This is a genomic window from Caproiciproducens galactitolivorans (assembly GCF_029266045.1).
GTDB classification, from domain to species: domain Bacteria; phylum Bacillota; class Clostridia; order Oscillospirales; family Acutalibacteraceae; genus Caproiciproducens; species Caproiciproducens galactitolivorans.
On record NZ_JAJUFJ010000008.1, the window covers coordinates 57,672 to 115,342 of the forward strand.

Here is a 57,671-nt window from a genome sequence, read left to right on the forward strand (position 1 = left end):
GCCGCGGTGTCGAGCACGGCGGTGGAGATACCCAGCGTCGCCCGGACCACAATGGAGGAAAGAACGTTGGGAAGGATATGTTTAAAAATGATACGGCTGCTTTTATTGCCGATTACGCGCGCCGCCTGTACATAATCATTTTCCTTAACGGACAGGATGCATCCGCGCACAATGCGCGCGTATTCCGGAATGGAAACAAAACCGATGGCAATGACCGCCTTGTCGAGGCCCTTACCAAGCGCCGCCATGAAGGCGATTGCCAAAAGAATGGAGGGAATCGCAAGCATCATGTCCATAAAGCGCATGATTACGGTGTCCACCTTGCCTCCGCGGTATCCAGCGATGGAACCGAGCACTACGCCGATGGTCAGGGAAATGGCAACCGCGCTCAGCCCAACGGTAAGGGAAATGCGCGTGCCGGCAATTACTCGGCTGAAAATATCGCGGCCAAGCTGGTCTGTACCGAACCAGTGCTCCGAATTCGGCCAAATAAAGCTTTTTGTCATATTGGAAAGATTGGGATCATAGGGCATAATCAGCGGTCCGAACAGGGCGACAAGAACGAGGAACAGGATGACAAAAAGGCCAGTAAGCGCGGCTTTATCCTCGCAAAGCGACTCCCACATCTCTTTCAGCCTGGACTCCGGCTTTTCAAGGAGGTCGGCGGTCTGCTCCGGAAATTCAGACTTTGGAAGTTCCACGTGTTGCATACTCATAACCGGCTAGCCCTCCTTCTTTGAAAATTTAATGCGGGGATCGATCAGCGCGTAAACGATATCGACCACAAGGTTGATCAGTACGAAAATAAAGGCAATCAGCAGAACAACACCCTGAACAACCGGAAAGTCAGATTTCAGGATGCATTCCACCGTATAATTGCCGATTCCCGGCCAAGAAAACACGGTTTCCGTCAATACTGCGCCGCCCAAAAGGGAACCGAGCTGCAAACCGATGACCGTTGTAACCGGAATCATCGCGTTGCGCAGGGCATGGTGGGTCACCACCCGGTTTTCAGAAATACCCTTTGCGCGCGCCGTGCGTATGTAATCCTGACTCATGGTTTCCAGCATGCTGGAACGCGTCATGCGGGTGATAATCGCCATCGAGTACATGCCAAGTGCCGCCGCAGGAAGAATCAGGTGCCGCAGCGCGTCGGCCAGCGCTTCGGTATCCCCGGAAACAATCGTGTCGTAAATATAAAAACCGCTCGACACAACGGGCTGCAGCAGCGGATCGATCCTTCCGCCGGAGGGCAGGATGTGCCAGACGCCGGCAAACAGAATGATCAGCAAAATGCCCAGCCAGAAGATCGGCATGGAAACGCCCACCAGCGCGAGCAACATCCCGGCGTGGTCAATGATGGAATTCTTTTTCACGGCGGAAATAATTCCGATGAAGATTCCAAAAACCGAGGCCAAAATAATTGCGGCAAGCGCAAGCTCGATGGTGGCCGGGAATCTTGAGAATATCTCCTGCGTTACCGGTGTTTTCGTGTAGTAGGAAGTCCCCAGGTCGCCGGTAAGGGCACCCTTCAGAAAATCAACAAACTGGATATAAAGCGGTTTATCCAGTCCGTTTGCCGCCCGCCATGCGTTGGCGTCCTCTATTGTTGCGTGCTGTCCCAGAACAATCGGGGCCGGGTCCGGTGAAAAGACCCGCATAATTAAGAACACAATAATAGAAACACCCAGCAAGACAGGGATCAGCATCAAAATGCGCTTGACAATATATTTGAACATGATTAACAACCTTTCGCTCATCCGAACAAGAAATGCCGGAAGTCGTGTTGTACAACCTCCGGCATTTACAGAACCGATTCAGAAAATTTCTGCGTTGTCTAATACCGGTTAACCTTTGGAAACCCCGGAAAGGAACACAACGCCGGTCATGTGGTAGTAGAAGTCTTTCACATTGCTTCTGTAACCGCAAAGGGTCTTTCCATGGGAAATCGGGAGCCATACGGCATCTTTCGCCGCTATTTTTTCAAGCTCGGTATAAATCTTGTTGCGCTCGTCCCCGGCAGGCGTAGCGACACCCTTGTCGATCAGCGCCTTGAAATCCGGGTTGTTGTAACGCGCGACGTTCATGGTCGGATCCTTGTCAGCCAACAGATTCATAAAGTTATCCGGGTCGCCGTTGTCACCCGTCCAGCCGTAGAAGCAGATATCATAATCGCCTGCTTTTACTTTCTCTTTGTATGTAGTCCAGTCGTACGCATCGATCGTGGCTTTCACGCCGACCTTGCTCAGGTACCCCTGAACCGCTTCGGCAAGCGCCTGCCCGTTCGCTGTATTGTACGGTCTCGGATTGGAATAGGTAATCATATGCACCGACTTCACGCCAGCCTTGGCCAAAGTGCTTTTCGCCGCTTCCACGTCATAAGCAGCCTGCTTGATTCCAGCGTCGTAGCCGGGCATGAAGGTTGGCAGAATCGAAGTCGCCGCGTCAGCGTACCCCTGATAAAGACTCTTTACAAGCTCCGGAACATTTACCGCCTGCGAAATCGCGGTACGTACTTTTGCGTCATCAAAGGGCGCTTTGGTGGTGTTGTAAGCCATATAATTGATATTCATGCCGGGCGCTTCGTAAATTTTGTTGCCAGCACTCTCAATCTGGCTTACAACGGTGGCGTCGATTCCGTCAATAATGTCTGCTTCGCCGTTATTCAGCGCGACCACGCGTGCGGAATTGTCCTTAATAAATTTGAAAATAACGTTTTTGGTAACCGCTTTGGTCCCCCAGTAATTATCATTACGGGTCAAAACAACGTTCTGCCCCTTGGTCCAGCTCACAAATTTATACGGACCGGTTCCGCAGGGATGCTCGTTCACGTTGTTGTTATTGTCCTGCAGCGCCTTTGGGCTGACTATTGGCGCGCCGAGGCACATGGCAAGGTTATTGAGGAACGGCGTACAGGCGGCTTTCATGTTGATCTTTACTGTATACTGGTCAACCACTTCCACGCTCTTTACCGAACCATAGACAAAGCTGGCGTAGCCCATGTCCTCGGTTACCTTCGGCGGGAGCTGGCGTTCAATGTTGAACTTGACCGCGTCCGCGTTGAAATCCGTACCATCCTGGAATTTCACGCCTTTCCTCAGGTGGAAGGTATAGGTGAGCCCGTCGTCGCTGACGTCCCAGCTTTCCGCCAGACACGGCTCCACTTTCGTGGAATCCTTGTCATACTTTAAAAGGCCTTCGTAAATATTTACCATGATTTTTGCCGATTCGCCGTCGTCAACCAACGCCGGATCCAATCCTCTCGGGTCCGCGCCCTGCGCGTAAATCAGCGTGTCCTGCGCGCGGCTTTTGGTCCCGGAGGCTAATGCGGAACCGGATGCCGTGCTGCCTTTGCTGCCGGAGCAGGCCGTCAGGCCGGCACAGGCGATTACTGCCGCGAGTACAAACGACAGAAGTCTTGTTCTCTTTTTCATTGATAACCCTCTCTTCTTTATTCTATATTTTTACTCAATTCTTTATCCATGTTTCGTGTTAACACCAAAATGCTTTAACGCAACAAAGCGTCCGGGATAAAAAGACAGACGCCCAACATATTCAAGTTAAGCGCCTTTGCTTAAAAACGTCTTTATTTTATCATTATATCTGCAAGTTTGCAATAGGAAAGTTGCAGATATCCTGTAAATGTTAATTAATTTTTGTATTTTGCAGAAAGTCTGCAGCTAAATTTGCATAATTTTCAAATAATAAAATCATTTTGCAAAAAGCTGTTCTAATATCGAGTTTTTTACAAAACGGATTATTTTATAATATCCTTTATTACTTCACCCGCCAAAATCATTCCGGCAACCGGCGGCACAAACGAACTGCTTCCCGGAACCTGGCGCCGGATGGAACATTTGCGCTTTGTTCCCGGCGGGCAGACGCAGTAATTTTTACAGCTGCTTGACTCACTCTCGATCGGGGGCAGCGGCGGCTCTTTCGAATACACGACCTTCAGCGACTCCACCTTACGCTTGCGAAGCTCGGTTCGCATTACGCGGGCAAGGGGGCAGACCGATGTCTGGTAGATATCCGCCACCTCAAATTTCGTCGGGTCAAGCTTATTGCCCGCCCCCATGCAGCTGATAATCGGCACGCCGGCCGCCTTTGCCCTTTCAATCAGCACCAGCTTGGAGGAAATCGTATCAATGGCGTCCACAATATAGGAAAAACCGGTCAGATCCAACTCGTCTGCGGTTTCCGCCGTATAAAATATCGGGTAAATTTCGACCTGCGCATTCGGATTAATATCCAGAATACGGTCGCGCATTACCTCGACCTTTGGTTTTCCAATCGTTTTTCTTGTTGCAATCAGCTGGCGGTTAATATTCGTAAGGCAAACCTTATCGTCGTCAATCAGCGCGATATGCCCAACTCCGCCGCGCGCCAGCGCCTCCACCGTATAAGAGCCGACCCCGCCGATCCCAAAGACCGCGACGGCCGCTTCGTGAAGCTTTTGCATGGCGGCCGCTCCAAACAGGAGCTCCGCCCTTGAAAATTCGTTCAGCATAAAATTCCCACCCGTATGCGCCGCATGGGCGGCCTCCCGCCCAACAGCCCCGTTTATTTCGTTCTAAATTATAGCGTAACGGGAAGGAGTTTACAATAGTTCTCCTAAAAATAGATTACTTTTCCTATCATGATAGTAATAAATTGACTTTTCCCCTCCGCCACAGTATGATAATAAAAAAAACAGTAAAAAAGGAAAGGGAAGGATTTACATGGAGCTGAACATAACCCGTGAGCAGGCGTGGAACCTGCTCACAAAATATAATCAGGATCCGTTCCATTTGAAGCATGCCCTGACCGTAGAAGGCACCATGCGGTACTTTGCGGACAAACTCGGCTTTCAGGAGGACCTGGATTTCTGGGGGATTGTCGGCCTGCTTCACGATCTGGACTTCGAACGTTACCCGGAAGAGCATTGCATCCGCGGACAGGAAATCATGCGGGAAAAAGGAATCAGCGAGGATATCATCCACGCGACGGCAAGCCACGGGTATAACCTGACGGTGGACATCGAGCCGGAGCACACCATGGAAAAGGTGCTTTACGCCGTGGACGAGCTGACCGGGCTGATCGGCGCCGTTGCCCTGATGCGGCCATCGAAAAGCGTACAGGATCTGGAATTAAAATCCGTTAAGAAAAAATTCAAAACCCTGAGCTTTGCCGCCGGATGTTCCCGGGACGTCATCCAAAACGGTGCGGAAATGCTCGGCTGGGAGCTGGACGAGCTGATCGAGCATACCATCCTGGCCATGCGGACATGCGAAGACGCCGTGAAAGCCGCTGTGTCAGAGTAATTTTTCCAATTCCTCAAGCGTATAGACGGGAGGAGCGCATACATTGTTTTCACAAACAAAGTATGCGCTTTTTTCTCTATCCAGCGCGTATGCTTTCGTAAACGGTGCAACCTGCTCAAGCTGCTCCGCGTTTTCGGCATTCTTCACGATTACTGTGGTGTTAAACAGGATTTTTTTGCGGAGCAGGGCTTTTAGTGGTTCCATCTCCGCTTTGTCCCGGATAATGCAGACAATCTCCTTCGAAGGATACAGCGCAGACATCATCGCAAGCAGGGCAAAACAGTATCCGGCGGGATAATCCTGTGCGGTGGCGGCTAAAAACTGGAGCTGTTCTTCCGCCGCTTCCCGCAGTTTTGTGTCGCCCGTCAGCGCAAACAGCTTCAGCAACCCGACCGCGGCAACGGAATTTCCGGAAGGAATCGCGCCGTCGTAGGTTTCCTTCGGTCGGTAAATCAGCGGCTCAGCTTCGTTCGAGGAAAGGAAAAAGCCGCCGTTTTCCCGGTCGTAAAAGCGCTCGGTCATTTTCTGATACAGGTCCACGGCGAGTTTGAGATAACGGACGTCAAATGTAGCTTCGTACAGGTTCAGCAGCGCCCAGATGGAAAAAGCGTAATCATCCAGCCCACCGGTTCCAGCGGCTTCGCCCTCCCGCCAGCGGATCAGCAGATTACCGTTCTTATCCATCAGATGGTCCGTTAAAAAACGCATGGCCTTTTCCGCCGCGTCCAGATACTGCGAATCGCCAAGAATACGGTAGGCTTTTGCAAAGGCGGCAATCATCAGCGCGTTCCATGAGGTAAGGATCTTGTCGTCTACGCGCAGCTCAGTACGTTCCTTTCGGTACTGATAAACGCGCGGAATCAGGCTTGCGATTCTTTCCTCCGTTGCCTGAGCCTCTTCCTGACCAAGCAAATTCGGAATGCTTTTCCCTTCGAAATTCCCTTCTTCGGTGATATGGAACGTGCGGTTAAACGCTTGCCCGTCTTCCTCCCCCAAAAGCGTTAGAATCTCCCCAGGGGAAAAGACATAGTATTTTCCTTCTTTCCCTTCGCTGTCCGCATCCTGCGCAGAATAGAACCCTCCGCCGATGTCGGTCATTTCGCGTAAGACATAATCCATGACTTTCATGGCGACCATTTTATAAAAGCCGATTCCGGTAATCTGGTACGTTTCAAGATAGGCCATCGTCAGCAAGGCATTGTCATACAACATTTTTTCAAAATGCGGAACCAGCCACTTTTCATCTGTGGAATAACGCGAAAAGCCGTAGCCGATATGATCGAAAATGCCGCCGCGGTACATTTGCCGCAAGGTCTTTTCCACCATGGAAAGCGCCTGCTCATCGCTTTCCATCACGGCAAAACGAAGCAAAAACAAAAGGTTCTGCGGCGAGGGGAATTTGGGACTTCTGCCGAAACCGCCGTTGCGGGTGTCGAAGCTTTGGGAAAGCTGCTGCTTTGCGAGGTGTATCATTTGTTTGGACGGCCGACCCGCCTTCTTTTCCTCTCTCTCCCGGATTGCGTCCGTAATTTCCTTTCCAGAGCGGATAATCTTTTCACGGTTTTCACGCCACTGCTGCGCGGCCGAATCAAGCAGATCCAGCAGCCCCACGGTGCCAAACCATCCCTTTTTCGGGAAATAGGTGCCTGCAAAAAAGGGCTGCTGCTCCGGCGTCATCAGGATTGTCAAAGGCCAGCCGCCGCTGCCGGTTAAAACCTGGCATACCTCCATATATACCGCGTCCACGTCGGGGCGTTCTTCCCTGTCCACTTTAATGCAAACGAAATCGCGGTTCAGCCTTTCAGCGACCTCCGCATCCTCAAAGCTCTCGTGTTCCATAACATGGCACCAATGGCAAGTCGGTTATTAACAGCATTTACGAGTACCCAATAGAAAGAAAAACAGGTTTGCCTTCCTGTTTCGCCTTATCAAAGGCTTCCTGTCCCCAAGGATACCAGTCAACAGGATTGTAAGCATGTTGCAGCAGGTAGGGAGATTTTTCAGAAATCAATCTATTGGGTATTCGCTTTTTATTCGCTGTCATAGCACCACCTCCTTTATAATTGTATTTTAATATAATATATCCATATTTCGCAAAATTAAAAGGCTACCGTTAAGTTTCGGTAGCCTTTTGTGTTGGTAAATTCCTTAGGCTGATTTTTCCATCTCTTTTTTATCAGCACTGTCAAATTTCGTAGCAATATTCTCATTTTTATCATTGCAAGTGTCCATAATAGTCTTAAAGACTACTTGGCTCAAATTTTCCAGTGCAAGGGAAGACGGTTTATTTAATTCTTTTACAACGAATGTAATTTTCGCCATCCACAAGCACCTCCAATTTTCTCTGTGTTATTTTTAGCATAACACATAATTTTTTGGAGGCTTTTAAACAGGGGGTAGACAAGTAGATATAATAAAAATTTAATATTATTGGTGGGTAAGAGGACTTTATACTTTTGCAAACTTTTTTCTACTTTTTTATAAAAATTTTTAAAAGTGTAGAGTTGTCTTACCCATTCTAAAAGAAGCATAAAAAAGAAGGATTGTATATAAAACAACCCTTATTTTTTTGCTAATTCTTTACACATATAGTTTTTTAACCTGTCATTCAACTTCTACCTTTTCAATTAAAATTAACATCCTTTTTACTACAATACCATGCCTTAATAAATCTTACTGCTGATTGTATAACATCAGAAATTATAGTTATCATAAGCAATTTATTTGATTATATCGGACTTTATTATTTCTCTTTTTATTTCCAATCTTAATACAATAGAAACTGTAAAAGAGAACTAAATTAGAAAAAATGGTTTCTGCCACACATAAAACATTTTAGAACCGTTTCTCTATATTATAGATATTAATTATGTCCATTTCTAATTATTCAATCTTTTTACATTTCTAATTAGGAAATCGTTTCTAAAATCGGTTTTACCTGCTATTTAACCTTTACTAACCCATACAATAATGCAGATTAAGACTTCGGGGTATGAAGTTGATTAAAAAATTTTCCAATTAAATTTTTTGCCCCAAAATTTGAATTCTTGCAGATGCTACGTAAAATGACCTCCAACATCCCTTTAAAGTTTTTTAGGGAAAGGAGGTGAGTTACATGGTATCCGCCGACACAATTCGAGCATATACTTACGCAAATATTCGTATTAATTACCTTATACAAAATGGTTGGAGAAAATGGATAAACAAAAAAGATAATTCCGTATCATATTTTAAGAAAGACGGACATTTATTGTTTTGGTACTTCCCAACAGGGATACTCCTGATTAAATTTTCAATTACTAAATTTTTTTATGGGACAAATGCTAAATTATTTGACCTTAATAATGCTAATTTAATTATAAAGTTAGTTAACCGCAGAGTTAAAACACTCTTTCCAAATATAGACATTGATTCCTTCCAAAACTGGATATGTACCGAAATACATCCATTTGTCCATTATTACGCAGATAATGAAGAGGATAAAACCACCTATCTGAAATGCTTCAAAAAGACACGATATCCCAGGTTAAAAAGACATAATTATCTTACAGGCATACAAGCAAGAAACGGAAGTTACGCTTTAAATATCTATAGTAAAGTTGATGAAATAAAATCCAGGGCTAGCAATAGGTCTTTGGCTATATCAGATGAAGACTTTACTATAATGAATAATGTCAAAAATGTCTTGAGATTTGAATATCAAATAAAGAAGACTTACTTGAGGTATCATTTTAAACATAGTAGAACTGTAAGAAGTGTTTTAACAAGACAATTTTGTGAGAATATGCTTCTAAGTATTATTAAAAACACTAATCTTAATAGCCCTTTCCTGTACAAAGCCGAACTCATAGATAGAATTAAAAATGAGTTCGGAAAAATAAAAGCACGTAACCTGATAGAATTTATTATTGATTTTAATGAGAAACCTAAAGACTTTATAGATGAGAAATATCCTCAAAAAACCCAAAACAATTATCTAAGAATATTAGGGGAAAAGAATATAAATCCTGTATGCCTTCCAAATAAAGTGAGCAGGAAAATAGATTTTACCGATTTTAGTGAACCAGATAAATTAGATTTTAAATTTCTTCTTTTTAAAATATTGATACTGATTACTTTGGTAAAAGAATATCTCAACCAACAAAGAAGTAATTATATAAAGTCTATAACAGCATCTTCGGTATTTACTCCTCAAGCGTTTTTCCTGGAGGATGGGGGAGGCTAGGGCATAGTACTTATATATCATATGTAAAATTAATCTCTATTCAAAATAACCAATAACCGATATAATTTTCAATTTTTGACCAATAACCTTTAACACGTGTTAAATACATTTAATATTAATAACATAAGGTCATTTGTATTTTCTTTTTAAAGGCAAATACACAATGGCCTATTTGTGCTTGTAGTACTCTGTACAGAAATGCTATTGTATTCTCAAGCATAATCAAATATCTCATTAAGTTTTCTTTGCCATTCTTTATCGTAGATAATTTGGAACTCAACCGTTTTATCTTTAAATTCTTCTCCTAATTCTTTCCAGCCAATTTCTTTTCCAAGTTCATTACACAAATCAAAAACTGACTTTTTATAAGCAGTATCTTCGTTTTTTAAATGCAGTCCTTTTGTTTCAACCACAAGTACCTTTGAATAGTCATCATTTTCTTCATTTGATTTAGACAATATAAAGTCTGGATATATTTTTGCTTTTTTCCAACCCTGGATATAATAATCCTGTTTTGATAAATTTCTATACCACCATAGCAATTTTTGCTGTTTGTCAATATATACAGCAACAGATTGCTCTAATGTATTTAATTCTTCCTCTGGGACATACTCGAATAAACTTTTTACAATTGGGTCACCAGTATCCCTTGTAAGTTTTTTAACATTGCTCTTTAATATCATTTTTGTAGGTAGTGCAAAACTTGAATGGCACTGTAAGAAAAACAATATCTCTTTGTTATTTATCATTTCAACAAATATATTATGAGCAAGAATATCGCGCTGGTCTTCCAGAGTTTTTTTCAACTCTTGAATTATAAAAACAATATTGGCATTTATTAAGTCATCAGAATATTTTTTCCTTAATATGTTCAATGTCTTTTCTGAAATCTCATATGCAATCCAAGGATTAGGAACTATATCAAGAATATGTCTCGTTATAAAGAGATAATCAGCAACAAAGCCAGTCGTTCTCATAACACTAATCTTTTTCTCTAATAAATCTTCAGTATTATCACTCAAAGCGATACTAATTACAACATCACTTTTAACTTCAGGTGATAATACAAGAGACTCCATATCCTTTAAAGAAATATCATCCCAATTAATTCGACTTAGAATATCCATCTCATAATTTAATTCTCTATAGGAATAATTTTCTCTTAAAATAAATCTTGGTAAATATATTTTACCCTCAAATTTCTTGAATCTCTCTCTGTATCTTATAACCGTTGTATTGGCTTTAGTTGCGGAATCTGTGTTATCAGATTCTGGGACTACTCTTCCTGCTATATCTCCTAAGCCTTCTCCTTCTAACCCCTTTTTAATATTATTTAATATTTCATTGGTATTAGGCCTATAGCAATAAACATAACTCTCATCTAAATCAGTAATTTTTGTTTTCTTTGCATAAGGTTGTCGTAAAATTCTTCCAACAAGTTGTGTAATATTCATCTCTGAACTTGTATCAGTTAACACAGTTAAAACATATGCAAAGGAACAGTCCCAGCCCTCTTGTAATGCTTGTTTAGTAATAATATAGCGTATTGAACACTCCTTACCTAACAAGTCTATACCTTCAATATCATCTTTTTCACTAGATTTAATTGCTATTTCATCAGACGAAATCCCACATTCATTCATCAAGTAATTTTTTACATGCTCTGCATGAATATATTCATTATTAACTTGGTCTTTGCCAGTTCTTTCCACTTGGATTAAACAAATTGGACGAATATACTTCCCAGTTTGTGATTCATATTCTTTGGCTAGTTTTTCAAGTGAGTTCCTTTTCTCAACGCTTGCCAAAACTACGTCTTTCCAGTTTGTTGTTGCTTTGTTTACCACATGAATGTCTAGTTTTATCATTTCTTCACGATTTAAATCCTGTCCTGTTATATGACTAATAGGATTACTACCGACAGGTGGGGTAGCAGAAAGTTCAACTACAATACTTGGGTTGAAATTTCTTATAGTTTTTTGCGCATTTTCACTGTAGGCCTTTTGACCTTCATCTATAATAATTATTGGTCTTAAAATTCTCAATACATTTCCTAATGATGTTTTTGCCTGCCTACCTAAAAAAGAATCTTTATCACCAAAATAATCAAGATTAGGGAATCTATCTATCAAATTTTCATGGGCTTTGAAATCATCATCAGGTGGAAAAAAGGAATCAAATCCTCCTGCATCTTGAAAGATTTTTAATGTTTCTTTATTTTGTCTATTGGCAGAAGGAAGCATTAACAACATTATTACCAAGTTTTCATTCACGTCTTGAACTGTAAATCTATCTCCTTTTTCCAGGATTAATGTACGCCCACCACTAGATAAATCTAACACTTGTCTGTATGGATGTTCTCTATCTCTTAAACTATTAATTGTTTGTCTATATATTTGATTAGTTGGAACAATCCATAAGACTATACCTGTTTTTTTCTTAAGATATATGGTATTTATTAAATCTACAGTTCTTGTAGCAAGTAAAGTCTTACCGCCACCTGTTGGAACTTTTATACAAAAATTTGGTAAAGGTTCATTTATTCCATTTTTCTTTGATTTGTATACTACAGGTTCACCGGCATTATTTTTTATTTCACACTGCTCCCACGCTTTTTTAGGAAAATCATAATCAAAAGCCATTTCTTTATCTATCTCTATGTATTTATCATATTTATCTTTATATTCTACAAGAGATTGAAGATATAGTTTAATATCTTTTAAGCACTTTTTTTGATAGTCTTTTAATTCCATTGCGATTACTCCTTAAATCTATAGATTTCAAATGGCAATTGACAGTATTCAATTCTATATTGCAAAAGATACTCATTATCTAAGTACTTCATGGGAGCAAAAATAAGCCTCTTTTTCCCCTTATATTCACCAAGGCTTTTTGCTAAACTTAAATCTAGGGCAGTAGTTCTTAAATATTGCATATCGGGTTTATAAAACAAGTAAACTTCATACTGGTCGTTTTCTCCAATAAAGTTCTTTTCTTCATCAACCTTAGAGATATCAAAATCGTTTCCTGTAGCAGTATAAAATAAATATCTTGCCAACTCCTTATACTCTGGCAGATTTTCACCTTTTAGAATATCCTCCAATTCAATAGCACTACCTAACTCAAAATAAGAGAATGTTCCTCCTATACCATTTTTTATTCTTTCATTTGATGCACTTGGCACACCTCTAATAACTCTTCTTATCCTTTCAGCAGTAACAGTATTAGCATAATCTTCTGATTCAATAAGAATAAACTTTCTATTACTCTTTTCATCTTCATAATTCATTTCTAAAACTGCATGTCCTGTTGTACCGCTTCCAGCAAAAGAATCTAACACGATAGCATTATCTTTGGTGGCTAACTTTAAAATATGTTTTACAAGTTCAACGGGCTTTGGTGTATCAAAAACTTTTTCTTGTTCAAAAATCTGCTGTAGCATTTTAGAGGCACTGGTTGCTGTTCCGTAATTAGTCCACTCTTCAGCAGTTTCTTGGTCCACATTTAGTATCTCTTCTTCTGTTTCCTCATCATATAGAAAAGTTTCAACAGAACCATTTCCCCACCATGTTCTTTCAACTTCTCCAAAGTCTTTCTTTTCCTCCCAGAACACTTTTAGTTGAGGTTTTGCTCTCCCAGTAGTACCAAAAATAATTCTTCCATCTTTCAACAATGCTTTATATTTATCTTCTTCTGTTCGCCAATGCCTTCCATTTGGCGGTAAATATTCAACTCCTGTATTTGGATTTACTATTGGATAAGTTAAATTTTCCCTTATTTGTGGAGCATCAAATGGGTCAGCCTTCCACGGTCCTCTAGGGTCATTGTCTGGATTGGAAAACTTAGACCTATCTAATTCTAACGGTTTAAATGCAAAACCATCCATTGTATACCATATATGAGCATTAGATTCCTTTAGTCTTCTTTCTTCCTGTCTTCTATTTTTAGCATAAACAAGAATATGGTTGTGCTGTTGGCTAATATCTGTGTCATTTTGCACGGATTTCCTAGCCTGCCATACTATATTAGTTACAAAATTATGTTCACCAAATATTTCATCCATTAGCATACGCAGATGATGAACTTCATTATCATCTATTGTGATAAATATGGCTCCATCCTTATGTAATAATTCTCTAAGTAACTTTAACCTCGGCATCATCATACAGCACCATTTATCATGCCGTGTTAAATCATCTTTATCAACAACTTTTCCAAGCCATTCCTGTATCATGGGAGAATTAACGTTATCGTTATAAACCCATTTTTCTTCTCCTGTATTGTACGGCGGGTCGATAAAAATACAATCAATTTTACCTGCATAGTTTGGTAACAGTGCCTTTAACGCAAGCAAATTATCACCGTGAATAATTAAATTATCATTTAAACTTATGTTATCTGTTAAACTAGCCTCTTTATTTGGAACAAGTTGATGATATTTAACTGTTAAATGATGATTCTGCACAAAGGCTTTACCTTTAAAATTTATTGTAGGCATATTTGAGCCTCCTTATATTGAGTAAATTTATGATTATAATCAAATCTTAGAAGTTTGTCAATCTGTAAAGCAATTTTATCATAAGTTTTCCCAAAAGTGAAGTTTATCTAGGAACAAAAAAAGTGCTCCTTATTGAAGCACTCTTCTATAATCAAATCTGTTAAATTCCTTTTTGTCTCAATAGTTTATATTCTTTTATGGTTGAATAAACTAAATAAGAAGTTACTATAAAAAATGGAATATACCATATTTCAGATACTTTCTAACCTACAACAGGAACTTGTTTTATTATGGCAAGTAGGATATAGAATACCCCATATGCTGAAGCAAATGGAAATATGTTTAGAAATATATTTAATAACAATTTTCTATTCATACCTAATCACTCCTATTTAACTTTATATATTATTAGTGTAACGTATATTGCAAGATTACGCAGCCCTTATTAAAACATTTAGAGTATATTTTCAAACAAACTTGCTCCTATTTTAACAACTGCTATTAATACAGAGTTACAAAAAAAGAATAAATGGCTCCGTCAAAACCATTTATCCTTAAAAAAATTCGTATTTACCAACTACACTTTTATACTATCATAACTATAATACTTTCTTCAAGAATGCTTGTAAATATTTTTATAGGGGATAATATTTGAATTAAATACAATTATTCTTAATTAACAATCGAATAGTCCCCTTGTGCATCTCTTCTGTATATATTTTTTGATATCTTGTTTATATCCTCATCTTCATCTATTAATTGACGCAGTATATATAAATTAGTATTTAACATATGTTCATCATATGCTGTACAAATAAAACGAGTACATGATGGCATACAAAATAATATATCTGTTCCTATCTTTTTTTTAATTTGTTGTTGTATATTTTCTGTAAGAAATAGAGATGCTCCAAAATCGGAATTAAAGCGCAGGGTATAAATATGAGGTTTATCATCGAGTCTACTAAGAAGGTTTGTCATTTTGTTTAGGTTTTTCATACTTTCATTCTTTAATCTTTTTAAATCTATGTTAGCATTTTTTAAATCATCATGCAGAACAAATCTGAAAACCTCTCCCATATCAACTACATAGAATAATGATAAATTGCAAAACAAATCTTCCTTTACAAAATTATGATGAATATCTTCTCCAAATTCCTTCGTCTTTACAAAAGGAAAAACATTGCTTAAACTCAATTTAAATTTATAGCAATTTAAAATATCAGAAATTATTTTTATATAGTTTTGTAAGTTTTTCTGATATCCAACAATCTGGTATTCTTGATACATTGTTCTTATTGGCAGAGAAGCATTAGTAAACTCGCTACCAATGTATATTCTGTCTTTTTCATCTAGTCTAACTTCGTTGAATTCTTTCTTTAAATCTTGAATTATTCGATTTGTAAACTCCATATATTTCATTATTATTTTCCCTCCTATTCCGTTTTATAAGTATAACGTTAACTTGTAAAAAAATCTGGTCCTAATAACGAATAAAGGTTAAAATATTGGAAAGAGCATAGGAGAGGGGATGAGAAGTTTGAAAGAACGGATTAAGGGGTATATTTATATATTATTGCTTACAAATATTGCTATCGCTAGTTTCCAAGTCACTATCCAAAATCCAACCATTAAAATTATACTTGCTATTTATACCATATTAACCTTACTACTCACTATAATCTATGTAAAAAGAGTGTAACAAGATAGCGTTACAATTAGAAAGAGTTATAGGTTTATGCCCAAAGACTTTTTGTTCTGCATCATTTCTAAAATTATCCATCTTCTCTTATTAATTATCTCTTATATTTATCTCTTATATTCTTCACTTTAAATTCCTTAACTCTATTATAGAAAGTATTCTTCTTTAATCCAGTTAGTTCCATTGCCTTTACAGCCGTAATTTTCCCGTTAACCCACCGATGATAAACTTCTTCAAAATTATTTGGTATTATTTTGGGACGTCCAAACTTTACTCCACGTTTTTTGGCAGATTCTATGCCCGTTTTCTGCCTTTCTTTTATATTTTTTAACTCTTCTTGCGATAACCATGTAAGTATTTGTAAAACAAGATTTGAAATCAATTCACCGATTCCATCAAGTTCTCGGTATTTACGGGTATTAAGGATTGGCATATCTAGAACTGTAATGTCTATTCCATTATTAATCATCCATTCCCATTCATGCAGAATTTCTGTTTTATTCCTTCCTAATCTATCAAGGCTTGTCACAACAAGTAAATCTCCTTTTCTAATACTTCTTTTAAGCAAAAGATACTCTGGACGATTAAAATCACGACCGGAGCACTTATCCACAAAAATGTCTCTTTCATTTATTTCAATGCCACATTCTTTAATAGCATCTAATTGCCTTGATAGATTTTGTTCCTTTGTAGATACCCTTATATATGCGTAATTTCTTTGCATTAACTTTATCCTCCTTATGTTTAAAAAAGTATACCTTTTTAAACTTATAAAAACAGCCTTTATTATTGTTGAAAAAAGTCAAAAATCGACTTTCTAAACGTACAAAAATAATGAGATACTTTTTTATACATTTTAGCGCGCTCAAGCGAAAATTGCAGTATCAAATCTAATAAAAAAGCCCTATATGATATAGGGCTCAATTAAAAATTTCCTTCGTTGGAAAGAGGCAATGTATGTAATACCTCTTTCCTCAATCAAACAGGTATGTTTATCTATAGGAGGCAATTATAAAGTACAAAATTATTCATTAAATTTTCAAGTATTTCAGTATTTTTTGCAGATACATTACTTTCGTCTGGTTAAAGGAAAAAATCAGAACTTCATGTTTCTTGACTATATGTTATACTCAATAATAGTTAGAACTTGTCCGAAGGAGTGAATGCAATGGCAGCAGATTTAAGTAAAGTAAATAAAGTTGCTATATATCTTCGTAAGAGTCGTGGAGATGAAGATGCTGACGTAGTTGCAAAGCATAGAGCAAGACTTATTGAATATGCACAAAAGAACAAATGGAGATATGAAATATACAATGAAAATGTAGTGTCAGGAGAAAGTTTGATTGAAAGGCCTGTTATAATGGAATTATTACAAAAAATTGAAAATAAAGAATACGATGCTGTACTTGTAGTTCATTGGGACAGATTGAGCCGCGGAGACACTTCAGATTTCGGCGTTATTAAAAGTGTTTTTCAATACGCAAATACATATATATTAACTCCTGAGCGTTCATTTGATTTGAATGATAATGCTGATTTAACGCTACTTGGAATACAATCTGTTATGTCGAACACAGAGTTAAACATCATTAGAGAGCGACTTCTAAATGGTAAAAAAGGCGGAGCAAAACAAGGACGCTTGACGAACGGGAACCCACCTTACCCGTATATAAAAGTAAGAAATATTGTACAGGACGAAAAAGGACGCATAAAGGTAGACTTTACCATCGAGGTTTATGAGGAAAAAAATACTGTTTATCAACGTATTAAGCAAATGTATTTACAAGGCATAAATACAGAAAAAATAGCGTTTCAACTGAATAAAGAAGGTATATCATCACCTTATGGCAAAATGTGGAGTTCTACTGCTATTAACCGTTTATTACGGCATGAGTTTCATATGGGGAAAGTAATTTATGGTAAATATAAATGGACAAAAACACCGCTTTCTGGAAAATTAGAAGTGAAAGCAAGAGATGAAAGCGAATGGAGCGTAGGTTTTGGAAATCACCCTATTTTAAAAACGCAAGAGGAACATCAAAAGATAATGGAAATCATGAGCAGAAACCAAAAAATCCCTCGCAAAAGCCGTGCTGGAGTATTCCCAACTTCTGGTTTATTAGTGTGTAAGAAATGCGGCAGAACAATGGCTTATAGTTTTGGAAGAGTAGAAAAAAAGACAGGTAAACTTTATCACTATACAAAGTGTTATTACAAAAATGAATTCGGAGAAAAATGTAGCCAGAAAGGTGTTAAAATGAATGAGGATTTTTATAATGCGCTATACAACACTATAATTAATAATTACATAGATGCAAAAAGAATTAAAAAGTTACAAGAGAATGAAGAGGAGAAAAAACAAAGAGAAAAATTTATCAAAGAAAAAAAGGCTAAATTGCAAAAAGAAGAAGAGGCTTTGAAAAAAGCAAGAAGGTTCTTAGAAGAAGGGGTTTATAATATAAGTGATTTTACTGATGCGAAAAAGGAAAGGGAACCGGTAATACAAAAATTAAAGAAAGAGATTGCAGAATTAGAAAATGAAAACGAATATATATATACCGATAAAGAGTTGGAAAAAATGATTGATAATTTCAAAAAGAACTGGCATAAAGCCACTACAGCACAAGAACAAAATCATCTATTACGAAGTATAGTAAAGAAAATCTACTATGATAGAACACGAGATACAGTAACATTCGAGATAGAATATCTATAGAAACGGCTTAAATTATTGAAAATAAGCCGCTTTAAAATATGTTAAATTTGCTGTTAATGACAAACATGGCACCAATGGCAGGTTGAATAGCCGCTGGAAAGGAAAATCGGCTTCTTTTCCCTTTTTGCCACTTCAAAAGCTTCCTTTCCCCAAGGGAACCAGTTCACGGGATTATAGGCATGCTGGAGCAGGTAAGGAGATTTTTCATTTATCAACCGGTTGGGTACTCTATTTGTGTTCATGGCATTATTCCCCTTATTGCTAATTTTCATTAGTATCGTCCATCCTAAACGGTATTATTAATTTCGGTAATAAATGCAGCGTCGGCGGGGCGTGCTTCGACGTTGCTCTCGTCAACCATACTCAGAATGGAAATGTAGTGATTTTCTTCCAGAAAAACGCACACCTTTCGAAGGCTAAAAAAAGGGAGCGAGAGCCATTATCATGGAAAGAAAGGAATTCGAAAACATATCTGATTTTCCTCCATATTTCATCGGATTTAATGTTACTTTTGAGCCGGGTTGCCGTAACAATTGGCATATTCATCATGGCTGCGGGCAAACATTGTTCTGTGTTAAAGGGCGTGGCTGGTATCAGGAGTTCGGAAAAGAAGCACCGCCTTTTAAAAACGGTGATATCGTGTATATAGCACCGGAAATTAAACATTGGCAGGGAGCGGCACGGGATAAGACATTTACACATCTGTCTTTGTCTGTTCCAACGGAAGACTCCTTTACACAATGGCGCGAACCTGTAGCGGATGAAGAATATAATAGGTATCTCCTTTTTATGTTCTATACCTACATTGACATTGAAATAACAATAAAAGCGCATCAAGAAACCGTAACATTTAAATACCCGCAATATTTGGTATTGGGGTCAATTGCGTAAACCGTCGCGGTACCGGCTGATACGCCCTGAATTTCCCCGGTCGTTTTGTTCACAGATGCAACCGCATCCGAGGAAGAAACCCACAGAAGGTTTGCCGCACCGGTAGAAATTCCATTTACCTTGATATCATTTGCGGTATAGGAAGCGCCGCGGCCCACATTGACATTCTGCTGCGCAAATACAACGCCCGCTTCATCGGCGTTTACCGTGGCGGCCGAAGAGGACTGCCCGGAAACCGTAACCGGTACGATCGTGTTGACCCATCCCTCCGACACCGAATGCCTGCACCAGTAACTGACCGTGGTGCTGCCAGAGCCCACCGCAGTAATCACTACGCGGTTTTGGCTGTCAATGGAGGCACAGACAATATCCGTATTCTTAACGTTAAGATTGATTACGCCTGCATACTCCTCCGAAACATAGCTTGAGTTTTCTTTTAAGGTAATGCTCCCAAGTATAAGGTTGGAAGCGGCAATCTCTTCGCCGGCGGAAACCGGAACAGCAAAATGAAAAGCCGCAAAAATCCCCACCACCAACGCCAGAAGGGTTCCTATCCTTTTTTGATTCCATAACCGTTTCATAATGCTTCTCCTCTCATTGCATTTAATCAAGAAGTTCGGATTTGCTGCCTTCGTACAATTGGCCGTCAATGATTTTTACAATACGTTTCGCGCTCTTAGCCACATGCAGATCGTGGGTAATCATAACGATGGTATTTCCCATTTCGTTCAACTGCCGGAACAGCGCCAGCACCTCTTCCCCCGTTTCCCGGTCCAACGCTCCGGTCGGCTCGTCGGCCAAAAGAAGCTTTGGGGAACCCACCAGCGCCCTTGCGATTGCAATACGCTGCTGCTGGCCGCCGGAAAGCTCGTTCGGCCGGTGGTTTATCCGCTGTTCCCCGATTCCAAGCATCTTCAGCTTTTCCATAGACTGCTCCGCCGCCTCCCGGCGGGATACCCCGCGGATGAGAAGCGGCATCATGGTATTCTGCAGAGCTGTATATTTTTGAATCAGATGGTATCTTTGGAAAATAAATCCGATTTTCCGGTTGCGGACGCGGGTCAACTCCGCGTCGTTCATTTTATAAACCGGTTCCCCCGTCAGCCAGTACTCGCCTTCGTCGAAGCAATCCATACACCCGATGACGTTCATCAGCGTGCTTTTTCCGGAACCGGACGGGCCGAGAATCGCAAGAAATTCGCCGTCCCCAACTTCAATGGATATCCCCTTCAGGACTTCCTGTCGGTTCTCTCCTTGGCCGTAGGATTTTCTCAAATTTTTAATTTTGATAATTTGTTCCATAGCAAACCCCTCAGGACACTTTATTTGGACAGCACGCTTACACGCGTAATCTGTTTTGTACCGTCGCTCTGCGTCTGCTCCGTAATCACAAGAACCATACCCACCTTAATACTGGAAAAATCGCTAGCCCGTCTGGTCGAAACCGTTCCCATGCCGGAGGACGAACACCCTGCATCCTTGGAAGCGGCCGCATTTCCGCCAGCGCCCATTGCTCCCACATTAGGCGCACTCCTGCTGCTTCCCGATGCGTTCGAGCCGTCCTGCCCCGCATTGGAAAGGGTCAGCCCGACCGGAATCAAAAAGGTTTGCGTTTCCCCCGTCAGGGTGATATCGGAAGAATCGGAACCGGAGGCCGACGATTTTGCCGAGGAAGCTTCCTGCGCGGAAGAAGACGAGCTTTCCTGCTGTCCCTGCGTGGAACCCGATCCGAAGCGTCCACTTTTGTTGCTCGTTCCAATGGAAAGCACTACCTGGTTGCCGGTTACCGACTTGACTTTTCCGTAGATTCGGATCTGGGACGTATCCTTTTCCTCACGCCCGCTTTGGGCACCGAATTTTTTGAAACCGTCGCCCTGCGAACCGCTGTTCCCATTCTGCTGCGAGCAGCCAACCGCAAAAACGGCAGCCAACAAAACGGCCAGCCCTGTAAACAGCAATAATTTTTTCCTCATGATATCAACCTCCCGTTATTTCTGAGATAACGCTTCAATCGGCATTAAGGAAGCTGCTTTCCACGCAGGATAAAAGCCGAACAGCGTTCCCGTGCAAACCGCGAAAAGCATGGCGTAAATGCCGCTGACGGCAAGCGGGGCAACAGTCATGCCGCTCAGCCGGACAACCGGAACAAGCGCAAACCCGGCTGCAACGCCCATAACCCCGCCAAAAATACTGATAAAATTTGCTTCGGATAAAAACTCCAGAAGAATTTCCCGTTTCGAACAGCCCAGCGCTTTCAGAATCCCTATTTCCTGCGTGCGCTCCTTAACGGACACGAACAGCACATTCATGATTCCGATTCCTCCTACAATAAAGACAATGCAGGCAACCGCTATCAACAGCCGGGAAAGGGTCTTTGCAGAAGATGTCGCGGCTTCCATACTGCTGCCCGCGTCCGTAACAGTAAAGTTCGCGTTGGAATGGTCTTCCATCAGGATTGATTTGATTTCCTCCATTTTCTCCGCGACCTGATTTACGTCGGACACAATCGCCGTAATCTGCGACACCGCGTTGTTGCCAAACACATATTTCAGGGCGGTAGAATAAGGAACAAAAATCGAATTGTCGGGGCTGATCCCGGAGGAAACCGACCCCATTTTGGAAAGCACCCCGACAATCTCGTACGTTTTCCCTTCGATGGAAAGGCTTTCCCCCACCGCAGAATAGGCGCTTCCGAAAATATCCTGCGCCAGCGTGTATCCGATAACCGCCACCTTATTCTTGCTGTCCTGATCGTCATCGCTGATAAAATCGCCCTGCAGCAGTTCCAGATTGCATATGCTCTGATAGTTGCTTTGCACGCCAACCGTGGTGTATTCCGTTTCCTCAGTTAAATCGCCGCCTTCCACCTTCGCGGTTGCGCTGGTATAGATGGACACGTCGGAAAGCCCGGTGACGAGGGAAGAAATCGTATCCACATCGGTGGTGGAAAGGACTGCGGATTGTTTTTTCGCAAGATTTCCTCCAAAGCCGCTTCGGCTGCCGGATCGGTTCCCTGCTGTTCCGCCGGGCATTCCACCAGGCATTCCTCCCTGCATGCCGCTGGGCATATCACCCGGCATATCGCCTCCTGGGCCGAAGCTCCCCTGCATCATCTGATCGCGCATTTCCGCCTCCGTACTGACGGAGATGTTAATGGATCCGGCATTTAGGGTTTTAAACTGCTTCTGAACATCCACCTCTCCCCCATGCCCGACGGCAATTACCATGACAATGGTTGCAGAGCCGACAATGATGCCAAGCGAAGTCAGAATCACTTTAAATTTATTTTCCATTATATTGATCCAGACAAGATGCAGAATTTCCGTAAAACGCATTTTGCCGTACAAACCCGTATCCTGCGTCATTTTGCGCTCACCGTACTTTCCGCCAGCACGGTATCTCCTTCTGCCAGGCCGCTGGTAACCTCTACATTCGTTCCGTTGGAAAATCCGGTCTTTACGCTTTTTTCCGTAGTGCTGCCGTCTTGGTTTTTCACAAGAACGGTAGAAACGCCGTTATCAAAACGGATTGCCTTATTGTTTACATACAGCACGTTCTTCACCCGCTTCTGAATTATGGTTGCTTCCCCGCTCATTCCGGTATAAACGGTGCCAACGTCGTTGTCGGTTCCGGTCATTTTTACAACCACCGTATAGGTTACGGAAGAGGAGCCGCTGCGGGCGGGTTCCGCCGTAATGCTTTCCACCATCGCGTCAAAGGACTGGTTGTCATAGGCGGAAAGGGTAATGGAAGCTTCCTGCCCGATGCTGATACCGGTAATGTCATCTTCGGAAATCGAGACGGAAAGCGACACGGAATCCGGCTTGGAAATCTCCATAATGGCCGTCGAGGCCGGCACGGTGTCGCCCGCCTTGTACGAAACGGTCGCCACAATCCCGTCGCATGGGCTGGTAATTACACCGTTCCCGTCCAGGGCATTGTTGATTTCATCCAATTCCCTTTGCAGCTTGTCACAGTTTTCCTGCTGTTCGCTTACTGCCAGAGCCAACTGATTCACCGTAAGGTTATACGTATCGTCAGCGTACGCAGCGGTATTCAAGTCCTTTTCCTCGGTTGTTTTCGCTTCGTTCGAGGTAATCTGCGCAGTCTTCTTCGCCTTTGAAAGGGCATATTCGTCCGATTTAACGCTTTGCTGAAGCGACGTTACCTTTGCGTCAAGATCCGTTCCCGCAACGGGATATTTGTCCGAATAAGTTTCTTTAAAATCATTGTAAGCCTTCGAATAGTTCGTATATTCCGCCTCAGCCTGGTCAAGCTTTGCCTGCAAATTCTCTTGCTGTTGGATGATATCGCCCGCTACGTTATTATAGTAAGCATCCAAGGCATCCTTTGCGGAATCATACTCGAGTTTGGCCGTATCCTCATCTTCCCCGTTCGAATCAGAGCCGTATTTTGCCGAAATATAATTTGCCCTTGCTGTTTCCACAGCGTCCTTTAGTTTCTCATATGCGCTGATAATCGCGTTATTATCCGTCTTAAAGACGGAAAGCTGATTGCTATAGCTCGTTTGGTTTGTCTTGGCGTCATCCATCCACTGCTTTAGCTTTTGAAGCTTCGCATAATCGGACGCCCACGTTTTCTGAAGCGCCTGATATTTTGCAAGCTCTTTCCGATCCTTTTCCAAATTTTCCTGTGCCACCGCAATATCGTTCTGAATGGACGCTTCTGTTAATGCCCTTGTAACCGGCGCGGTCTGCGCAAGTGCTTTGCTCGATTCATAGGTAATTTTCGCAGCGGCAAGCTTGCTTTTCTGGTCGGTTAGCGCCTGCTGAAGGGAAACCTTCGCTGTCTCAAGCTTCTGGCGTGTCTCGGAACTGTTATCGTTTACGCTGTCTAGGTTCAGTCGCAGCAGCGCGTCTCCTTTTTTTACTGTCTGTCCGGATTTTACCGATACCGAGCTGATGGTACACGCAATGGGAAAGGTAATGTTCTGCGTATCCAGCGACACGGTTCCGGATTCCGTTGTGCCAACCGTCACATCCCCTTTTGCGACGCTGTATTCACGGTAGGTCTTTGTGCTCTGGGGTGCATTGTGTTTCAATACAGCAAAAATTGCTGCAACCGAAATGGCGGACACTAATACCCCCGCCGTAACAAAAATCGTTATTTTCTTATGCAGTTGCGTAAAATTCCGGATACTTTCCAGTTTTTCTTTCATAGCAAACCTCCGATTCCATATATTCGCTAACTATTAAAGGATAATTATGGAATGTGATGGATTGCAAAAAACTGGATGAAAATTTGATGAAAAAAACGTCCGGCCTATGTCAGGCCGGACGTTCCGTCGTTTCTGTATTTCGTGTATCTGGGAAAATAAATGTGAATCTTGTTCCGCTGCCCAGCTTGCTTTCCAACCGGATTTCTCCGCTGTGGCGTTCGACAATCCATTTGACAATGGACAGACCCAAGCCGGACGAGCCTTTTGTTCCGCGTGAGCGCACCGCGTCGGCTTTGTAAAAACGATCGAAAATATACGGAAGGTCTTTGTCCGCAATTCCCATTCCCGTATCCACAATTTCAATCTCTACACAGCCCGGCCCCCGGCGGCAAGAAATACGGATTTCGCCCCCCGGAGGAGTATATTTCATACTGTTGTCCAATACCGCGCGGACAGCCTCTTTTATCAAAGCCGGGTCGGCTGTGAGGAAAACACCCGGTTCAATCTCCGATACGACAGCATGCTCCCTGCTGATCAGCTTGGTATCCTCGGCAATGCTGTCAATCAGGTTGCTCACGTTAAACCGTTCAAAGCTGATTAGCTGGGTTTGCTGGTCAGCCCGCGCCAGAAACAGCAGGCGCTCTACAAGCTGCTTCATATTTTCGGTTTCTTCTACGATTTTTTCAACAGACTCGTCCCTTACTTCCGGGTCCTCGCTGCCCCAGCGGCGCAAAAGGTTTGCATAGCCGGAAATAACCGAAAGCGGCGTGCGCAGCTCATGGGAAGCATCGGAAACAAACCGCTTCTGCTGCTCATAGGAGGCTTGAATCCGGTCCAGCATACCATTAAACGTTTCCGCCAATTCTTTCAGTTCATCGTTCGAGTGAACCGTATCAATGCGCCTACTGAGGTCTTTCGCGGAAATTGATCGCGCCGCTGCGGTCATATTGTAAATCGGCCGCATCATCTTCCGTATAAGGAGTGCCCCGCTGATGGAAATAACCAGAAGTAGAGCAGATAAGATCACTAAAAAACCCGTTGCGGAAATGTTCCCCGCAATCGAAATGCTTTCGCAGTCGACGACCGTAACAGTAGCTTTTCTGCAGGGGCGGTCTATACTCCTTACGGTATTGGCATAATTTCCCTTCCCGCCCGGCTTCTTCCCAAAGGTGAGGGTCGTACCTTCATGCTCATACCGGATTTCAATATAAACTTTGTTCGCCTTTGCAAAAGCATCAAAATCAAAATCTTGTCCTCTCCCATGCTTCAGACGTTCCTCTACCATCGAAGCGACGCTGTCCAGGTGCCGCATGTGAACCGCCCGAATCGTAATTGCCCATGAAAGGAATCCCACCGTGGCGGCAAGAAGCAGTCCGAACATTGAAGTGTAGATCGCGGTTGCCTTTAAAGCAATCGAGAATTTAATGTTTTTTCTGTCACCAGCGAATTTTTTTAACAGGTTCATTTTTTTCATTTAAGTTAATGATGTATCCTACCCCGCGGATGGTACGGATCAGCTCCACATGATAGCGGTAATCGATCTTATTGCGAAGATACCGTATGTAGACATCCACCAGATTGGTTTTCCCCTTAAAATTGTATCCCCACACCTGTTCCATCAGCCGATCGCGCGAACAGACCATGTCGTGATTTTTCAAAAGATAAAACAAAAGGTCGAACTCCCGCTTTGTTAAATAGATCGGTTCTCCGGCGTAAGAAACGGAGCGTTTCGCTACGTCAACGACCAGCTTTCCTGCCGTCAGGATTTGGGGCGGTTCCGGGGGCTCCGCTTTTTTCAGCGCCAAACGCATACGAGCGAGAAGTTCTTCAATGGCAAAGGGCTTCGTCAGATAATCGTTTGCGCCGCCGTCCAGACCCGAAACCTTGTCTGCAACCGCGTCTTTCGCCGTAAGCATGATGACCGGCGTTTTTGAAGCGTTCCGAAATCTTCTTAAAACTTCCATTCCGTCCATTGATGGAAGCATAATATCCAGCAGAATAATATCAAATTTTTCTGTTAAGGCACGTTCAAGACCGCTGAAACCATCGTACTCCTTTTCCACGATGTATCCTTCGTGATTTAATTCCAATTCCAAAAAACGGACACTGTTTTTATCATCGTCTATAATAAGAACTTTTTGACCGGTCATAGCTTCGCATCCTCTCTATACGGGATTTCGTGATTCGAAAACCGGCTATATTTCTATGGAAAATTTTGCATAAAACATGGATATTTTATCCATTCATAAATTTATTATAAATTGGTGTTTGAAAAAAGTCAACGAACAACTCCCGATAAGGGTAAAACCTTGTAAAAAGCGGCAAACACAATCGTTTCCTATCCGGAAAGAACCGCTGAAATATAAAAAAGGGCCCGCGGCGGCTTCCTGCCGCAGGCGCCTTTCCACTTATGTAAGAATGTTGAATCAGACTTTAGAGCTTAATTGGGTGTTTTCTGTTGGCAGCTGATAGAAAAAGGATCGAAAGTACTAGAACAATCATGCTGAAAACGGCTACGACAATCACCACATGATACTGCCCGTTAAATCCATCAGGCGAAATATGTTTCATGAAAATCCCGGCAAAGGCCCACAGTACAGCCAGTCCGTACCCTATATTCTTTCGGTTGACCACACCGCAGACGCCTGCGACAAGTGCCAGCACCATTGCAATCGCCGTCCATGTCTGGTTGGAAAACCCGGTGAACCCTATGCTGACCAGCCACACGATGACATTAGCAATGGCGGCAACAGTCACCCATCCGAAATAAAGGCTGAACGGCAGTTTTACAAAAATCCATTCTTTCCCTGAAAATTCCTTTTTGTCAAGCCGAGACCCGATCACCGCCAAGCCGGCGAGCAGCGCAAGCAGAAGCAGGACGGAAAGGAAAATCATCCGGTAATGCCATGCAAAAAGCCACGCAACATTGGCCAAAGAAGTCGCCGCGAAAAGATATCCGATTTCCATTATGTAATCGTCCCTCGTATTTTCACTTCCGTTAAAAACGCCGAATTGGTAAAGCACAAACAGCGCCAGCAGAAAATAGATGCCCCCCCAAATCGAAAATGTGCAGGAAGCCGGGGTAAAAAGATTGGGATAGGCTTCGGATACCTCCCCCGTAGTAACTCCGTTTATTGGGAGAAGGTTTGCGAGGATATTGATAATTACCAGAAAAACAAATGCGGCCGTATTCAGAATTTTTAAGGCGGCCGGCCCTTTCATGTCTGCCATGAATATCACCCCCCATAGTATATGAGAATTCATCGGATAAAATAATAAAAACAGAAAAAGATATATCGGATTTGTCATTTTGCTAAAATTCAATTGACTGATTTTGGTTGTTTATTTGGTTGAATTTGATTGACTCTGACTGTATTTGAGTGTATTATAAAGTAAAAGGAGGGGATACCGTTGTTACCAGAAGAAAGATACGCTGCCATACTGAAAATGGTGGAAGAGAAAAGGGCTGTTACCGTATCGGAACTGACAGAAGCGCTTAACAGCTCCGAATCCACCATCCGCAGGGATTTGGCTGCGCTCGACAATATCGGGAAGTTAAATAAGGTCCACGGCGGTGCAACCGCAATCGACGTTTTCTATAGCACAAAGGACGACGACGTTTCTATCCGCCAGTCCCGCAATACGGAGCAGAAAAACGCCATCGGGAAATACGCGGCGTCTCTCATTCAGGAAAACGACTTTGTTTATATTGACGCGGGCACAACAACGGAAGCGCTCATTAATTATATAACGGAAAAAAACGCAGTTTACGTAACAAACGGAGCGGCCCTTGCGAAAAAACTGGCGCAGAAGGGCTGCAAGGTTTTTATCCTCGGCGGAGAGCTGAAAGTGGCAACGGACGCGGTTGTGGGCAACGAAGCGATTGCCTGCCTTCAAAAGTACAACTTTACAAAGGGTTTTTTCGGCACAAACGGAATCAGTACAAAAAGCGGCTATACCACGCCGGATGTGAGTGAAGCGTTGGTAAAAGCCGAGGCGCTTTCGAAATGTAGTGAAAAATACATTCTGGCGGACCCGAGCAAATTCAACAGCATTTCCCCTATCACTTTCGCCACCCTTGGATCGGCTGCGATCATTACAACGGTGTTAGAAGACCAGCAGTACAAAAAATATACGAATGTATTGGAGACTGATAAACCATGATTTACACGGTAACCTTCAATCCGTCCCTTGATTACATCGTGAAAGTAGATTCCTTCCGGCTGGGGGAGGTTAACCGCACCTACTCGGAAAAAATGCTTCCCGGAGGAAAGGGAATCAACGTATCCATCGTATTGAAAAACCTTGGCATCCAAAGCGTTGCCATGGGCTTTATTGCGGGCTTTACCGGGGACGAAATCCAAAAGCGCCTGAACGACTTCGGCTGTGAATCAGATTTTATTCGCCTCCAAAGCGGCTTGTCGCGAATCAACGTGAAGCTGAAATCAAACGAAGAAAGTGAAATCAACGGGCGTGGACCCCGGATTCGCGAAATGGACATAAAAAAATTGTTCGACCGGATTGACCGGATTTCAGACGGTGACGTGCTGGTCCTTGCCGGAAGCATCCCCAACACGCTTCCGGAGGATATCTACGAAAAAATCCTGGACCGCCTGAAAGGAAAAAACATTCTGGCGGTTGTGGACGCAACCCGCAACCTGCTTGTAAATGTTTTGAAATACCATCCCTTCTTAATCAAGCCAAACAACCATGAACTGGGCGAACTGTTCGGACGGAAACTGCAAAACGACGAAGACATCATCCGGTGCGCGAAAGAGCTGCAAAGCAGGGGCGCGCGGAACGTACTGGTTTCCATGGCGGGCGAAGGTGCGATTCTGGTAGAAGAAACCGGCAAGACGTATAAAAGCCCGGCGCCAAAAGGCGTTGTTCGTAACTCCGTAGGCGCGGGCGATTCCATGGTGGCCGGGTTCCTCGCCGGATATCTCGCCAACAGGGACTATCAGGAAGCTTTCCGCACAGGCATTGCCGCGGGAAGCGCAAGCGCATTTAGTGAGGATCTCGCTTCAAAAGAAGATATTCAGGCACTATTAAGGCAAATCGAAACAATTCAGAGGAGGAGTTAAAATGCGTATTACCGATTTGTTGAGCGAAAAAGGCATTGATCTGAATGCAAATCCGAAATCCAAAGCGGACGCGATCGACAGGCTTGTCGATCTGATGGATCAAAACGGAAATTTGAAGGACAAAGAAGAATACAAACGGCGCGTACTGGACAGGGAAAAAGAAGGTACGACGGGAATCGGCGAAGGCGTAGCGATCCCGCATGCGAAAACAAGCGCGGTATCGCGGGCCGGATTAAGCGCGATGGTCGTTAAAGACGGGGTCGATTATGAATCGCTCGACGGCGAACCCGCCCGCCTCCTGTTTCTGATCGCCGCGCCGCAGACAGAGGAAAACATCCATCTGGACGTGCTGGGCCGTCTGTCCGCATTGCTGACGGACGACGCTTTCCGCAAAAATCTGATTCAGGCAAAAAGCAAGGCGGAATTTCTTGAACTTATTAATGACGCGGAAACAAAAAAGCTTGCACAGGAGCAGAAAGAAGAAAAGCCCGAAGGATACCGCCTTCTCGCGGTAACCGCCTGCCCGACAGGCATCGCCCACACCTATATGGCGGCGGAGAGCCTGGAAAAAGCGGCGAAAAAGCTGGGCGTCAGCCTGAAAGTGGAAACCGACGGCTCCGGCGGAGCGGAAAATGTCCTGACCAAAGAGGAAATCGCCCAGGCGGAATGCATCATTATTGCGGCGGACCGGCAGGTCGAAATGCCCCGCTTCAACGGCAAAAAGGTTCTGCAGGTAAAGGCGTCCGACGGCATCAACCGCGCCCCGGAACTGATTCAGCGCGCGCTGGACGGGAATGCACCCGTATTCCACAGCAGTCCCGACGGACAATCCGAGGAAGCGGCTCTGGAAAACGAAGGCGTTGGGCGGCAGATTTACAAGCACTTAATGAACGGCGTTTCCCACATGCTCCCGTTTGTCATCGGCGGCGGCATTTTAACCGCACTCTCCTTCCTGTTTGACAACTATGCAATCGATCCTTCCAAATTCGGAAGCAACACCCCGCTTGCCGCTTTTCTGAATACGGTCGGCGGCGCGGCGTTCGGCTTTATGCTTCCGATTCTTGCCGGGTACATTGCAATGAGCATCGGCGACCGCCCCGCGCTTGTGGCCGGTTTTGTCGGCGGCGCGCTGGCTGTTTCCGGGGGCTCTGGTTTTCTGGGCGCCCTGCTCGCGGGCTTTATCGGCGGATACCTGGCGCTCGGCCTGAAGAAGCTGTTCAGCGGCCTGCCGAAAAACCTTGAGGGGATCAAGCCCGTTCTGCTGTATCCGTTTTTCGGCGTGCTGGTGATGGGCCTGCTTATGACCTTTATCGTCAACCCACCCCTCTCCGCGTTCAATAAATGGCTGACAGACAGCCTGAACGGCATGGGCAGTGCCAGTAAGCTTCTGCTGGGCATCCTTCTTGGCGCGATGATGTCCATTGACTTCGGCGGTCCGATCAACAAGGCGGCTTACGTATTCGGCACCGCGTCCCTCGCATCGGGCAATTTCAATATTATGGCGGCGGTTATGGTCGGCGGAATGGTTCCTCCGCTTGCGATCGCCCTTTGCACAACCTTCTTTAAAAACCGTTTTACAGCTCAGGAACGCCAGTCCGGCGTGGCTAACTATGTGATGGGCCTGTCCTTTATTACGGAAGGCGCGATTCCCTTTGCCGCCGCCGACCCCCTGCGGGTGATTCCCGCCTGTGCGATCGGCTCCGGAATTGCCGGCGGGCTTTCCATGCTTTTCGACTGCACTCTGCGCGCGCCGCATGGCGGCATCTTCGTATTCCCCGTGGTCGGCAACCCGCTGTTGTATATCGTTGCCCTTCTCGCAGGCTCCGTCGCGGGAATGCTTTTACTGGCTATTTTGAAAAAACCTGTCGATGAACAGGAATAAACCATATAAATCATGAGAAAAGGAAGCTGTAATGAAAGAATTCTGTTATGTTATTACCGACCCGGAAGGGATTCACGCAAGGCCGGCAGGAATGCTTGTGAAAGAAGCCGGAAAATTCACCTCCTCCATCAGGCTTATAAAAAACGGAAAAGCCGCGGACGCGAAACGCATTTTTTCCGTCATGAGCCTGGCCGCTAAAAAGGGCGAAACCATTCAAGTAACCGTCGACGGCCCCGACGAAGAAAACGCCGCCGCGGCAATCCGTGATTTTTTAGAAAAGAACCTTTGAAAATCTCCCTCTATTTGAGATAGTTCTCTCCCCTGGCCTTCGTATGCTACCACCATACGGAGGCTTTTCCTAAATTTGTACGGCGAATTCTTTCCTGCGCATCTTGACTCCGGCTTAAAATATGATATAATTTTGACAATACTATAGGTGAGTCGGAAAGACGAATTCTTACGGCAAACCTTGTGTACTTGAAAAAGAAATCGTACTGACTGCATGAGGGTTCGTCCCAAATGGAAAGGCGAGTGAATAGTAATGAAACCGGGGAACTGTCGTGCCCCGGTCTTGCTTTGCTGTCCCTGTGCCTTACCGGCACAGGGATTTTTTCTTTTCAGGCTTCACAAAATTTCGATAGGAAGAAGGGATGGAAATGGATTCACGAATCGCGCTTATTGGCATTGTGGTCGAAAACACCGACTCCGTCGAAAAAATCAACGCGATTCTGCACGAGTACGGAGAATACATTATCGGCAGGATGGGTGTACCCTACCATAAACGCCATATCTCCGTCATCAGCGTTGTCATGGACGCGCCCAACAACGTCATCAGCGCACTCTCCGGCAAACTGGGCATGCTGCCCCATGTCAGCACGAAAACCGTTTATTCCAAGCTGCCCGCTTCGGAAGCGCAACAGTAAGGACAACTGCCAATGAAAGAATTAATTGACAAGCTATATAAACAAAATATACTGCGTAAAGACGAGCTTTGCGCTCTGCTGGACAATCTGACGGCAAAAAGCGCCCCCTACCTTTTTGAAAAGGCAAGGAGCGTTACAAACAGGAATTTCGGCAACCGGATTTATGTACGCGGGCTGATTGAATTCACGAATTACTGCAAGAACGACTGTTTCTACTGTGGAATCCGGAAAAGCAACCGAAACGCCAAACGGTACCGCCTGACCAAGGAAGAGATCTTATCCTGCTGCGAAAACGGGTATTCCCTCGGCTTCCGCACCTTTGTTTTACAGGGCGGCGAGGACCCGTTCTATACGGATGACAAGATTGCCGACCTAGTGTTCTCCATCAAAAAAGCATACCCCGACTGCGCCGTAACTCTTTCCATCGGGGAAAAAAGCGAAGAAGCCTACCGCAGATTCCGCGAAGCCGGTTCCGACCGCTACCTTTTGCGGCACGAAACGGCAAACCCGGAGCATTACGGAAAGCTGCACCCGCCGGAGCTTTCCCTTGCGAACCGCATGCGCTGCCTGGAACAGCTGAAAGGGCTCGGCTATCAGACCGGCACGGGCTTTATGGTCGACTCGCCTTACCAGACAACGGAAAACCTTGCCGAAGACCTGCTTTTTATCAAGCGATTTGACCCGCAGATGGTGGGGATCGGCCCTTTTGTCCCCCATCACGACACGCCCTTTGCCGATTTCCCGGCGGGAAAACTGGAAAGGACGCTGCATTTAATCAGCATTTTACGGCTGATGCTTCCGAACGCCCTGCTCCCCGCCACAACCGCCCTTGGCACCATTCATCCGGAAGGACGGGAAAAAGGGATTTTAGCCGGAGCAAACGTAGTCATGCCGAATCTTTCCCCGGTGGGCGTGCGGAAAAAGTACGAGCTTTACGACAACAAAATCTGTACTGGGGAGGAAGCCGCCGAGTGCCGTTTCTGCCTTCAGAACCGTATGCGGAAAATCGGATACGAAATTGTGGTGGACCGCGGCGATTACCGTCCCGCAAAAATGAACGATTAAAGGAGTTTTCACGATGTACGACTGCAAATCAAGAATCGCAACCGAATTCATCAACGACGAGGAAATACTGGACACCCTCGAATACGCGCGAAAAAACAAGAGCAACCGAGCGCTGATCGACAGCCTGCTCGAACGCGCGAAGGACTGCAAGGGCCTGACCCACCGGGAAGCCGCTGTGCTTCTTGAATGCGACCTGCCGGATGAAAACGAAAAAATGTTTCAGCTTGCAAAAGAAATCAAGTTGCGTTTTTACGGAAACCGGATCGTTCTGTTCGCGCCGTTGTACCTGTCAAACTACTGCGTCAACGGCTGCGTATACTGCCCCTACCATCATAAAAATAAGACCATTACCCGCAAAAAACTGACACAGGAGGAAATCGCCCGCGAGGTCATCGCGCTGCAGGATATGGGACACAAGCGGCTGGCGCTGGAAACCGGTGAAGACCCCGTCAACTGCCCGATCGAATACGTTCTGGAAAGCATCCACACGATTTACAACATCAAACATAAAAACGGAGCCATCCGCCGCGTAAACGTAAATATCGCCGCCACAACAGTAGAAAATTACCGCAAGCTGAAGGAAGCCGGAATCGGCACCTACATCCTGTTTCAGGAAACCTACAATAAAAAAAGCTACGAGGAGCTTCACCCAACCGGACCAAAGAGCAATTACGCCTACCATACCGAGGCAATGGACCGCGCAATGGAAGGCGGCATCGACGACGTAGGCATCGGTGTACTGTTCGGGCTAAATATGTACCGCTATGACTTCGTCGGGCTGCTGATGCACGCGGAGCACCTGGAAGCCGCCATGGGCGTTGGCCCTCACACGATCAGCGTACCGCGCATCCGGCCCGCCGACGACATTGACCCCGCCAACTTTACTAACGCCATTTCGGACGAAATCTTCGAAAAAATTGTAGCCGTCCTGCGGATTGCGGTTCCGTACACCGGCATGATCATTTCCACCCGCGAATCGCAGAAAACCCGTGAGCGCGTCCTTGATCTGGGCGTCTCCCAAATCAGCGGCGGTTCCCGCACCAGCGTCGGCGGTTACTGCGAGCCTGAGCCGGAAGAGGAAAACACCTCACAGTTCGACGTGAACGACACCCGTACGCTGGACCAAGTCGTCAACTGGCTGCTGGGACTCGGCTACATACCGAGCTTCTGCACGGCTTGCTACCGTTCCGGACGGACGGGTGACCGCTTTATGCAGCTTGTAAAATCCGGCCAGATTGCGAACTGCTGCCATCCGAACGCGCTGATGACGCTGAAAGAATATCTGGAGGATTATGCGTTGACGGACACAAGGCAAAAGGGCGAAGCGCTGATTGCGAAAGAAGTCCAGAATATTCCGAACGAAAAAGTCCGCGCAACCGCCATGGAATATTTAACGGAACTGCACCATGGGAAACGCGATTTCCGTTTCTAAGCAGCGAAAGAAAAAGGAAAAGAGGGAAGAAAGATGAGTTTAACGGATACCCCAAGGGCAAACCGCCTGCACATTGGCATCTTCGGAAAGCGCAACAGCGGGAAATCCTCGCTGGTGAACGCGCTTACCCGGCAGGAAACCGCGCTGGTTTCGGATGTGGCCGGAACCACGGCCGACCCGGTCTTTAAGTCCATGGAAATCCACGGAATCGGGCCCTGCGTCTTTATCGACACCGCCGGCTTCGACGACGTGGGCGAGCTGGGGCAAATGCGCGTGGATAAAACCAAAAAGGTGATTGACCGAACAGATATCGCCCTTGTTGTTTTCAGCGGCCGGGACTTTTCGCAGGAAACCGCATGGGTGCATACCCTGCGCAAGCGGAAGATTCCCGTCATCTCGGTACTGAACAAATCGGACCTCCTTCCCGATTCGGGACAGCTCATTCAGGAAATTGAAAAAGCCTGCGGGTTAAAACCGGTTCTTGTCAGCGCAAAAGAAAGAACCGGAATGGAGAAAATTCGCGAGGAGCTAATTCGCCTTCTTCCTGAGGATTACGACGTAAAAAGCATTACCGGCGGCCTTGCGGAAAACGGCGACATTGTCCTGCTCGTCATGCCGCAGGACATTCAGGCCCCGAAAGGGCGGCTGATTCTTCCGCAAGTACAAACCATCCGCGACCTTCTGGACAAAAAATGTATCGTGCTAAGCGCGACGACCGACAAGCTGGACGAGTCCCTCGCCTGCCTGAAAGAACCGCCGAATCTGATCATCACCGATTCACAGGTTTTCAAGACTGTTTATGAGAAAAAGCCGAAGGAAAGCAAGCTGACCTCTTTTTCCATTCTATTCGCAAATTACAAGGGCGACCTGAATTACTATGTGGAAAGCGCCCATGCCATCGATTTCCTTTCGCAGGACTCCAGGGTACTGATTGCCGAAGCCTGCACCCACGCCCCGCTTGCGGAGGATATCGGCCGCGAAAAAATCCCCCGCATGCTGCGGAAAAGGTTCGGAGAAAAACTGACGGTGAACGTTGTGAGCGGTACGGATTTTCCGGAGGATTTAACGTATTATGACCTAGTTATCCAATGCGGCGCCTGTATGTTTAACCGGAAATATGTGCTGTCCCGCATTGAACGCGCCCGCGCGCAGGGTGTACCCATGACAAACTACGGCGTTGCAATCGCCTATCTTTCCGGCATTCTTGACAAGATTGACTTACATTAAAAGAAAGGGAAGCCCCGTTTGGGCTTCCCCTTCTTTTTCCCTGCGTTATTCTACTGTGATAACCGATACAGGGCAGCCTTCCTGCGCCTGAATGGCTTTGTCTTCCGCTTCGGGGGGAACATTCTCGTTCCAGACTTCGGCTACGCCGTCGTCGCCCATACGAAAAACTTCGGGGCAGGTCTCCGGGCAAAGCCCGCAGGAAATGCATCCGCTTCTGTCAAGTGTTGCTATCATAAACATCCCTCTTTCCGGTCAGAACTGACCAATTATCTTTTTAAGGAAAAGATTTCCTAATCCTATAGTTTGCCCCACCGCAGGAAATTATTCCACAAGACCGATGAAAAATGTTCAAAATTCACCCAGAGCAGCCTGCTTTCACCGTTTGATGTTCGGGCCTAAAGCAACCTTTTTCACATTATGCCCCTGATTCTGATTTTCCGCTTTTCCGGCGCGATTGGGCATATTATCCTGATCATCGGACCGTACCGTTTTTTGGTTATCCTCTCTCTTATTGTCCATAGCCCCTCCTACATCTTATGCGTCTGATTTGCTTCGGAAAGAATCCGGAATCCCATTTCCTGTATTTTGCCTTCAAGCCGGTTATATTCCACACCGGAATTGTCATAATCCACAGCTACCGTATCATTCCGATCATTGACGCTGACGGAAAGGACCCCGGGAAGGGAATCCAGCTCCTGTTTTATTTTCTTTACGTCTTTTTTACCGGACAAATTATCCAGCCGAAAATACACGCTTGCCTTCGACATACTATCACCTCAGCAATAGTATTTGACGAAACGGCGCAATTATCAGGCTTCCTCACCCGTTTTCTCATTCCGGATGCATGCAAGGATTGGTTTTAGGGCTTCGCGGTTTGTAAAGTCCGCCGGATGGTCGTAGCAGGCGAGCATGCCCTTCGCGTCCTTATCCGTGTCGGGCGCTTTTTTGAGCTTTACCTTCAACATATTCATCAGCATTTTATCGACCAAATTGCACTTACTGTAATTGAAACCGCCGCGCAGCAGAAAGAAGCGGATTTTTCCCCGTATTTCAGCAGGAAAATTGTATTTTTCTACCTTGTCGCAAATCTCGGGGCGGCAGGGGGATACTCCGACGCCGAAAACGATTATCTTCCTGTTCCCCAGTTCTTTCATATGTCTGGTAATCCGTTTTACTCCGTTAATCCCACCGGCATAAAGTCCGCCGCCGTACACGATCGTGTCATAACGAAGCAAATCTTCTACCTTTACATAATTCGCCTGCAAAAGGTCCGCGCCCGTATCCTCGGCCAGCCAGCGCGCATACCTTTCGGTATATCCTGTTTTGGATTTATAAACGACAGCTATTTTTTGCATAGCGCCCCTCCAAATCTATTTGGTCCGGCATTTCTCTAAAAAATCCCGGACGTTCCTCTCCTCTTTTTCCCGGTCGGGATTTAAACGCCCCAGCCGGTCACACAGACCCAGAAGGGCAACGTCGTCAATCGAAGTCTGGCTTTTCATTGCCGGAATGTCCGCGAACGGAAGGCCTTTGACCACGAACAGAATCTGCATGTGCCAACGCACCAGCGCGCATACCTTCTCAACAAATGTCGTGTCGTGGACAAACGGGGAAAGAAATTCATATGCCAGTTTTGCGCCGAGCTTATCGTGGTCATACGACGTAATCCTGCCCTTGCGGACTCTGGTTGTGCCCGGCTTCCCCAAATCGTGCAGCAGCGCCGCCCACATGAACACCCGCGGGTCGCTGCTTTTTTCTTTCGCCTTTGCGGCTTCGTCGATGACAAGCATGGTATGATTCCATACATTTCCCTCCGGATGGTGCTCCGGCGACTGCTGTGCGTCCTTTAAATGAAGGAGCATGGAAAACGGATGCTCCCGAAGCGCGCCTGCTTTGTCCAAACCTTTAAAATATTCGGAAGGGCAGCTGTCTTCCATCAGGTGCCGCTCCATTGCTTCAAACTGTCCCTGCTTTGATTCCATCCTATCCATCCCATCCGCCTAAAATTTATCCCGCTTTTTTATTTCGTCCTGCGCAATTACACCAATACCGTTTTAAGCGGCAAAATATAATTTTCCTTTATTATACAATACTATTATGCCAATGGACAATTCTTTTTATCAGCTTTATTGTAAAAAGAAAATGCAACGGATTTTAAAATCGATTGTGGCGCAAGGAGTAATTTTATCGACCTTGTTCCAGGCGAAGCAGCTTCTTTTTTATATCCAGCCCACCGCCGTAACCCACAAGCGAACCGTTCGCTCCGATTACACGGTGGCAGGGTATAAATATCGGAATCGGGTTCCGGTTGTTCGCCATACCCACCGCCCTGTATCCGCGGGGGCACCCTGCCATTTCCGCAATTTGCTTATAACTGCGCGTTTCGCCGTACGGAATGGACAAAAGGCATTTCCAAACTCTTTTTTGAAATTCTGTCCCTTCGGGAGAAAGTGGCAGGGAAAATTCCCTGCGTGTTCCCGCGAAATACTCCTTAAGCTGGCGGAACGCTTCCCTGTGCAATTGCGTTTCCGCAACAGTTCCCGTATCGTCCGGCAGTCCCCCGGGCAAAAGGGCATCGGTGATACCGGTATCCTTACAGCCAATCCCGATGTTCCCAATATCCATATCATAGAAAAACCACTTTTTCATTCCTTGCCCTTTCCTTCCTCCGGTAAAACCTGCTGAACACGGCTAACCTGACCGCCCTCCGCCAGCATAACCTTTATCCCATGCGGATGGCTGGGGCAGCGGGTAAGAATCCGCTTTACATGCCCGCGCGTCAGCCTGCCCGTCGGCTGATCTTTTTTCAGCACAATATCCACCAGCGCAAGATTTCGCTCTCCATTTTCCGTCCATAAGTCACCTGTTTTCCCGTGGTTCCAGCCGCTTTTCATAAATTTCCGTATAGATCAGCTTTCCACCGATACGTTCCGATTTCATCAGGCTGATTTTCCGCACCTGCTCCGTCAAGGGAGAAATCCGTCCCTCAAAATCGCGGATGGAAAAGCCGGAAGGGAAAACCACTTCCCGTCCAAGAGTGAGGTGCGGTTTGAACTCCCGGTTTTCAATGGAATATCCCGCAAACCGCAGAGCGGAGCAAAGCTGGCTGTGCACAGAAAGCAAAGTGTCGTTCTTTTCCACGCCGGCCCAACAGATATCGCCGCCATTCCGACGGAAGCACCCAAGCCCACCAACCGTCAGCACAAAGGGCTCTGCGGAAACCTTGTCCATTGCCTGCCTTACTTTCTCCACATTGTCCGTTTCCCCGATAAAGGCAAGCGTAAGATGCAGATTCTCCCGGCGGGAAAAGTTCCCGCCGGCGCCGTATTCCTTCAGCTTCTGTATCCACCCGGTAAGACGGTCTTTCACCGGTTCACTAAAATTTACAGCGATAAAAAGGCGCATGCCGTTCACCTGATTCCCCTTGCAATATTCGTAATTTGCGCATCGGTGTTCTCCTCAATAAAACCGATCACATGGTCAAGAATACTGTCCGCCTGGGAAACCGTACCGGCAACACAGGCAACCCCGATGACAGCCGTCTGATGCACGTCCTGCAAACCCGTTTCCGCGGCGGATACCGGAAAACGGTTCCGCACTTTATTAAGAATACTTTTTACCACCATGCGCTTCTCTTTGAGGGAACGAACCCATGGCGCGTACAGCGTTATTTCCGCCGCACCGATAATCATGCCCGCCGCCCCCTGTTCTGTCTTTGTTGCCAATATTATAGCAAAACAATTTTCCCCTGTAAAATCAAAAAATGGTTTGCAAAGGATCCGCAAACGCTCCGAACCGTGCCATTCCAATACCGTACAGAATATGGATATGCGGGCAGCTCCCCTGGAATCAGAATGTGGGCATGATCCGTTCCTAAAAACAGAATCCCCAAAACGCTGGCATCGCTGTGTTTGAACAGCCAACGTTTCGGGGGCATTTTTAAGGGATTATTGATAGGACAGGAAAATCGTCAAGCCGCGGTTATCCTTGTCAGTCAGATATTTCAAATTATTGGTATTGATCTTGCTGCCGGTACTGTTCGTATTTGCATCCAATACCCAATTCTGGATTTTATACGGCGAAACAGTTACCAGCTTCGCAAGGGTCTGGTCATAATCGACGCTGTCATCCACATAGAAGGAAACCGAAGCGCTCTTGCTCTGAATGGCGGAAGTGAAAGCGGCTATGGCAGCATTGTCGTCCGCACTATCCAGATTGCCGACCTTAATGCCCTTTACCTTAAAGTAGTTATCCGCCGTTGCGGTACAGACCGGAACCGTCAGGTTGCACTCCGCCGCCTTGCCGGTAATCTTGCCCTCAATCTGGGCATCGGTCAAGGTAGAAGCGCTCGGGAAAATCGTATGCGTCTTGGTAACCACCGCGTCGTTAATATTAAAGTAATTGTAAACCAGGGTGCTGCTGTCGCTCCATGTAATATCCAGATGATACCAGTTGCCGTTGATTTTGATAACATTCCACATATGGTTTACATTGTTGCTCTGCCCGGTCAAAAGCATGCACTGCAGGCCGGCATAGCTGCAAAGAAGCTGCATGGCTCTGGAGTATCCTTCGCATACGGCCTTGCCGTCAATCAGCACGCCATAGGCGGAAAACGCCTGCCAGATATTGTTATTGGTAACCGCGTCGTTATTGTATGTGCAATGGTCCGCAATATACTTAAAGAGGTACAGTTCGCGGTCAAACTCGTTCAACCCCGAGGGCATGCCCTTTATAATCTCGCTGATTTTCTGGTTCATTTTCTGAATCATGGTGTTGCACGTTGACTGCGGCGCAACCGAATATAGCTGGATATAGGTGCCGCCGCTGCCGTAAGAGTAGGAATACGCGTTTGCGAGCCAGAAAATCTGCGGGTTATCGTTCAGGAACGCCAACAGGATGATACGAAGCTGGGCTTCGGAAAGCTGCGTTCCGGAAACAAAGATTTTCTGCGTGGGGTAGTATCCCTCGGCGGTGGCCTTCACCGCGATTTTATAAACGCTCTGGAAAATCTGTTTATAAACATTCCGACTGGCAATGTCGGGAAGATAGTTATAGCCTTCCCGCTGGTCAATGTGTGTGTAGCCGCTCTGCGCCTGCGCCACGGTGCGGATAACGTTCAGGTGCGTACTGTTCTGCGCGGCAGAATCCTCTTTGATTTTTTTAATGGAAGAATTCCCGAAAACCTCTTTGGAAGACGCTTTAACAGCCGCCTTCTGCACAGCCTCCGGAGCTTTCGAAGCAACGGAACTTTTGGAATTTACAACCGAAGCAGCAGCTTGAGAAGACACCTCACTACCCAGCGCCGAATTGATATTAATATTTTGTATTTGCCCACAGCCGGACAGCGGCAGCGTCATCATTGCGGCAGCTAAAACACCCGCAACTACGGAGCGGATTCGTTTCTGGCTGATAAATTTCATTTTCCATTTCCTCCCGGTTGTTTTATGCGCACACATTATACCATGAAAATGTGAGTGTTGTGTGAAAATTTATAAAATAGTTAAAAAATTATTTTTTCACAACAGAGAAACAAGATTCGATTATGACAAAAACCCGCAATTTGCTTGCGGGCTCTATCTGTAAATTTAGATGCTAAAACTTAATTGTTTTCCGGGAAGAATTTCCGCGCGTCTCCGCTTTGAATTTCGCTTCAACCTTTACGCTTGTGGAAGCAATCGGTTTATTCTTTTTATAAACGGTAAAAACAATGTCGGACTTTCCGGCCTTCAGCGCGGTTAACTGGAAGGTCTTGTTGCTTATCTTTGTAACCTTAACGACCTTGCCGTTGTTGGAAGCCGCACGGACATAGACATTGGAGCCAACCAGATTCGCGCCGATTGTATAAGTGCTTCTGGGCGCGAACACCAAGCTCCTCGTATCCAAGGTAAGCGTACCATTGCCAATGGATTTAAAGGGGATTTTATTTTTCTCTGCATAAGTCTGGATGTAAGAATCTGTGTAGCCGTTGATCGTCAGACCACTACAGCCGTCGAACGCATATTTTCCCACCGATTTTACCGAGCTTGAAATGGTAATGTCCTTTAATTCCGTGCAGTCGCTGAACGCATAATTTCCAATGGAAGTTACGTCGTCGGGAATGGTAATCTGCATAAGGCTTTCGCACTCGCTGAATGTATGGACGCCGATGCTTGTCAGCTTATTGGAAAGCGTTACTTTTTTTAAGTCCCTACATTGGTCAAACGCATAAATCCCGATCGACTCAACGCTGTCGGGAATTACGATTTTCTTTAAGGAAGAGCATTCCTGAAAGGCATATTTCCCAATAGAAGTAACTGTGTTCGGAATTTTGACGGCGGTCATTTCCGTATGTTCCTTAAAAGCATAGTCGCCAATCGCAGTAACCGTATTGGGGATGGTGACCGTCGGCGCTGAACCATTGTATTTGGTAAGCACGCCGCGGACGATGGTGAAATCCGATTTTGCAGCCGAAGCAACCGCTGTGCCGCTATACTGCACAACTCCCGTCAGAATAGTCATAAGAAGAAAAAGGGACAGCACCTTTTTCATCCGTAATCGAATCAATTTTACTCCTCCTTCTATTTCCATAGAATAATATCCGTAAAGAATTGGTAATTTTTATTATACGCCGTTTATTCTGTTTTTTCAATATTAAAAAGTGCCGTCAAAACGCTGACAGCACTTTCAATTGGGAGGGGTATGAAAAAAAGTTATATATTAAATCCTTAAAAAGGAAGTTTTTGGTCTGCCGGCCTATGGTTCGGTATTCCGTCCTGGGCCATAGGCTGATAGCAGTAATTTATTTCAGTATTTCGGTTATCCCCTTGGATTGATTTCAGTATACAAAGGAATTATGATATTAAAATGAAGATATTATAAAGGTAATAAGAAAAATGTGTTACGAAATTAAAAATGCGAATTTCCCATTAACCAGCGGTTGAAAAGCCTGAATGATTCTCATGGTCATTCAGGCTTTTTCGGCATAAGCTTATTTTATTTTATTGGATTTGTCCGGTCGTCATAGGCCGGGAAATGAGGCTCACGGAGAGTCCCTCCTTTCTGATTCTCGCCTCCCCTACAGAAAAACAGGAAACGGTTCAGATTCAACCTCGATTGCCTCCCCCCTTTCTATGGTTTCAAGTTTTATCGCTTCTTTAACGCATTGGCCAACAGAAACCAGCTCGCATGCGGAATCCATTGCTCCGCCCAGCGCCAGTTATCATCTATTTCATCTGTCGGCTTACGGATAAAGGCGATTCCTTCCTCGTCGTGCAAAGCACTGGTAATACCGTTGCAAATGCCGCCCGGGCAGTTCATAAAATCGTAGCGTCCTTTAAAGAAATACTGTATATTGTTGCGGCCGTAGCCTTCAATCATACAAGCGTCAAACGGATTGCACCCCATAATCCAGTTCAGCTGATCCTGCGCAAAGCGCAGCAAATCCTCTTGAAGCTGCCGGTCGGAAGTACGTTCCGCAACGGCGCGGGCTGCGCTGGAAAGGGAAGCCAGCCTTGCGTTGTCGCCCTGCCACCACGGCTTTGCCGAGGATTCATGGCAGTAGAAAAAACGATTAACAATCCTCCCGTCGGCGTCACGGTGCTGATACCGGGGATAGCCGAACGGGTTCACACACTGGGAGGCCATGTGCAGGCACCAGCGCATCGCCTTTTCAGCAGATGCCTCCGCCCGCACTTTCTCTCGCGCATCCGGTTCAATTTCCGCAAAGGCAAGAAGCGCAAGTACCGGCATTCCCTCATCGGTAGCCGAATAAAACGGCTCTCCGGGCAGGACCTCAAACCATGCCAAAGCATCCCCAAGGGGGAGCATGCGGTTCATAATGCGACCGGCCATTTCCTCCGCCCGGACAAGATACGCATATTCGCGTGTTGCCTTATACAACTCCGTCGCGGCAAACAGCGCGCAGTATTCGTCAATCAAATTCCATTGGCCATCATTTGTATAACGTTCGTTATTATGGTACAGGGTGTCCCATGCGCGTTTCGCCGCGGCAATATACTGACCCTGTGTAAAATCCGTACCGGGGTAATAATGGCGGGACGCCGCCGCCAACGCCGCAATACACATTCCCCCTCCTGAACGGAAGCTGACTTCGTAATTTTCATCGCCTATGGTTTCTTCGTCCGCGGTTTCCGCTTTTTCTGAAAACTGATTGCTGGAGTGATGGTATTCGAATCCGATCCCGCGGTTTCCATGCACGCATCCGAATGAATCGCTACGCAGGATTGCGGTAAAAAACGACCCCGACGGCGCCTGCATGCGCATAATAAAATCCGCACCGAAAGTGCCTTCATCCAGCATACGCCGCTCCAGTATGGAATAATTCTTATTTCCGGACTTCATCAACAAATCCGCCGCCTGTAAGAAAACATAGGCGCTCCACCCCAACTGCTGGGGATTGTGGGTCGTGCTGTGGGATAAGTGCGACATTCGGATACCGCAATCGCCGGTCGCGTCGAACCAACCTCCGTGAACGTCCCGCACCCCCTCGCGCTCTCCATAAAAAGGCAGGCAGCGATCCTCCTCCAGCCATTCGCCGGTTGAGCGCTGCGCTTTAAAATAATACGTCACTGCATTCAGCATGCGCATGCTGTGCTGGCACACCGCAATTTCAAACGGGAAGGATCGAACCTTCCCGCGGTTCGTTTCCAATTCAACAACATATGTTCCCGGCTTTTGAACTGGGGAAAAATCCATCGTCCAGTAGCTGCCTGTATTCCAGCGTCCTACCGGGCCCGCATACAGCGCGGTTCCGGAAAAAACCGTTTCGCCGCTGCTTTCATCCACCAGCGAAAAGCGTTCCGCGCCGTCACCTTCCTTTCCCTGATATACCGCTTTTTTATAGTCCGCCGTTTCATAACCGAGATGATTCGTCAGTATTTTCATTGAATTACCCTTTCCAAATAAAATTTCCGGCGCACTTTGGAAGGGGAAACCGCTGTGCCGCAAAAGGGCGGAATCCTCCCCTTTCCCCACCGCCTTGCCGGACTATGCCGGAGACCGGTTCCCACAGCCGGAATTCCGATATTCAAGCGGTGTGCAATGTACAAATTTTTTAAAAGTCTTTGAAAAATGCGTTACATCATTAAACGCTAAATAGTCGCCGATTTCATGTACTTTCAGGGAAGGGTCGCAAAGAAGCTCCTTCGCTTTTTCAATCCGCATCTGATTCAACAGGTCATTAAAGCTCTGATGCGTATATTTATTCAGCAGCTTGCTTAGATGCCACTGACTTACATAAGCTTTATCTGCAACGTCGGTCAGCTTTATTTTTTCCGTATAATGTTCTTTCATATACTGGAGCGCCGCGCTCACAACCATATTGCCGGATTCTCCGTCCGAATCCACCGGGGAAAAATCCATTTTTACAACGGAATCCGAATACAACTGATCCAGCCTCGCCGTCATCACTTCCAGCGTTTCGTTAATTTCATCCATTTGCGAGGGCTTCAGTAAAAAGCGGGTGACCCCCAGTTGAATTGCCTTTTGCGCGTATTCGAAATCACGATATCCGGTTAGCACCGCAATCTGCATATTGGGGAATTCGCTTTTTACCCCGGCAAGCATTGTCAATCCATCTATATGCGCCATGCGGATATCCGTAAACAGGATATCCGGCTTGAATTTCCGGATTTTCTGCGCGCCCGTGGTTGCGTCGTCCGCAGTTGCAACCACTCTGCACCCGTATTTTTTCCAGTTTACGACTTTTTTCAGTCCTTCCACGATAACCAATTCATCATCCACGAGAATTACGTCATACAAGTCCATAACCTCCCGTTCTGTAAAAACCTAAAGGCTACTATGTCCGTGCGCATACGGGCAGAGGAAGAAAAGATGTATTTTTAAAGCTGTTTCCGCTATAAATCAGCCTTTCACAGCACCTATCGTCATTCCCTTTATAATGTTTTTCTGTAGCAAGATGTAAATAATCAAAACCGGAATAACAACCAAAATGACCGAAGCATTCATAAATCCATAGTTTGTTCCAGCCTGGGACGTAATCTGGCTGAGCAGGAGTGTGATCGTGCGGGTTCCGGGGCGATCCAAAAAGAACATCTGCGTAAACAGGTCGTTATAAGACCAGAGGAACGTAAAGATGGAAACCGTAGCAAAGGATGGCTTTGCAACCGGCAAAATAATCTTCGTGAAAATCTGAACCACATTGCAGCCTTCCAGAAAAGCCGACTCTTCCAATTCAATGGGAAGCCCTTGAATATATCCGCGCAGTACAATAATGGCAAAGGAAAGGTTCCCGGCAACCTGTGGAAGGATTACGCTCAGCAGGGAAATCAGATTGTTGTCATTATTAACGATTCCCCACCGGTATTCCATACGGAATACCGGAATAATGGTAGCGAAAACAGGGAACATCATGCTGGCAACAATCAGGCTTTCCAGTATTTTTTTGCCCCGGAACTGGTAGCGGGCAAGCGCAAAGGCGCTGAGGCCGGCCAGAATAATCACCAGTATGGTTACCGCTATGGAAATCAGCAGGCTGTTCAGATAGGCGCTTCCAATATCAATGCGCTCAAAAGCCGTTTGAAAGTTTTGCATCGTGAACCTTTTCCCAACCGGTAGGGTAAACGAGCTTTGCTGAATATAGGCATTTTTCTTGAATGAGTTCATTATAACCCAGATAAAGGGGTAAATTGTGGTCAGCGACCACACGATCAGTACCAGATAAACAATGATCTTACTGACGCTGACCGGGCTTTTCCGTTTCGACAGAGCAGTCATTGGTTCCTTCCTTTCAATACTCTTTCTCTTTAAATATGCGGCTTGCGGCCTGAGAAAGGACAACTCCCAGAACCACAATTGCGATCGCAATTGTTGAACTGTAGTCTACGTCCCCCAGTTTCCATGCCTGCTGGTACATATATGTGCCGGTCAGCCATGTGGTATCCATCGGCATTCCGGAAGGGAACATGACCCATGGCAGATCAAAGACTTTCAGCGCACCGGTAATGGCTAAAACCAGGCAGGTACAAAGCGTATTGCGAAGCAAAGGCAGAGTGATGCAACCTATGCGCTGCATTTTGGTCGCACCGTCGATTTCAGCCGCTTCGTACAGCTCCTGTGAAATATTATTCAAGCCCGTCGCGAGAATCACGAAATAGAAACCCACGTACTGCCAGCAAACCGGAATGAACATGGTGGCAAGCGCGTGCGATTTATCCTTCCAATCAATCGGAAGGTCGGCCTGCTGAAGGTGAATGGCCTGCAAAAGCTGATTGATCATACCACCGTCATACAGAAAGACCAGATTGAACATCAGGCCGAGCGCGGAGGCGGAGATAACGATCGGGAAAAAAAACGCCGTACGGAAAAACTGGGTGCCAAAGCGAATGTTGTCGACTAAAAGCGCCAGCACTAGCGCGATGCCCACCTGAAAAACGATGGTCAGAAGGATCATCAAAAACGTGTTTTTCATGGCCACGCCCATAAGCGGGTCCTGAAAAAGCTTAACGTAATTTTCATACCAGGGCTGATTGACGCCGAGCGCCTTATCCCCCAACGCGGTAATATGTAAAAAGCTGTTAATAACGTTCATGACAAACGGGTAATACAAAAAAACCGCCATAAAAAGCAAGGACGGGATCAGGAATAAAAATAGTGCTCCCTTTTTTCGATATATCATTGCATTCATGTGACTGCCTCTTTTCAAAAAAGCCGGGGAGAGGCTTTCTCCCCGGCTCATCCAGTGTAATTCTTGGTAGGTCAATTATCATATCATACTGCAAATTTGCGTAACCGATTTCGTTTATTGACTCAGGAAGCCTCGGAAGAATTTGAGGTCTGCGCTTGGAAAGCTTTCTGGGCGGCAATAACATTGCCGACGGCTTTCGTAATATCCAGCTTACCGGTAACCATATTTTTTACGTCGGCAAAAAATGGAGTGCGCACGCTCTTGTTATCCATCAAATCTTCAACAGCGGCAGAAATTCCGGTAACCTTCTTGTTCATCTCATTTACCTTCTTTACCAGAGGGGATGCCGTGCTTGGAGAGATAACACCGTTCTTCAAAGCGGAAATCGAACCGGCGGCGCAGAAGGTGGAAACAACATCGTCCTGCGTCATATGAGAAACGAAATCCACGCAGGCGTCGCGCTTTTCAGGGTTGTTCCAAGCCTTGGTGGTAATAAAGTAACCCATGGAAATGCCCCCGATGTAATCTGTGGAAGCTCTTGTGGAACCCTTTACCGGCGGGAAAACAACATCAATATTCTCGATATCCGGCTTCCCGTCTCCGTCCATATCCTCTTTCATATTTTCCTCAAACCAGCCGACTTTCCAGGAACCGTCAATCATGAAGGCCGCCTTATTTTTTGCCATCAGGTTGTTGGTGTCCGCATCGGTTGTGGAATTGGTATTCTTGGGGAAATAGCCTTTTTCAAACAATTCCTTTAAGTCATTTAAACCGTTAATCCACGCCTTACCGGCATCATCTGTGATGGATTGTGGCATGGTGTTAAAGGTTGTCGGGCTCATATAATTGTAGGCTAAAAATTCGAACCAGTAATTCGGAACTTCCGCAAGAGAGGCTGCAATCGGCGTATAGCCCTTATTTTTAATGATTTCGCAGTCCTTTAAGAACTGGTCGTATGTATAGCCCACCATTGGAACCGTAATTCCGCAATCCTTCAGAACCTTGGTATTTACAAACATGGATTCCCAGTAACCGTTCACAGGTATGCTGTAATTCTTGCCATCCACAGGAGAAGCGCCCAGCATATCTTCTCTCATATTTTTCGCATAATCGGGATATTGTTTGCGGATTTCGTCGATTGAGACGACCTTTTTGTTTTTTACCAGCTTATTGGAATCCGCTCCGTTAAAGAAAAAGAGGACGTCAGGTTCGGAACCGACTTCAAAGCTGTTCATTACCTTGACCTTCCAGTCCTCGTTGCCGGTACCGGAAGAGTCCCTGATCGTATTGCCGGTTTTCTGTTCCCAGGCTTTTACCGCCGCTTCATAGTTTTTCCTGTTGCCGTCGTCTCCGCCGTAGGAAGTAACTACGTCGAGTGAAACCTTTTTCCCGGCAGCCGCAGCGGACGGCGTATCGCTTTTTGATTCCGTTGCGGCAGACTTGCTGCTTCCGCACGCTGTAAATACGGACGCAGCCATTAAGACTGACAGAACCATCGCTAAAATCCTTTTCATATTTTCCTCCATACTGTATAAATATTGTATTCGTCCTCTGCTAAATATCATAACTTTTTCACAATTCTATTACAATATATGAACTTGCCATTTGTTGTATAATATTGTTCATTATATGATTTTTAGGACTTTTGCTCCGCAGGAAGTGTTATTTTTGCAACGGTATTCCCGTTTTCCGCTGTGCTGATTTCCAGATTTCCATGCGAACCGTAAAGGATATGCAGCCTCTGATAGACATTGTGAATACCAAGGCTGCTGGAATGCTCAATCTGGGAATTGTAGCCGTCCGTAAGCAGCCGGGCAATTTTCTGCTTGTCGTCTTCGGTCATGATTCCCGTGTTTTCCACCTCGAGGGTAAGCTGATTTTCCACCCGGTAAACCCGGATAAAGATTTGACCGTTTCTCTGGGAATCCACCCCATGCTCCACGGCGTTTTCAAGAATCGGCTGCATCACCAGGCGGGGCACCATACAGGTTAACAGGGATTCGTCAATTTCCATTTTTACCGTCAGCCTGCTTCCAAGCCGCTGTTTAATGATATACAGATAGGAATTTACGTACTTCATTTCTTCGGAAAGCGGAATCAGGCGGCTGTTCTTGCGGCACATGGCGGCGTTAAGCATCGTTGCCAGCGCATTAATCATATTGGATATCTTCTCATTGCCGATCATGCGGGATTCCCAGTTAATCAGTTCCAACGTATTATTCAAAAAATGGGGATTGATCTGGGCCTGGAGTGCCATGATTTTTGCGTCGCGCAGCGCCAGCTCATCATTATAAATCTGTTCAAACTGCGCTTTCAGGCGGTCGGACATCCGGTTAAAATCCTTGGAAAGATGTTCAAAATCCCGGTTCGGAAAATCTTCTTCCATATGGATACCGAAATTTCCATTTCCCAGCTTTTGATACATCTCCAGAAATCTGGAAATCGGCCGGGTTACGTTCCGGGTAAAGAAGTAATAAGCCCAGCAAAGAAGGGGGAGCACCAAAAGGCACAGCAAAAACAGGAGCAACTGAAAATGCGCAAGAGACGCCATAATTTCAGAGGAATTTATTCGGATGGCATAGTTTAGCGTTCCAATATTCATCTTTTTTGAACCGGTGATAAGCGCTGGATACCGGTTCGGGGAATTTACCGCAGCCTCGTATTCAACCTTTGAAATCAGCGAACCTTTTATCTGCATGGCGCTGTCGTCAATCCAAACAGTAGAATCCGTTCCATACACAACATTCATCAGGTTGCCAAAAACATTTGCCTTATTCAACTGTAAAACAAGCGTCGCGTAAGGCGCAAACGTATAACTGTTCACCAGATTACGTACCAAATAATATTTTCCGTCCATGCTGTAAAAGCCAACCCGGTTTCCGAGCGATTTGGCAAAATCACAGATCTTTTCATGAACATCCGTATGGTATTTCTGATATTGGACAAAGGTCATCCCCGACGTCTCGTTGTACGTATAATAAAGCGTATCGGGGTCATCATCGTAGTAAAGGACGGTCATGTCGAACTGGCTGCTGTTGCCGTACTGTACTTTGAGAAAGTTTGTTACATCGGCATACAACTCATCCGAACTGTATTTCATAATCTTCCGGTTCAAATAACGGTAATAAGCATCGGAGATATCGGGATTATATGTAGCGACATAGGAAGCGTTCACCGACGCATCAATCTGCGCCGCACAGATTTCCGCAGAAGCGGTGACACTATTTGTAATATTTTCCATCATCCGATTCCGGATCTGATCCGAGGTGTAGACACCCGCGATCCCGATAATAACCAAAAGCGGCAGCACCCAAAAGAAAATAACCGTAAATAACACATTTGTTTTCAAAGAGCGCTTCTTTTTCCCTTCCGGATTCTTTTCCCTATTCATAATGTTCCCCTTTCCCCTTTTAAAGCTGTATTGAAAACGATATTCCTCAGTAGTATTATATCGTATCTGCGGAGAATTGGAAATTCATTTCCAATTCTAGCGTATCCTTCGGAGCATACCCTTTCCATTAAGGTAGGCCTGTCCGATAAAGCGGCCGAAGGCTCCCTTACAATAAATTGATTGCATTCCCCGGCAATTTATTGTGGAAAATCTCTCGGAATATGCTATAATAATAAAATCAGAAAAAACACTTGTTGATCACAAAACTGAATATTGATTTCGGTTTCATTTCACATGAATCAAAAGGGAATAGAGTGAAAATCTCTAACAGCTTACTCTACCGTGAACGGGGACTGGGTTTACATAACCATTGTGCTTTTGCATGAGAAGGGTAAACTCCGGGATAATCTGAAGTCGGGAGACCTGCCGGAATCTTTGAAAAGCAACTTTTGGTAAGAAAAGGGGATTTTCATAGTTTGCAGATATGCGCGCAGGCATACCTGCTTGTTTTTATGAATTGAACTGACGCTTATGAAAAGTGTCAGTTCTTTTTATATAATGGTTTTTGCTTACTGCCATGGAAAACATTCGGCAGTTTGGAGGGGGATTTATGAGGACACTAAAAAAAATGCTGGCGGCGTTCCTCGCCGTTTCAACGGCCGCAGTACTGTTTTTCGGCTGTTCCGTCAGCTCCGTTTCCAACACGTCCGCCTTGCCCGGCGACGGCATTATAAAGGAATCGGTCTTTGAAAGCGCAAAAAAAGACGCGCGGATTCTCACGTTCCAAGGGAAAAGCGGAGAGATTTCGTATTCCTGGTTCTTTGACGGCGCATCCATTTCTTCACCCGCCGCGCAGAACCTGAAAGTCGATATTTCGGACGCTGGAAGCGATTTGGGCAGCGCGGTGGTTTCTTCAAACCGGGTGAAACTGCATTTTCATGAGCAGAATCTGATACAGGCAAAAACCTCGCTGAAAATTGATTTTCCAACATTATGGGGCGTGCAAAAGGTACGCATTTACCGGAAAACCGCAGACGCAATCCAAATGCTACGGGAATCGCCGCTGAATAACGACAAGACTTCTTCTGTGTTGCTCCCGATGGACAGCACCATGGACGACCTGTACCTTGCCGCGGTCGATTCCTCATTCCATGAGGATGCCGCGCAGGTTGTTTCCAGCCCGTCCGATAAGACGGGCGATCCGGCTTCCGCGGCGGCCAACCAAAGCCCAGAGGGCACAGGCTCCTCCGAAGCGGAGCAAAAAGCGGCGGTATCCGGCGCGCCCGCCCAAAACAAGGGCGGCGCTTCCGGGAAAGCCAAAAGCAAAACAGGTTCCCCTTCCGGCGGGAATGCTTCTTCAAAAGCATCCGGAAAAGACCGGTATTTGACAGACCCCACTCCGCCCGGAAAGCCAAAGCCGGTTGAACCGCAGGATGTTAAGAAAAACACGAAAAAGGCATACTACTGCACGCTTTCGATCGACTGCAAAACCATTCTGAACAACATGGATCGCCTGAACAAGGAAAAGCAATCGGTCATGCCGCCCGACGGAATCATTATGAAACCGCGGAGAGCCCTTTTTTACGAAGGTGAATCGGTATTTGATATTCTGCTGCGGGAAACGAAAAAAGAATCCATCCAGATGGAATACCGGGCGACCCCGATGTACAATTCCAACTATATCGAGGGAATCCACAATCTTTATGAATTTGACTGCGGCGAGCTGAGCGGATGGATGTACAAGGTAAACGGCTGGTACCCGAATTACGGCTGCAGCCGCTATCTATTAAAAGACGGGGACGTTGTGGACTGGCGGTTTACCTGTGATTTAGGAAGGGATGTGGGCTGTGACTGGGATGTTTCAAAAAAATAGTCCGGATGCGTTTTCAAGCTATCATCCGGTCATCTTATTCCTGTATTTCTGTGTTGTACTCTTTTTCACCATGTTCTTCCTACATCCCGTCCTGCTGGCCATTTCCTTCTGCTCCGTATTTCTGTATTCCGTACAGCTTAACGGACAGAAAGCCATCCGGTTCAACATTTTCTGCATGCTTCCTGTCACGGTCATCGTATCCCTGATCAACCCGCTGTTCAGCCACGCCGGCGTGACCATCCTGTTCTATCTGAACGAGAATCCCGTCACGCTGGAATCGATTGCATTCGGCATTGTTTCCGGCGGCGCTTTCATTACGGTAATCATCGCCTTTTCCTGCTTCAACAAAATCTTGACGAGCGATAAGCTAATGTATCTGTTTGGCAGGCTGATTCCCGTTTTATCCCTGATGTTTTCCATGACCCTGCGGTTTGTGCCAAGATATAAGGCGCAAATCAAAAAAATAGCGAACGCGCAGCTCTGCATCGGAATGGACGCTTCCCACGGGAATCTTCTGCAACGCGTAAAGAACGGCATCCAGATTCTTTCAATTTTAATCACGTGGGCTTTGGAAAACGCGATTGAAACGGCGGATTCCATGAAGGCAAGAGGATTCGGGCTGAAAGGAAGAACCTCGTTTTCCGTCTTTTCGTGGAAGCGTAGGGACAAAACCCTTTTGGCCACGGAAGCCACACTGCTCTTTGCCCTTCTTTTGGGGCTTGGGCTGGGAAAGTTTGAATCGGTTTACTTTCCGGCCATCCGTATCGCATGGCCGGAAGGCAAAAGCGCCGCGTTTTATCTTGCGTACGCCCTGTTCTGCCTGCTTCCCATCATCGTGAATAGGAGAGAAAACATTGTATGGAACAAATTAAAATCACCGAATTGAGCTTTTCCTATCCGAATACAAACGGCACGGGGCTTTCCGATATGAACCTGTCCGTGCAAAAAGGGGACTTTATCTTACTGTTCGGCCGATCGGGCTGCGGCAAAAGCACGTTTCTGAAACAGTTAAAGCCGGTCATCGCGCCGTTTGGCAAGCGCAAAGGCAGCATCGAATTCTGCGGAAGGGACATCACCAGCCTTTCCCACCGGGAGCAAAGCACCGCCATCGGCTTTGTTTCCCAGAATCCGGACAACCAGATCGTAACCGACAAGGTATGGCACGAGCTCGCGTTCGGGCTAGAAAGCCTGGGCTGCGACAGTAAAACCATCCGTTTACGGGTTGCCGAAATGGCTTCTTTTTTTGGAATACAAGACTGGTTTTATAAACCCGTTACCGAGCTGTCCGGCGGGCAGCGGCAGATTTTGAACCTTGCCTCGGTTATGGTGATGCAACCGCAGGTGCTTCTGCTGGACGAGCCCACCTCGCAGCTAGACCCGATTGCGACCGCCAATTTTGTTCAGATGCTCCGGAAAATCAACGAAGAGCTGGACGTTACCATTCTGATTTCAGAACACCATCTGGAAGAAGTCCTCCCGGTCTGCTCCCGCGTCCTTTTTATGGACGGGGGCAGGCTCGTACTGGATACAAAACCCCGCGAAATCGGAAGGGAAATGAACAGAATAAACAGCGATATGGCGGCGGCGCTCCCCGACTGTGTGAAAATCTTTACCGCGTTTTGCAGCGGCGAATCGCCGGTCAATGTGAAGGAAGCCAAACAATGGCTGGAAGCAACTGTCCGGCCCCAAGCGGAACCGGAAACGAAGCCGGAGCAAAAGCAGCCCCTTCCTGACGGCGCTCCTGCAGTCACCCTGAGCGATGTCTGGTTCCGATACGACAAAAAAGAAAGGGACATTGTAAAAGGCGTGTCGCTTCAAATCCGGCAGGGGACTGTGTACAGCATTGTCGGCGGAAACGGCGTAGGAAAATCCACCCTCCTTTCCCTGATCGGCGGAGTCTATGCGCCGTACCGGGGCAAAGTGAAGCTGTTTGGGCAGGATTTGTTTAAAATAAAGCCGGAAGAACGGTACAGGGATCTGTTTGGCTACCTCCCGCAGGTGCCACAAAACCTGTTCCGGCGCAAAACCGTCCGCCTAGATTTGGAAGAGCTCGCGGCGCGGATTTCTCCCGACCGGGAAAGTGCCGAAGCGCAGATAAAAAACGTGTCGGAATTCTTTCATCTGGGACCTTTACTGGCGCGCCACCCGTTTGATCTGAGCGGCGGCGAACAGCAATGCGCGGCAATGGCCAAGGTTATGCTGACAAACCCGCGGATTCTCCTTTTGGACGAGCCGACCAAAGGAATCGATTCGGTCTTTAAACAGAAGCTGTCCCAATGGTTGAAAGCTTTGAAAGCACAGGGCAAAACCATTGTGCTGGTCTCCCACGACCTTGATTTCTGCGCGGGCTGTTCGGATGTCTGCGCGCTGATGTTTAACGGTGAGATTATCGCGGAAAATACCGTTCGACAGTTTTTTACCGGAAACCGTTTCTACACCACCCCTTTAAACCGAATTGTACGGGATATCTTTCCAAACTGTCTCACCTATGAGGAAGTGATTGCATTATGCAGAGAAAATTTGATAAGAGGCTGATTCTTTCTTCCGTCCTGATTCTGATTGCCATTCCGCTCACTATCGCATTCGGCGTGGTGTTCCTTCACGATCGGAAGTACTACTTTATCAGCATTGCCATCCTGATTTACACCATGCTGCCCTTCCTCCTTGTTTTCGAGCAACGGGGGCCGAGGGCGCGTGAAATTATCCTGGTCTGTTCTCTTTCCGCCATTGCGGTAATCGGAAGGGCAGCGTTTTTCATGCTTCCCCATTTTAAGCCGGTCGCCGCCATCGTGATCATTTCCGCCGTCTGCCTGGGGCCGGAATCCGGCTTTCTGGTCGGCGCGCTTTCGGGCTTTGTTTCCAACTTTTTTTACGGGCAGGGGCCATGGACGCCGTGGCAGATGTTCAGCTTCGGGATCATCGGCTTTTGGGCGGGGGTCCTTCACCGGAAAGGTATTTTAAAGCTTCGCAAGCTGGATCTCTGCGTTTTCGGCGGATTGTCCACTTTTCTGATTTACGGCGGGCTGATGAACTTCGACTCCGTCCTGATGTTTTCGTCTACGATCAACAAGGACCTTCTCCTTGCAGCCTATCTTTCCGGCATCCCATTCGATCTGGTTCACGCCGCGTCAACCGTACTGTTCCTGTTTTTTATAGAAGAACCCATGATTGCAAAAATCACAAGGATCCGAGTAAAGTACGGCCTGATTAACGAAAGTGAACTGCTCAAAGATTCCTAGCGAACTCAATTTGCAAATCCGCGTTTCCAAAAGGGCGCATCCATATACAGAAAAAAAGGAGGACTTTTCATGAAAAGATTGTTCCGGTCTGCGGTAGGCCTTGTCCTTGCGCTTTCTTTGGCGCTTGCAAGCTTTACCGCAACCGCCGGCGTGCATCCGGCTTTGTTCAGAAGCCCGGTTTCTGATTCAGGTGTAATGGATTCGGGTAAAAAGGATTCCGGTATAACCGGTATAAAGGAATCCGGCCCCGTGCCGGAGGGGCACATCATCATTGACGTAGAAAAATTCACATTGGGACAGGGCTATCTGGTTGAGCCGGCTGTGGTTCCCTTTTACAACGGTGACAACGGCGCGGCCATCCTAACACGCCTACTGGGTGAAGGGAATTACAGGCATACGGGAGAAATCGAAAGCGGGTTTTATCTTTCCAAGATAAAAGACGGCCCGCACCCCCTGCATATTCCGAAGTACATAACAGACAACGGCGGGCCGTCTAATACGGAAAACGAGGGAAAAGGCGATCCGGACTGGCTTGGCGAGTTTGATTATGGCTTTATGTCCGGATGGATGTACTTTGTCAATAACCGCTGTATGCCGTACGGCTGTTCCGATTACCAGCCCCAGGACGGGGACGTTATCCGGTGGCAGTTTACGCTGCACGGCTATGGGAGCGACCTTGGCACCGCCTTTATGGGGGAACCCATGGTCAAGGTTGCGAATAAAGACCGGCTGACCGCTCAGCTTGCCAAAATCAACAGTTCCAAATACAAGGACAAAATTATACAAAGCGGCCGGGCGATTTACGATGCCGCGCTGAAAACCGCCGAAAACATGGAGGCCTCTCAAATGGACACCGACGCTGCGGCGGAAGCGCTGTCGGGACTCTATGCCGACTACTTCTCGAAGAAGGAGGTTTCTTCCTTTCAATCGCTGGCGCCTTCCATAAGGGTACAGAAAGTGCGGTTTGGAACCGCTTTGCACGCGCTAAAACTGCCCCCATCCCTTGCTGCAACCGTAAACGGAAAATCTGCGATCGTCGACGGCGTTTCGTGGAATTCCACGCCGGATTATTCCCCAACGGCCGCCGGCACCTATTCCTTCCGGGCGGAGCTTCCGGAAAAATACGTTTTGAAAGGCACATCCGCCCCGGTTATCACCGTAAGCGTTGACGAACATCCGCTCGGGAACGGCGGCACGCCAAAAGCGCTGAAGGTATCTGCGGAGGATATGAGCCAAGATGTTTCCAAAGTGCTTTTAAAAACGGTTCCGTCCGCTTCCTTCGGCACCTTCGCCGGGGAATGGACAGTTTTGGCGCTGGCCCGCTCTGGTGCGCAGGTTCCGAAGAACTATTACAACACGTACTATCAGAATGTCGTAAACTATGTTAAGAAAAAGGA

The 57,671-nt window shown here is 45.9% G+C and carries 53 protein-coding genes, 1 pseudogene and 1 riboswitch (2 of these 55 cut by a window edge); of the genes and pseudogenes, 17 read left to right on the plus strand and 37 right to left on the minus strand.

Going from position 1 to position 57,671, the window contains the following annotated elements; genetic code table 11:
* The 4 genes from nikC to P9B68_RS07360 form a co-directional block, all read right to left on the minus strand.
* A protein-coding gene (nikC, locus tag P9B68_RS07345) for a nickel transporter permease (protein ID WP_277668804.1) crosses the window boundary here: on the minus strand, window positions 1-710 show its 5' portion. Its footprint begins 199 nt before the window's first position; 710 of the gene's 909 nt are visible here — the first part of the coding sequence; it begins with the start codon at window positions 708-710; the stop codon falls past the left edge of the window.
* Between the two features lie 12 nt (window positions 711-722).
* The gene (locus P9B68_RS07350) at window positions 723-1,739 is read right to left on the minus strand and encodes an ABC transporter permease (RefSeq protein WP_135660255.1); all 1,017 of its coding nucleotides are present in this window, start codon (window positions 1,737-1,739) and stop codon (window positions 723-725) included.
* Window positions 1,740-1,847: 108 nt separating this feature from the next.
* Entirely contained in the window at window positions 1,848-3,434 is a 1,587-nt protein-coding gene (locus P9B68_RS07355; protein ID WP_277668771.1) for an ABC transporter substrate-binding protein, read from the minus strand.
* A gap of 323 nt (window positions 3,435-3,757) precedes the next feature.
* Complete coding sequence (locus tag P9B68_RS07360) at window positions 3,758-4,510, minus strand: tRNA threonylcarbamoyladenosine dehydratase (protein ID WP_277668772.1); 753 nt, start codon at window positions 4,508-4,510, stop codon at window positions 3,758-3,760.
* Between the two features lie 211 nt (window positions 4,511-4,721).
* Between P9B68_RS07360 and P9B68_RS07365 the strand changes: the two genes are divergently transcribed.
* Window positions 4,722-5,303, plus strand: coding sequence for an HD domain-containing protein (locus P9B68_RS07365; RefSeq protein WP_277668773.1), 582 nt, complete (start codon window positions 4,722-4,724; stop codon window positions 5,301-5,303).
* Here the strand turns inward: P9B68_RS07365 and P9B68_RS07370 are convergent.
* From P9B68_RS07370 to P9B68_RS07375, 3 genes are all read right to left on the minus strand, one after another.
* A complete protein-coding gene (locus P9B68_RS07370) occupies window positions 5,295-7,142 on the minus strand; it encodes a thioredoxin domain-containing protein (protein WP_330686096.1) in 1,848 nt (615 codons plus the stop codon). The two genes, P9B68_RS07365 and P9B68_RS07370, sit on opposite strands and share 9 nt — an antisense overlap.
* 37 nt (window positions 7,143-7,179) lie before the next feature.
* On the minus strand, window positions 7,180-7,347 hold the full coding sequence (locus P9B68_RS11695) for a DUF255 domain-containing protein (RefSeq protein WP_330686097.1): 168 nt from the start codon (window positions 7,345-7,347) through the stop codon (window positions 7,180-7,182).
* Between the two features lie 104 nt (window positions 7,348-7,451).
* Entirely contained in the window at window positions 7,452-7,625 is a 174-nt protein-coding gene (locus P9B68_RS07375; protein ID WP_277668774.1) for a hypothetical protein, read from the minus strand.
* 793 nt (window positions 7,626-8,418) lie between these two features.
* Between P9B68_RS07375 and P9B68_RS07380 the strand changes: the two genes are divergently transcribed.
* Entirely contained in the window at window positions 8,419-9,528 is a 1,110-nt protein-coding gene (locus P9B68_RS07380; RefSeq protein WP_277668775.1) for a hypothetical protein, read from the plus strand.
* Between the two features lie 212 nt (window positions 9,529-9,740).
* On the opposite strand, the gene P9B68_RS07385 is transcribed toward P9B68_RS07380, so the two are convergent.
* From P9B68_RS07385 to P9B68_RS07400, 4 genes are all read right to left on the minus strand, one after another.
* Window positions 9,741-12,281 carry a DEAD/DEAH box helicase gene (locus tag P9B68_RS07385; RefSeq protein ID WP_277668776.1) on the minus strand — a complete coding sequence of 847 codons (2,541 nt, stop codon included), beginning with the start codon at window positions 12,279-12,281 and terminating at the stop codon, window positions 9,741-9,743.
* A 5-nt stretch (window positions 12,282-12,286) separates the two neighbouring features.
* Complete coding sequence (locus P9B68_RS07390) at window positions 12,287-14,026, minus strand: site-specific DNA-methyltransferase (protein WP_277668777.1); 1,740 nt, start codon at window positions 14,024-14,026, stop codon at window positions 12,287-12,289.
* A 672-nt stretch (window positions 14,027-14,698) separates the two neighbouring features.
* Entirely contained in the window at window positions 14,699-15,448 is a 750-nt protein-coding gene (locus P9B68_RS07395; RefSeq protein WP_277668778.1) for a DUF1444 family protein, read from the minus strand.
* Window positions 15,449-15,822: 374 nt separating this feature from the next.
* On the minus strand, window positions 15,823-16,452 hold the full coding sequence (locus P9B68_RS07400; protein ID WP_277668779.1) for a recombinase family protein: 630 nt from the start codon (window positions 16,450-16,452) through the stop codon (window positions 15,823-15,825).
* A gap of 444 nt (window positions 16,453-16,896) precedes the next feature.
* Here P9B68_RS07400 and P9B68_RS07405 point away from each other — a divergent pair, with 444 nt between their 5' ends.
* The gene (locus tag P9B68_RS07405) at window positions 16,897-18,444 is read left to right on the plus strand and encodes a recombinase family protein (RefSeq protein WP_277668780.1); all 1,548 of its coding nucleotides are present in this window, start codon (window positions 16,897-16,899) and stop codon (window positions 18,442-18,444) included.
* A 62-nt stretch (window positions 18,445-18,506) separates the two neighbouring features.
* On the opposite strand, the pseudogene P9B68_RS07410 reads toward P9B68_RS07405, so the two are convergent.
* Window positions 18,507-18,686, minus strand: a pseudogene (locus P9B68_RS07410) (DUF255 domain-containing protein); the annotation flags it as partial.
* Window positions 18,687-18,888: 202 nt separating this feature from the next.
* Between P9B68_RS07410 and P9B68_RS07415 the strand changes: the two are divergent.
* Window positions 18,889-19,335 carry a cupin domain-containing protein gene (locus P9B68_RS07415; protein WP_407932270.1) on the plus strand — a complete coding sequence of 149 codons (447 nt, stop codon included), beginning with the start codon at window positions 18,889-18,891 and terminating at the stop codon, window positions 19,333-19,335.
* Here P9B68_RS07415 and P9B68_RS07420 read toward each other — a convergent pair.
* From P9B68_RS07420 to P9B68_RS07455, 8 genes are all read right to left on the minus strand, one after another.
* Window positions 19,278-19,916, minus strand: a complete 639-nt coding sequence (locus P9B68_RS07420; protein ID WP_277668782.1) for a hypothetical protein — start codon at window positions 19,914-19,916, stop codon at window positions 19,278-19,280. The genes P9B68_RS07415 and P9B68_RS07420 overlap by 58 nt on opposite strands.
* 22 nt (window positions 19,917-19,938) lie before the next feature.
* On the minus strand, window positions 19,939-20,637 hold the full coding sequence (locus P9B68_RS07425; protein WP_135660240.1) for an ABC transporter ATP-binding protein: 699 nt from the start codon (window positions 20,635-20,637) through the stop codon (window positions 19,939-19,941).
* A gap of 20 nt (window positions 20,638-20,657) precedes the next feature.
* The gene (locus P9B68_RS07430; RefSeq protein ID WP_277668783.1) at window positions 20,658-21,308 is read right to left on the minus strand and encodes a hypothetical protein; all 651 of its coding nucleotides are present in this window, start codon (window positions 21,306-21,308) and stop codon (window positions 20,658-20,660) included.
* Window positions 21,309-21,323: 15 nt separating this feature from the next.
* Window positions 21,324-22,700 (minus strand): ABC transporter permease, encoded by a 1,377-nt coding sequence (locus tag P9B68_RS07435; RefSeq protein WP_277668784.1) that lies wholly within the window; start codon window positions 22,698-22,700, stop codon window positions 21,324-21,326.
* Window positions 22,697-24,514, minus strand: coding sequence for an efflux RND transporter periplasmic adaptor subunit (locus P9B68_RS07440; protein ID WP_277668785.1), 1,818 nt, complete (start codon window positions 24,512-24,514; stop codon window positions 22,697-22,699). The genes P9B68_RS07435 and P9B68_RS07440 overlap by 4 nt, the downstream gene beginning before the upstream one ends.
* 109 nt (window positions 24,515-24,623) lie before the next feature.
* A complete protein-coding gene (locus P9B68_RS07445; protein ID WP_277668786.1) occupies window positions 24,624-25,988 on the minus strand; it encodes a sensor histidine kinase in 1,365 nt (454 codons plus the stop codon).
* The gene (locus P9B68_RS07450; protein ID WP_277668787.1) at window positions 25,951-26,664 is read right to left on the minus strand and encodes a response regulator transcription factor; all 714 of its coding nucleotides are present in this window, start codon (window positions 26,662-26,664) and stop codon (window positions 25,951-25,953) included. Before P9B68_RS07450 ends, P9B68_RS07445 begins: the two co-directional genes overlap by 38 nt.
* 283 nt (window positions 26,665-26,947) lie before the next feature.
* The gene (locus P9B68_RS07455) at window positions 26,948-27,745 is read right to left on the minus strand and encodes a tryptophan-rich sensory protein (RefSeq protein WP_277668788.1); all 798 of its coding nucleotides are present in this window, start codon (window positions 27,743-27,745) and stop codon (window positions 26,948-26,950) included.
* A 180-nt stretch (window positions 27,746-27,925) separates the two neighbouring features.
* On the opposite strand from P9B68_RS07455, the gene P9B68_RS07460 reads away from it, so the two are divergent.
* The 8 genes from P9B68_RS07460 (at window position 27,926) to hydF (ending at window position 36,127) form a co-directional block, all read left to right on the plus strand.
* Complete coding sequence (locus P9B68_RS07460; RefSeq protein ID WP_135660228.1) at window positions 27,926-28,678, plus strand: DeoR/GlpR family DNA-binding transcription regulator; 753 nt, start codon at window positions 27,926-27,928, stop codon at window positions 28,676-28,678.
* Entirely contained in the window at window positions 28,675-29,598 is a 924-nt protein-coding gene (pfkB, locus tag P9B68_RS07465) for a 1-phosphofructokinase (RefSeq protein ID WP_135660226.1), read from the plus strand. The genes P9B68_RS07460 and pfkB overlap by 4 nt, the downstream gene beginning before the upstream one ends.
* 1 nt (window position 29,599) lies before the next feature.
* Entirely contained in the window at window positions 29,600-31,480 is a 1,881-nt protein-coding gene (locus tag P9B68_RS07470; protein WP_135660224.1) for a PTS fructose transporter subunit IIABC, read from the plus strand.
* A 31-nt stretch (window positions 31,481-31,511) separates the two neighbouring features.
* Entirely contained in the window at window positions 31,512-31,769 is a 258-nt protein-coding gene (locus P9B68_RS07475; protein ID WP_135660222.1) for an HPr family phosphocarrier protein, read from the plus strand.
* 367 nt (window positions 31,770-32,136) lie between these two features.
* Window positions 32,137-32,403, plus strand: coding sequence for a TM1266 family iron-only hydrogenase system putative regulator (locus tag P9B68_RS07480; RefSeq protein WP_135660220.1), 267 nt, complete (start codon window positions 32,137-32,139; stop codon window positions 32,401-32,403).
* Between the two features lie 12 nt (window positions 32,404-32,415).
* Window positions 32,416-33,468, plus strand: a complete 1,053-nt coding sequence (gene hydE / locus P9B68_RS07485) for a [FeFe] hydrogenase H-cluster radical SAM maturase HydE (RefSeq protein ID WP_277668789.1) — start codon at window positions 32,416-32,418, stop codon at window positions 33,466-33,468.
* A 13-nt stretch (window positions 33,469-33,481) separates the two neighbouring features.
* Complete coding sequence (hydG, locus tag P9B68_RS07490; RefSeq protein ID WP_277668790.1) at window positions 33,482-34,900, plus strand: [FeFe] hydrogenase H-cluster radical SAM maturase HydG; 1,419 nt, start codon at window positions 33,482-33,484, stop codon at window positions 34,898-34,900.
* 33 nt (window positions 34,901-34,933) lie between these two features.
* Window positions 34,934-36,127: a [FeFe] hydrogenase H-cluster maturation GTPase HydF gene (gene hydF, locus P9B68_RS07495; RefSeq protein ID WP_277668791.1), complete on the plus strand. Its 1,194-nt coding sequence runs from the start codon at window positions 34,934-34,936 to the stop codon at window positions 36,125-36,127.
* A 45-nt stretch (window positions 36,128-36,172) separates the two neighbouring features.
* Here the strand turns inward: hydF and P9B68_RS07500 are convergent, their stop codons facing one another.
* The 17 genes from P9B68_RS07500 to P9B68_RS07580 all read right to left on the minus strand — a co-directional run bounded on the left by P9B68_RS07500 (window position 36,173) and on the right by P9B68_RS07580 (window position 51,162).
* The gene (locus P9B68_RS07500; protein ID WP_135660212.1) at window positions 36,173-36,361 is read right to left on the minus strand and encodes a ferredoxin; all 189 of its coding nucleotides are present in this window, start codon (window positions 36,359-36,361) and stop codon (window positions 36,173-36,175) included.
* A 141-nt stretch (window positions 36,362-36,502) separates the two neighbouring features.
* On the minus strand, window positions 36,503-36,646 hold the full coding sequence (locus P9B68_RS07505; RefSeq protein WP_277668792.1) for a hypothetical protein: 144 nt from the start codon (window positions 36,644-36,646) through the stop codon (window positions 36,503-36,505).
* 8 nt (window positions 36,647-36,654) lie between these two features.
* The gene (locus P9B68_RS07510) at window positions 36,655-36,894 is read right to left on the minus strand and encodes a heavy-metal-associated domain-containing protein (RefSeq protein WP_135660210.1); all 240 of its coding nucleotides are present in this window, start codon (window positions 36,892-36,894) and stop codon (window positions 36,655-36,657) included.
* Window positions 36,895-36,936: 42 nt separating this feature from the next.
* A complete protein-coding gene (locus tag P9B68_RS07515; protein WP_243113015.1) occupies window positions 36,937-37,482 on the minus strand; it encodes a flavodoxin domain-containing protein in 546 nt (181 codons plus the stop codon).
* Between the two features lie 15 nt (window positions 37,483-37,497).
* Window positions 37,498-38,118 carry an HDIG domain-containing metalloprotein gene (locus tag P9B68_RS07520; RefSeq protein ID WP_330686099.1) on the minus strand — a complete coding sequence of 207 codons (621 nt, stop codon included), beginning with the start codon at window positions 38,116-38,118 and terminating at the stop codon, window positions 37,498-37,500.
* Window positions 38,119-38,311: 193 nt separating this feature from the next.
* Window positions 38,312-38,776, minus strand: coding sequence for a methylated-DNA--[protein]-cysteine S-methyltransferase (locus tag P9B68_RS07525; protein WP_135660206.1), 465 nt, complete (start codon window positions 38,774-38,776; stop codon window positions 38,312-38,314).
* Entirely contained in the window at window positions 38,773-39,021 is a 249-nt protein-coding gene (locus P9B68_RS07530; RefSeq protein WP_135660204.1) for a YwbE family protein, read from the minus strand. The genes P9B68_RS07525 and P9B68_RS07530 overlap by 4 nt, the downstream gene beginning before the upstream one ends.
* Entirely contained in the window at window positions 38,987-39,532 is a 546-nt protein-coding gene (thpR, locus tag P9B68_RS07535) for an RNA 2',3'-cyclic phosphodiesterase (protein ID WP_135660202.1), read from the minus strand. The genes P9B68_RS07530 and thpR overlap by 35 nt, the downstream gene beginning before the upstream one ends.
* A gap of 5 nt (window positions 39,533-39,537) precedes the next feature.
* Window positions 39,538-39,819: a DUF503 domain-containing protein gene (locus P9B68_RS07540; protein ID WP_135660200.1), complete on the minus strand. Its 282-nt coding sequence runs from the start codon at window positions 39,817-39,819 to the stop codon at window positions 39,538-39,540.
* A gap of 255 nt (window positions 39,820-40,074) precedes the next feature.
* A complete protein-coding gene (locus P9B68_RS07545) occupies window positions 40,075-41,547 on the minus strand; it encodes a transglutaminase domain-containing protein (protein ID WP_167875211.1) in 1,473 nt (490 codons plus the stop codon).
* 172 nt (window positions 41,548-41,719) lie between these two features.
* Window positions 41,720-42,670 (minus strand): leucine-rich repeat domain-containing protein, encoded by a 951-nt coding sequence (locus P9B68_RS07550; RefSeq protein WP_167875210.1) that lies wholly within the window; start codon window positions 42,668-42,670, stop codon window positions 41,720-41,722.
* A 579-nt stretch (window positions 42,671-43,249) separates the two neighbouring features.
* Complete coding sequence (locus tag P9B68_RS07555) at window positions 43,250-45,010, minus strand: glycoside hydrolase family 9 protein (protein ID WP_277668793.1); 1,761 nt, start codon at window positions 45,008-45,010, stop codon at window positions 43,250-43,252.
* 102 nt (window positions 45,011-45,112) lie between these two features.
* Window positions 45,113-45,886: a response regulator transcription factor gene (locus tag P9B68_RS07560; protein ID WP_135660191.1), complete on the minus strand. Its 774-nt coding sequence runs from the start codon at window positions 45,884-45,886 to the stop codon at window positions 45,113-45,115.
* Window positions 45,887-45,988: 102 nt separating this feature from the next.
* A complete protein-coding gene (locus tag P9B68_RS07565) occupies window positions 45,989-46,861 on the minus strand; it encodes a carbohydrate ABC transporter permease (protein WP_135660189.1) in 873 nt (290 codons plus the stop codon).
* A gap of 13 nt (window positions 46,862-46,874) precedes the next feature.
* A complete protein-coding gene (locus P9B68_RS07570; protein WP_135660187.1) occupies window positions 46,875-47,771 on the minus strand; it encodes a carbohydrate ABC transporter permease in 897 nt (298 codons plus the stop codon).
* Window positions 47,772-47,893: 122 nt separating this feature from the next.
* Window positions 47,894-49,285 (minus strand): ABC transporter substrate-binding protein, encoded by a 1,392-nt coding sequence (locus P9B68_RS07575; protein ID WP_135660185.1) that lies wholly within the window; start codon window positions 49,283-49,285, stop codon window positions 47,894-47,896.
* Window positions 49,286-49,407: 122 nt separating this feature from the next.
* Window positions 49,408-51,162: a sensor histidine kinase gene (locus P9B68_RS07580; RefSeq protein WP_277668794.1), complete on the minus strand. Its 1,755-nt coding sequence runs from the start codon at window positions 51,160-51,162 to the stop codon at window positions 49,408-49,410.
* Between the two features lie 263 nt (window positions 51,163-51,425).
* Window positions 51,426-51,607, plus strand: a riboswitch (cobalamin riboswitch).
* A 165-nt stretch (window positions 51,608-51,772) separates the two neighbouring features.
* On the opposite strand from P9B68_RS07580, the gene P9B68_RS07585 reads away from it, so the two are divergent.
* From P9B68_RS07585 to P9B68_RS07605, 5 genes are all read left to right on the plus strand, one after another.
* The gene (locus P9B68_RS07585) at window positions 51,773-53,035 is read left to right on the plus strand and encodes a DUF4430 domain-containing protein (protein WP_277668795.1); all 1,263 of its coding nucleotides are present in this window, start codon (window positions 51,773-51,775) and stop codon (window positions 53,033-53,035) included.
* The gene (locus P9B68_RS07590) at window positions 53,019-53,921 is read left to right on the plus strand and encodes an energy-coupling factor transporter transmembrane component T (protein WP_277668796.1); all 903 of its coding nucleotides are present in this window, start codon (window positions 53,019-53,021) and stop codon (window positions 53,919-53,921) included. The genes P9B68_RS07585 and P9B68_RS07590 overlap by 17 nt, the downstream gene beginning before the upstream one ends.
* Window positions 53,894-55,570, plus strand: a complete 1,677-nt coding sequence (locus P9B68_RS07595) for an ABC transporter ATP-binding protein (protein ID WP_277668797.1) — start codon at window positions 53,894-53,896, stop codon at window positions 55,568-55,570. The genes P9B68_RS07590 and P9B68_RS07595 overlap by 28 nt, the downstream gene beginning before the upstream one ends.
* Window positions 55,543-56,274 carry an ECF transporter S component gene (locus P9B68_RS07600; protein ID WP_277668798.1) on the plus strand — a complete coding sequence of 244 codons (732 nt, stop codon included), beginning with the start codon at window positions 55,543-55,545 and terminating at the stop codon, window positions 56,272-56,274. Before P9B68_RS07595 ends, P9B68_RS07600 begins: the two co-directional genes overlap by 28 nt.
* A gap of 69 nt (window positions 56,275-56,343) precedes the next feature.
* A protein-coding gene (locus P9B68_RS07605) for a DUF4430 domain-containing protein (RefSeq protein WP_277668799.1) crosses the window boundary here: on the plus strand, window positions 56,344-57,671 show its start. 2,071 nt of this gene lie beyond the right edge of the window; 1,328 of the gene's 3,399 nt are visible here — the first part of the coding sequence; its start codon is at window positions 56,344-56,346; its stop codon lies off the right edge, out of view.

Excerpts from the sequence above, each read along its gene's own strand:
- pfkB (WP_135660226.1), top strand. The coding sequence starts at position 28,675 with ATGATTTACACGGTAACCTTCAATCCGTCCCTTGATTACATCGTGAAA.
- P9B68_RS07590 (WP_277668796.1), top strand. The coding sequence starts at position 53,019 with ATGTTTCAAAAAAATAGTCCGGATGCGTTTTCAAGCTATCATCCGGTC.
- P9B68_RS11695 (WP_330686097.1), bottom strand. The coding sequence starts at position 7,347 with ATGACAGCGAATAAAAAGCGAATACCCAATAGATTGATTTCTGAAAAA.
- P9B68_RS07395 (WP_277668778.1), bottom strand. The coding sequence starts at position 15,448 with ATGAAATATATGGAGTTTACAAATCGAATAATTCAAGATTTAAAGAAA.
- P9B68_RS07425 (WP_135660240.1), bottom strand. The coding sequence starts at position 20,637 with ATGGAACAAATTATCAAAATTAAAAATTTGAGAAAATCCTACGGCCAA.
- P9B68_RS07530 (WP_135660204.1), bottom strand. The coding sequence starts at position 39,021 with ATGAAAAGCGGCTGGAACCACGGGAAAACAGGTGACTTATGGACGGAA.
- P9B68_RS07575 (WP_135660185.1), bottom strand. The coding sequence starts at position 49,285 with ATGAAAAGGATTTTAGCGATGGTTCTGTCAGTCTTAATGGCTGCGTCC.
- P9B68_RS07555 (WP_277668793.1), bottom strand. The coding sequence starts at position 45,010 with ATGAAAATACTGACGAATCATCTCGGTTATGAAACGGCGGACTATAAA.
- P9B68_RS07520 (WP_330686099.1), bottom strand. The coding sequence starts at position 38,118 with ATGGATAGGATGGAATCAAAGCAGGGACAGTTTGAAGCAATGGAGCGG.
- P9B68_RS07420 (WP_277668782.1), bottom strand. The coding sequence starts at position 19,916 with ATGAAACGGTTATGGAATCAAAAAAGGATAGGAACCCTTCTGGCGTTG.
- P9B68_RS07445 (WP_277668786.1), bottom strand. The coding sequence starts at position 25,988 with ATGAAAAAAATGAACCTGTTAAAAAAATTCGCTGGTGACAGAAAAAAC.
- P9B68_RS07540 (WP_135660200.1), bottom strand. The coding sequence starts at position 39,819 with ATGATTATCGGTGCGGCGGAAATAACGCTGTACGCGCCATGGGTTCGT.
- P9B68_RS07390 (WP_277668777.1), bottom strand. The coding sequence starts at position 14,026 with ATGCCTACAATAAATTTTAAAGGTAAAGCCTTTGTGCAGAATCATCAT.
- P9B68_RS07585 (WP_277668795.1), top strand. The coding sequence starts at position 51,773 with ATGAGGACACTAAAAAAAATGCTGGCGGCGTTCCTCGCCGTTTCAACG.
- P9B68_RS07380 (WP_277668775.1), top strand. The coding sequence starts at position 8,419 with ATGGTATCCGCCGACACAATTCGAGCATATACTTACGCAAATATTCGT.
- P9B68_RS07355 (WP_277668771.1), bottom strand. The coding sequence starts at position 3,434 with ATGAAAAAGAGAACAAGACTTCTGTCGTTTGTACTCGCGGCAGTAATC.
- hydG (WP_277668790.1), top strand. The coding sequence starts at position 33,482 with ATGTACGACTGCAAATCAAGAATCGCAACCGAATTCATCAACGACGAG.
- P9B68_RS07405 (WP_277668780.1), top strand. The coding sequence starts at position 16,897 with ATGGCAGCAGATTTAAGTAAAGTAAATAAAGTTGCTATATATCTTCGT.
- P9B68_RS07440 (WP_277668785.1), bottom strand. The coding sequence starts at position 24,514 with ATGAAAGAAAAACTGGAAAGTATCCGGAATTTTACGCAACTGCATAAG.
- P9B68_RS07350 (WP_135660255.1), bottom strand. The coding sequence starts at position 1,739 with ATGTTCAAATATATTGTCAAGCGCATTTTGATGCTGATCCCTGTCTTG.
- P9B68_RS07580 (WP_277668794.1), bottom strand. The coding sequence starts at position 51,162 with ATGAATAGGGAAAAGAATCCGGAAGGGAAAAAGAAGCGCTCTTTGAAA.
- P9B68_RS07435 (WP_277668784.1), bottom strand. The coding sequence starts at position 22,700 with ATGACGCAGGATACGGGTTTGTACGGCAAAATGCGTTTTACGGAAATT.
- P9B68_RS07455 (WP_277668788.1), bottom strand. The coding sequence starts at position 27,745 with ATGGCAGACATGAAAGGGCCGGCCGCCTTAAAAATTCTGAATACGGCC.
- P9B68_RS07415 (WP_407932270.1), top strand. The coding sequence starts at position 18,889 with ATGGAAAGAAAGGAATTCGAAAACATATCTGATTTTCCTCCATATTTC.
- P9B68_RS07480 (WP_135660220.1), top strand. The coding sequence starts at position 32,137 with ATGGATTCACGAATCGCGCTTATTGGCATTGTGGTCGAAAACACCGAC.
- P9B68_RS07475 (WP_135660222.1), top strand. The coding sequence starts at position 31,512 with ATGAAAGAATTCTGTTATGTTATTACCGACCCGGAAGGGATTCACGCA.
- P9B68_RS07430 (WP_277668783.1), bottom strand. The coding sequence starts at position 21,308 with ATGAGGAAAAAATTATTGCTGTTTACAGGGCTGGCCGTTTTGTTGGCT.
- P9B68_RS07500 (WP_135660212.1), bottom strand. The coding sequence starts at position 36,361 with ATGATAGCAACACTTGACAGAAGCGGATGCATTTCCTGCGGGCTTTGC.
- P9B68_RS07505 (WP_277668792.1), bottom strand. The coding sequence starts at position 36,646 with ATGGACAATAAGAGAGAGGATAACCAAAAAACGGTACGGTCCGATGAT.
- P9B68_RS07545 (WP_167875211.1), bottom strand. The coding sequence starts at position 41,547 with ATGAAATTTATCAGCCAGAAACGAATCCGCTCCGTAGTTGCGGGTGTT.
- P9B68_RS07360 (WP_277668772.1), bottom strand. The coding sequence starts at position 4,510 with ATGCTGAACGAATTTTCAAGGGCGGAGCTCCTGTTTGGAGCGGCCGCC.
- P9B68_RS07450 (WP_277668787.1), bottom strand. The coding sequence starts at position 26,664 with ATGACCGGTCAAAAAGTTCTTATTATAGACGATGATAAAAACAGTGTC.
- P9B68_RS07470 (WP_135660224.1), top strand. The coding sequence starts at position 29,600 with ATGCGTATTACCGATTTGTTGAGCGAAAAAGGCATTGATCTGAATGCA.
- P9B68_RS07525 (WP_135660206.1), bottom strand. The coding sequence starts at position 38,776 with ATGAAAAAGTGGTTTTTCTATGATATGGATATTGGGAACATCGGGATT.
- hydE (WP_277668789.1), top strand. The coding sequence starts at position 32,416 with ATGAAAGAATTAATTGACAAGCTATATAAACAAAATATACTGCGTAAA.
- P9B68_RS07370 (WP_330686096.1), bottom strand. The coding sequence starts at position 7,142 with ATGGAACACGAGAGCTTTGAGGATGCGGAGGTCGCTGAAAGGCTGAAC.
- P9B68_RS07600 (WP_277668798.1), top strand. The coding sequence starts at position 55,543 with ATGCAGAGAAAATTTGATAAGAGGCTGATTCTTTCTTCCGTCCTGATT.
- P9B68_RS07385 (WP_277668776.1), bottom strand. The coding sequence starts at position 12,281 with ATGGAATTAAAAGACTATCAAAAAAAGTGCTTAAAAGATATTAAACTA.
- P9B68_RS07365 (WP_277668773.1), top strand. The coding sequence starts at position 4,722 with ATGGAGCTGAACATAACCCGTGAGCAGGCGTGGAACCTGCTCACAAAA.
- P9B68_RS07515 (WP_243113015.1), bottom strand. The coding sequence starts at position 37,482 with ATGCAAAAAATAGCTGTCGTTTATAAATCCAAAACAGGATATACCGAA.
- thpR (WP_135660202.1), bottom strand. The coding sequence starts at position 39,532 with ATGCGCCTTTTTATCGCTGTAAATTTTAGTGAACCGGTGAAAGACCGT.
- P9B68_RS07375 (WP_277668774.1), bottom strand. The coding sequence starts at position 7,625 with ATGGCGAAAATTACATTCGTTGTAAAAGAATTAAATAAACCGTCTTCC.
- P9B68_RS07400 (WP_277668779.1), bottom strand. The coding sequence starts at position 16,452 with ATGCAAAGAAATTACGCATATATAAGGGTATCTACAAAGGAACAAAAT.
- P9B68_RS07570 (WP_135660187.1), bottom strand. The coding sequence starts at position 47,771 with ATGAATGCAATGATATATCGAAAAAAGGGAGCACTATTTTTATTCCTG.
- hydF (WP_277668791.1), top strand. The coding sequence starts at position 34,934 with ATGAGTTTAACGGATACCCCAAGGGCAAACCGCCTGCACATTGGCATC.
- P9B68_RS07595 (WP_277668797.1), top strand. The coding sequence starts at position 53,894 with ATGGAACAAATTAAAATCACCGAATTGAGCTTTTCCTATCCGAATACA.
- P9B68_RS07565 (WP_135660189.1), bottom strand. The coding sequence starts at position 46,861 with ATGACTGCTCTGTCGAAACGGAAAAGCCCGGTCAGCGTCAGTAAGATC.
- P9B68_RS07510 (WP_135660210.1), bottom strand. The coding sequence starts at position 36,894 with ATGTCGAAGGCAAGCGTGTATTTTCGGCTGGATAATTTGTCCGGTAAA.